Origin of the sequence: Luteimonas panaciterrae (genome assembly GCF_020511115.1) — a bacterium.
GTDB classification, from domain to species: Bacteria; Pseudomonadota; Gammaproteobacteria; order Xanthomonadales; family Xanthomonadaceae; genus Luteimonas; species Luteimonas panaciterrae.
The window spans coordinates 221521-277697 of sequence record NZ_JAJAVH010000011.1; the positions used below are offsets into that span (position 1 = coordinate 221521).

The following is a 56177-nucleotide window of genomic DNA, read 5'->3' on the forward strand; positions in this document are numbered from 1 at the left end:
ACCTGGCGGCGAGTGCGGCATGCATCGGGTTGATCGGGTTCTATCTGTGCAACGTCCTGCACAGCGTCGCGAGAGGCATCGGGTTTTCGGCGATGCTGGCGATGCTTTATGCGGCGCTCTACGGTCTGCTGGTATCCGAAGACAATGCTCTTGTGCTCGGCGCCGGCCTGCTGTTCGTGATTCTGGCGGCGATCATGGTGATCACGCGTCGCGTCGACTGGTATCGGACCACGGCGTTGCCGCAGTGAGAGAAGGAAGTGCCCGGTCAGGTGATCCTGGCCGGGCATTCGGCAGACACGCGGCATCGAACCACAACTGCCCGCTTCACCCAAACAGAGTCGCGTTCGGAATGAGCCACAACGAAAAACCAGCCAGACCGCTGCCAATCGCTGTCGCTGCCAACACGTCGCTGGGGTAGTGCAGACCAAGCACCACCCGCGACAGCGCCACGCTCGCCGCGAACGGCACCAGCACCCAGACGAGGATCGGATAATGCGCGATCGCGACCAGTGTGAAGGCGACGGCATGCAGCGTATGCCCAGACGGGAAGCTGAACTCGTCCAGCGGCGCCACCCACGCGCGGATGCGCACATCGGACGCGAACGGACGCGGCCGGCGTGTCCAGCGCTTCAGCCCTTTGTACAACAGCAACGCGATCAGGCCGGTGCCCGCCATGTGCGCGGAAGCGAACAACCCGTCGTATCCATCGCAGAGCACGAGGATCGCCATCAGCGCGTACCAGAACGCACCGTCACCGAGCCGGCTGACGATGGCGAAGAAGCGACGCACGCCGTCGCGCGCGCCGTATCGATTTGCCCGCAGGCACCAGCCCGATTCGCGGGCGAGCATGCGGCTACGCGGCGACAGTGCCTGCATCGGCGCCTCCTCGTGCTCGTGCGAGCCCTTCAAGAATGTTGTCGAATTCCGCCGCGACCTGCTCCGGCCGCAAGCTGGCGACCGCGTTGCGCGCGGCGACGCCCATCGCGGCTCGCAGTGCGGGGTCGCGCCCGATCCTGCAGGCGGCTTCGATGAAGCCTTCATCGTCGCCGTCGGCGATGGCGGCACCGTGCACGCCATGCCGCAGATATTCGTGCGCCGCGCCGTAATCGAATGCCACGGTCGGGAGCCCGCTGGCCATTGCCTCGAGCGTCACGTTGCCGAAGGTTTCCGAATGGCTGGGGAACAGGAACAGATCGCCGCTGGCGAAATGTCGTCCGAGCGATTCGTCGCGCTGCACGCCGCGAAAGATGAAGTCCGGATGCTCGCGCTGCAGGCGCTCGCGCGCCGGCCCATCGCCGATCCAGACGAAGCGCGCATCCGGCTGCACCGTCTGCAGGGCGCGGAAGGCGCGCACCGCCAGCCCCAGGTTTTTTTCCGCCGCGATGCGACCCACGTGCACCACGGCCACGGTGTCTTCGCTGATGCCCCATTCGGTGCGCAGGGCAGGGTCGCGCTTGGTGGGATCGAACAAGACCGTGTCGACGGCACGCGGAAGCAGCTTCACGTTGTCGAAGCCGTTCCCGGAAAGAAAGGACTGCAACTCGCGCGTCGGCACCAAGGTGGCGTCGGCGCCGTTATGGAAATAGCGCATCCAGCGCAGTGCCGTTCCCTCCAGGAAGGCCGCGCCGTAATCGCGCATATAGCTGTCGAAGCGCGTGTGGAACCCGGTAGCGGCAGGAATGCCGAGCTTGCGCGCTGCCCGCAAGGCCGACCACCCGAGCGGACCTTCCGTGGCGACATAGATGGCATCGGGGCGGTGCATGCTCCACAGATGCGACAACCGGCGCGTGGACGGGAATCCGAATTTCAAGCCTGGGTATTTAGGCAACCCCGCACCGCGCACGAACGTTTCATGTGCGAGGGATTGCTGCCCGACATGCTGGCGCGGCCGCACCAGCGACACTTCGTGTCCACGTGCGCGCAAACCCTGCTCCAACGACTGCACCGTCAGCGCAACGCCGTTGACTTCTGGTGGCCAGGTTTCGGTCACGATCGCGTAATGCATACGCGGCGTCCGGGCAGGGTTCGGGTGCCGCCATCGTGTTGTCGGCCGATGACGTCACGATGGCGCTTTGGTGACAGCTCTGCGACAGCCCTTATGTCATTGGTTTGACGTGCCGATTATTCACAAAGGGTTTATTGCCCTTTGGCTTGCTGCAATTGCTGCTCCAGCTGCGCTTTCAAGGCATCGTCGATTTTCAGCTGGCGCGCAAGCTCGTCGAGATAGGCGCGCTCCATGTAGCTCTGCTCATCCGCGGCCAGCAGACTGGCGAGGTACATCTCCGAGGCGATTTCCGGGGTGGTCGCGGCCGAGGCCACTTCGGCCGGGTCGAGCGGCTTTTCCAGTTCGGCATGCAGCCATTGCCGCAGTTGCGGGTCGCTGTCGATGCGGGTGAATTCGCCTTCGATGACCTCGCGTTCGTGGCCGTCGATGTGGCCGTCGGCCTTGGCGGCGGCGACCAGGGCCTTGAGGATCGCCTGGCTATGCTGCTCAGCCTGCGGAGGCGGCAGGCGATCGACGGTTTGCGGCTCGACGTTGGGCTGGCCCTGCTGCTTGCGATATTCGCCATAAGCCTTGTAGGCCAACACGCCGACCGCGGCGACGCCGCCGTAGAGAGCGATCTTGCCGGCGTGCTTGCGCACCTTCTTGTTGCCGAGGAGCAGGCCGAGCGCGCCGCCGGCCAGCGCGCCCTTGCCGAAATCGGCGTTGAGAAAATCCGTGCCGAGCACGCCACGCTTTTCCTGCTGTTGCGGGGCTTCCTGCCGGACCGGCGCCTTGTTTTCCAGCAGGCCATCGAGTGTTCCGCCGCCGAGACTCTGTTGCGCGGTCTTCAGCAGCTGATCGAGAAAGCCTTGGGTCTTCATGCGCGTCGCTCCGGAGTGGTCATGAAATCATGACCTATGGGCGGCGGCGATACCCTTCAAGAACGGCGGAGCGCGCCGGCGAGGCGGAATTCAGACCGTCTGCACCGCCAGCACGATGCCGAGCGCTTCCAGATCGTCCGGTTCGCCGGCGAGGTCGGCGCGCAGCAGCGGGCGCGATTCCAGCCAACGTTTTGATAACGCGATCGCCAGCGCGGGGCCCTCGGCGGCGGCATCGAGTTGCGGGATCGCCGCGGTCTCGTGGGCGCGATGCAGTAGTACGGCGATGCGCAGCAGGCCGGCGCTGCGGCGCGCGGCGGCGAGGAGGCGGTCGGGCAGGGCGTTGAAGTTCGATTTGGAGATCTTGCGCCGGTGCGCGCGCACGAGCGCGGCGAGAAATTGCTGTTCCTGGCGTGAGAAGCCGGCGATGTCCGAGTTCTCCAGCACGTAGGCGCCGTGGACGTGGTACTGGCTGTGCGCGATGGCGAGGCCGAGTTCGTGTACGCGCGCGGCCCAGCCGAGCATGAGGCGGTCGTCGGCGGTGAGTTGCCAGGTTCCCGCCACCTGATCGAACAAGTGCAGCGCGGTCTGTTCGACCAGGGAGGCCTGTTCGGGATCGATGGCATAACGCTGCATCAGCGCGGCGATCGAGGCATCGCGCGGATCATGGTCGCCGGCGCGGCCGACCATGTCGTGCAGCACGCCTTCGCGCAACGCCGCCTTGCTGACGACCATGCGGTCGATGCCGAGCGCGTCGAACGCAGCTTCGAGCACGAGCACGCCGCCGGCGATGATCGGGCGGCGATCCTCGGAGAGGCCGGGCAGAGTGATCGCGTCGATGGTCTCGGCCTGCAGCAGCCGGTCGCGCACTTGCGGCAGCGCTTCGGCGGTGACCGAACCTTTGGTGAGCTTCATCGCGGCGCAGATATCGCCGATGGCCTTGTTGGTGCCGGACGAGCCCAGTACTTCGTTCCAGCCGAGCGCACGGTAGATGCCGGCGAACTGCTGGAATTCCGCGCTCACTTCGGTCAACGCTTCCTTCCAGCGCTTGCGCGAGAGCTTGCCGTTGCTGAAAAAGCGTCGCGTGCTGGCAACGCAGCCGACCTGCAGGCTTTCACGCTCGACCGCGTCGAAGCCGCTGCCGATGATGCATTCGGTGGAACCGCCGCCGATGTCGATCACCAGGCGCAGTTGTCCCGGCTTCGGCGGTTGCGCGTGGGCGACGCCGAGATAGACCAGTCGCGCCTCCTCGCGGCCGGAGACCACTTCGATGGCGTGACCGAGCGCGTTTTCGGCCGGGACGAGGAAGCTCTGCGGCGCCGATAGCGCGCGCACTGTGTTGGTGGCGACGGCGCGCACGCGCTCGGGTGGGATGTCGCGGATGCGCTGGCCGAAGCGGGCCAGGCAGTCCAGCGCACGCTGGCGCACGTCGACGCGCAAGCCGCCCTTGCCGTCGAGGCCTTCGGCCAGGCGCACGGTCTCGCGGATGCGGTCGATGGTGCGCAACTGCCCGAGCATGTAGCGCGCCACCACCATGTGGAAGCTGTTGGAGCCGAGGTCGATGGCGGCGAGCAGTTCGCCGTCTTGCAGTGGTGCGGCGGCAGCGCGGGCGAGGGCTGGACTCATGCGCAGATTTTAGCCAGCAGAGCCGCTTGCGCCGAATGCGGCATGTCGCCGTTCTCCGGTTGCAACTTGCGGTAACTGCCGTCGCTCTGCAGTTCCCAGGCGTTGAGGTTGTCGGCGAGATAGTTGTCGAGAGCCTCGTCCTGCACGCGCGCCGCGAGTTCGGGATCGAGGATCGGGAAGCCGGTTTCCACGCGTCGCAGCAGGTTGCGTTCGAGCCAGTCGGCGCTGGTGCAGAACAGGTCGGGATCGCCGTCGTTGGCGAACCAGTAGACGCGGCTGTGTTCAAGGAAACGGCCGACGATCGAGCGCACGCGGATGTTGTCGGAGAAGCCGGGCACGCCCGGGCGCAGCGTGCAGGCGCCGCGCACGATCAGGTCGATGCGGACGCCGGCCTGCGAGGCGTTGTACAGCGCACGCACGACTTCGGGTTCGTTGAGGGCGTTCATCTTGGCGATGATACGTGCTGGCCTGCCGGCTTTGGCATGCTTGGTCTCGCGCTCGATGCGCTTGAGCACGCCGGTATGCAGGGTGAAGGGCGATTGCAGCAGCCGCTTGAGCTTGATCGCGGGCGCGAGGCCGGACAGTTGCTGGAAGATCAGATGCACGTCGTTGCCGATGTCGGGATCGGCGGTGATCAGGCTGAAATCGGTATAGACGCGCGCGGTACCGGAATGGTAGTTGCCGGTGCCCAGATGTACGTAGCGGCGCAGCTTGCGGCCTTCGCGACGCACGATCAGCAGCATCTTGGCGTGGGTCTTGAAGCCGACCACGCCGTACACGACCTGCACGCCGGCTTCCTGCAGGCGGTCGGCGAAGGCGAGGTTGGCCTCTTCGTCGAAGCGCGCGCGCAGCTCGATCACGGCGGTCACATCCTTGCCGTTGCGCGCGGCCTGGATCAGGTTCTCGACGATGGGCGAGTCCTTGCCGGTGCGGTACAGCGTCTGCTTGATCGCCAGTACGTTCGGGTCTTCGGCGGCCTGCTTGATCAGTTCCACCACGGGCGCGAAGCTGTCGAAGGGGTGGTGCAGCAGCACATCGCCATCACCGATGCGGTCGAATATGGTGTCGCTGTCCGTCATCAAGCGTGGCTGGAACGGCGGGAATTTCAGATCGGGGCGATCGACCTCGTCGTAGATCTGGATGATGCGGCTGAGGTTGACCGCGCCGTTGATGCGGTAGACGGCATTGTCGGTGAGATCGAAGTTGCGTAGCAGCGTCTGCACGATGGGCTTCGGGCATTGCGCGGCGATTTCCAGCCGCATGGCACGCAGGTAGCCGCGGCCCACCAGTTCATCGCGCAGGGCGAGGGCGAGGTTCTCGACTTCGTCCTCGTCGACGATCAATTCGGAATTGCGGGTGACGCGGAACTGATAGGCACCTTTCACCTCCATGCCCGGGAACAGTTCGTCGACGAATTCCGACAGGATCGAGGACAGGAACACGAAGTCGTATTCGCCACCGGAGACTTTCTGCGGCAGCTGGATGATGCGCGGCAGCGAACGCGGGGCGCGCACGATGGCGAGGTTGCCGGTTCGGCCAAAGGCGTCCTTGCCCTTGAGCACCACCACGATGTTGAGCGATTTGTTGAGGATTTTCGGGAACGGATGCGCCGGATCGAGTCCGAGCGGAGACAGGACAGGCAGGATTTCGTCACGGAAATAGGCGCGCAGCCAGCGCGTCTGTTTCGAGTTCCAGCTGTCGCGGCCGAGGACGCGGATTCCGGCTTCGGCGAGCGCCGGGCGAAGCTCATAGTTCCAGCAATGGTATTGCGCTTCCACCAGTTCCGCGGCGCGGTCGTGGATGCGCTTGAGCAGGGTCGCGGGAGCCACGCCATCGGTGGCGATGGGCATGCCGAAATCCTGGGCATGGCGCACGGTGGCGGCACGGATCTCGAAGAACTCGTCGAGATTGGTGCAGGAGATGCACAGGTAGCGCAGGCGTTCGAGCAGCGGCACCGTCACGTCCTGCGCCTGCGCCAGCACGCGGAAGTTGAAGTCCAGCTGCGACAGCTCACGGTTGAAGTACAGCGAGGGATCGCGCAGGGCATCCTGTTGCGCGTTGTCGGTCGCGGGAGTTTCGAGATTGGCGACGGCTGGAGGATTCATAGGAGGGCGGAAGAGGAGGGGGCTTTGTCGCGAACGCGTGTGCGCTCGGGACCGAAGTGACAGGAGAAGAGGCTGCCGCGACCGACTTCGCTCTCGATTTCGAGGCGGGCCTGGTGCAGCTGCAGGACGTGCTTCACGATCGACAGGCCGAGGCCGGTGCCGCCGAGTTCGCGCGAACGGCTGGTGGAGACACGATAGAAGCGTTCGGTGATGCGCGGCAGATGCGCGGCGGGGATGCCGTAGCCGGTGTCCTGCACGGAGAGGACGGCGCCGCCGTCATCGCTGCGCGCGAAACGGATGCTGATGCGGCCGCCGGCCGGCGTGTAGCGAACGGCGTTGGCGACGAGATTGGAAAAGGCGCTGTGCAGTTCCTTGATCGAGCCCCACAGGTCGACCTGGGCGACATCCTCGATCGTGATCTCGTGGCGACGCTGGCTCAGCGCTTCGGCCTCGCGCTTGAGCGTGGCGAGCATCGGCGTCATCGCCACGGATTCGTCGGTGAGGCTGTCCTGTGCTTCCAAGCGCGAGAGCGTCAGCAGGTCCTCGACGAGCTGGGTCATGCGCTGCGACTGGCGCTGCATCTCGCTGAGCATCGGTGCCCACTCGGGCTGGTCGGCGGGATCGAGCATGTCGAGATAGCCGTGCACCACGGTGAGTGGCGTGCGCAGTTCGTGCGAGACGTTGGCGACGAAGTCGCGGCGCATCTGTTCCAGGCGCATCAGCTTGCTGACGTCGCGCGCGACCAGCAGCCAGAGTTCGTCGGAGTAGGGGATCAGGCGCAGGCTGAGGCGGATCGCCGGATCGACGGGCGAGGGCGCGTCGAGCAACGGCTCGGCATGCCGCCCGGTGGCGAGCCAATGCGACACCGGCAGCGGCTGCAGGCGTTCGCTCAGTGGGGCGTCGATGTCGTCGGGATAGTGCAAGCCGAGCAGGTTGGTGGCGGCGTCATTGAACCAGCGTACGCGCTGATTGTTGCGTTCCAGTACCACCACGGCATCGGGCAGTGCGGCGGCGGCGGCGCTGTAGGCACGCAGCATTTCGACCAGGCGGTGCTTGCGTGAGCGGGTTTCGTCCTGGCTGCGGTAGAGCAGGCGGTCGAGTTCGCTCCACACGCCCGTGCCGGCGGCCGGCGGGGCGATCCATTGACGCGCGGTCAGCCGCGTCAGCACATCGCGCAGCTTCCAGTAATGCCAGGCGACGATGCCAAGCGCGGTGAGCGTGAGCACCGGCCACGGATGCTTGATCAGCAGCCCAAGCACCAGCGCGGCGACGAGGATCAGCGCCAGCTGGCCGAGCGTCTTGATCCAGGCGGTGCGGGCGTGAGGGGGCATGCGGGAATTGTGACAGACGGCGTTGGAACGTCAGAGTTGGCGCTGTCGCGTTCGCTGCTCCCCTCTAAGCAAGGGGAGGAACGCTCACATCGCGGCGGAAAAGCGATAACCCGCGCCGCGCACCGTTTGCACCATGCCTTCCAGCCCGGTCGGTTCCAGCGTCTTGCGCAGGCGGCGGATGTGCACGTCGACGGTGCGCTCCTCGACATAGACGCTGCCGCCCCAGACGTGATCGAGCAGTTGCGAGCGCGTATAGACGCGTTCGGGGTGGGTCATGAAGAAATGCAGCAGGCGGTATTCGGTGGGGCCGATCGACACGGGAGCATCGCTGGCGAAGACGCGGTGCGCGCTGCCATCGATGCGCAGCTGGCCGACCGCGACGCTGCCGTCCTCGTCGTCATCGCGCGAGCGGCGCATCACCGCGCGGATGCGCGCCAGCAGTTCACGCGAGGAGAAGGGCTTGACCACGTAGTCGTCGACGCCGGCCTCGAGGCCGCCGACGCGATCGTTTTCCTCGCCGCGGGCGGTGAGCATGATGATCGGCACCTCGCGGGTCAGCGCTTCGCGGCGCCAGCGCCGGGCCAGCTCGATGCCGCTGGTGCCGGGGAGCATCCAGTCGAGCAGGATCAGGTCGGGGACGCGGTCGGCGATGGACGCCTGGGCTTCGCGGGCGTCACCGGCATGGGCGGGCTCGTATTCACCCTTGCGCAGGGCAAAGGCCACCATGTCGCGGATGGCGGGCTCGTCGTCGACGATCAGGATGCGTTTTTGCATGCTTTAGCGGGGCAGAAGCCTGGACGCTGAGATTAGACGACAGTTTTGTGACGGTCACGTTACACCGATTACGGCCGCCCCGCCGGGGCTGCCGGCGCTAGACTCGGCCGCCTAGGGATCAGGGACTATTCAAGGAGAAGGGGTGTGAAACGTTTTCTGTCGTTTTTCGTCATCTGCCTGCTGGGGCTGGCCGCCTGTGCCAAGCCGTTGCCGGAGGATCGGAAGGACTATGTCGGCATCTGGACCGGCATCCGGGGTGCGGAGCAGATGACGCTCGCCATCGATGCCGGCGGCATGGTCAGCTACAAGCGCGAGAAGCCGGGCATGAGCAAGTCGGTGAACGCGCCGATCAAGGCGTTCGAGGGCGACGATTTCGTCGTGGGGGTCGGGCCGATGACCACGCGGTTCAAGGTGACGCAGCGGCCGAAGCAGGTGGAGGGCGCGTGGACGATGGTGGTGGATGGAGTTGAACTACGACGCCGGGAGCAGTGAGGGATTCATGCGTTTCTTCTTGCTCCGGCGATCCTGTTGAGCATGCCTTCTCCGGCTATCACTGCTTTCCCGACGGCATCCAGTCATCCTTTCGAGGGTGTCGACCTCTCGTTGCTAGCTCCAGAGGAACGACGGACGATCAACGAGGCCGCTCGTGATTTCCAGGACGTTGTTGCCGGCAAGGCACCGACCTTCGCCAAGATCGACGAAGACATGCCGCTTCCCGCCGATGGCGGCACGACTTTTTACGTCGGCCGTGGCTACAGTCTTACCATCGTTCGTAGCTTGTCGAGCTTCGGCAAGCTCAATGGTTTCGTGTATGGCCCCATCATTACGTTCGACTCGGCATTCGCGCCCGGTAATGTCAGGCAGATCACCAACACGCGCTTCTACACTCTCGAGCAGATGAGAGATTTATTGGGTCGTCAGTAATCTGGGAAATTCACGGCCGACTACTGCGGCCGCACATCCTGATCCCGCATGCCTTGCCGCCGCAGCTCCAACACCGTCGGCGTGATCGCCGCGATGCGCGCATCGATGCGCGCGCGCGCGTAGTAATCCAGATCGTCGCGCCGCTTCAGATTGTTGAGCTGCACCAGCGCCTGCTCGGCGCGGCCATTGAGGTAGGCGGCTTCGGCGTAGGCCTCGCCGGCGCGAATCGGATCGCCGGCGATCTCGTTGGCGCGCGCGAAGGTGGTCTGGAACAGCGGGTCGTCGCTGGCCGAGCTCAGTAGCGGTCGCAGAATGGCTTGCGCCTGCTGGCCCGCGGCCTTGGTGTTGCGTTCGCCCAGCACGCCGGCATAGGTGAGGGCGACGGCGCGATTGCCGGGCATGCGTGAAAGCAATCCCTTGAAGCGCGTGTCGGTGGCGTCCTGTTTGCCGGCGCGCGCTTCGGCCTGCCCCATGGCGAGCGAGAGCCAGAGATCTCCGGGATATTCGGTCAGCAGCGCGCTGAGATCCGTCATCGCCGCGGCACTGCTGCCGCTGAGCAGGCGCGCGAGCGCGAGTCCGTAGCGCTGCGCGTCGCTGAGCTTGCCGTTGCGCGCCATGCGCTCGTATTCCTGCACGGCCGCCGAGGGCCTGTCGGCGCTGAGCACGCGCAGACGTTCGCGCACCCAGCCGTACTGGGTTTCGTCGTTGCGGTACAGGCCGTCGACCGAAAGATTGAGCGCGCTCGGCAGCAGCGGATTGCTGCTGGCCGGCGCCGAACTGATCGGGCCTTCCGGCACCGGCACCTGTTCGACGCGGGTCGCTTCCGGTGTCGCGGTGATCGCGCGCACGTTACGCTGCTTCTGGAGGATGCGTTCGGCGCGTTCCTTGGCCTCGGCGATGCGCAAGGTGGTGACCGGGTGGGTCATCAGGTAGTCGGGCGTGCGTTCCTTCTCGCCGCCGCGGTTCACGCGCGAGAGGGCCTGCATGGTCTCGAACATCTGCGCCATCGCGCGCGGGTCGTAGCCGCTGCGCGCCAGCGTCTGGATGCCGAGGCGGTCGGCTTCGGATTCGTTGGAGCGGGTGTAGTTGATCTGGCGCTGCGCGGCGATGCCCTGCGCGCTGGCCATCGCGGCCATGGCGGCGTCGCCGGAGGAATTGCCGCCGGACTGCGAGATCGCGATCGCGCCCAGCATCGCCAGCAGGATCGGAATGCTGTCGCGCTTGGCGCGTTCCACGCTGCGCAGGACGTGCTGCTGGGTGACGTGGGCGATTTCGTGGCCGAGCACGCCGGCCACTTCGTCCTCGGTGTCCGCCGCCAGCACCAGTCCCGCGTTGACGCCGACGTAGCCGCCGAGCGTGGCGAAGGCGTTGATCTGGCGGTCCTTCATCATGAAAAAGGTGAAGTCCTGCTTCGGATTGTCGCTGGCGGAGCCGAGGCGGGTGCCGAGCGTGCGCAGCCATTCGTCGACGAGCGGGTCTTCGAGGATGTAGTCGTAGTGGCGCAGTTGCGCCAGCATCATCTGGCCGTATTCCTTCTGCTCGGCCGGGCCGAGCACGGTGCCGGCGGAGGAGCCGATGTCCGGAAGCTTGGTCTCCTGGGCGGGCGCGCACAGGCTGGCCACCGTGAGCGTCAATGCGGTGGCGTACAGAAGCGGGGAGGGGATGCGTGCCAGCCGGTGTCCGATGCGCCGGACGAACGCCCGCAAGCGACCGGAATTCCGCCCGAAATCCCGCGATGCCGGAAACACCGTGCGTCGGATCACATCAATGAATCTGGTCAAGGGCACGGGATGCCTCGGCATCAACGATCTGGGAGAAAGCATGGATGCGCGCGCCTGAAGATTCCATAATTCCACCTGTACGCGGTCATCTGTGTTGCAGGCATGCCCCTGGGGAGCCGCGGCCAGGCACCCCATCATTCGACCATATCCCGCCTCCTTAGTTCAGGAGATCGTCTTGAACGCCCGCAATACCCCGGAAATCACCCTCTACACCGGTGCCGCCTGCGCTTACTGCGTAGCGGCCAAGAACTTCCTCAAGGGCCGCGGCCTGGAATGGAGCGAGGTGCGTGTCGACCTCGACCCCTCGCAGCGCGAAAAGATGGTGGCGCTGACCCACCGCACCAGCGTGCCGCAGATCTTCATCGGCAGCACCCACGTCGGCGGCTATGACGACATGATGGCGTTGCATCGCGCCGGCAAGCTCGATCCGCTGCTGTCCGGAGACGCCTCGTGAGCGCGGGCGGCGGTACGGGCGAGGACGATCGCGTCCGTCAGTTCACGGAATTCCGCAAGCGCATGAACGAGCGCATCCTGGCCGAACCCAACCAGGTAGTGCGCCGCTTTTTCGCCCTCGACACCCAGACCTATCAGGCCGGCGCGCTGGACGTGAAGACCAAGGAGCTGCTGGGCCTGGTCGCCTCGCTCGTGCTCCGCTGCGACGACTGCATCAGCTACCACGTCGCGCAATGCCGCGAGGCCGGCGTGAACCGCGAGGAGATGTTCGAGACGTTCTCGGTCGGGCTGGTGGTGGGCGGCAGCATCGTGATCCCGCATCTGCGCCGCGCCGTGGATTTCCTCGACCGGCTGGAGCAGGGGGACGCACCGGCTCCGGACGCGCACGACCATGATTGACTGGCTTTCCTTCTCCCTCCGGGAAGGTGGCGCGAAGCGCCGGATGAGGGAGTAAAAACTCCGCGCTACCGAGCGTTCTACGGCACGTCATTTCCCGCCCTCATCCGCCCTGCGGGCATCTTCTCCCAGGGGGAGAAGGAAAAAAGATGCGCTTCGGGCATAATATCCAGCTGATTTTTCGCCTTTGCGCCGCACGGACGCCGTGTGGCGCGCTTCTGCATGGACCCCACACCAATGACCCAGACGATTACGGTCATCCGCGGCGACGGCATCGGCCCGGAGATCATGGACGCCACCCTGCACGTGCTCGACGCGATGCAGCTCGGCTTGCAGTACGAGGAAGCCGACGCCGGCCTGGCCGCGCTCGAGAAGCACGGCGAGCTGCTGCCGCAGGCGACGATGGATTCGATCCGCAAGAACCGCGTCGCGCTGAAGAGCCCGCTGACCACGCCGGTGGGCGAGGGCTTCTCCTCGATCAACGTCGAGCTGCGCAAGCGTTTCGATCTGTACGCCAACGTGCGTCCGGCCAAGTCGTTCCCGAACACCAAGTCGCGCTTCCCCAGCGGCGTCGACCTGATCACGGTGCGCGAGAACACCGAAGGCGCCTACATCGGTGAAGGCCAAATGGTCAGCGAGGACGGCGCCACCGCCACGCTCACGCAGAAGATCACCCGCAAGGGCTCCGAGCGCATCGTGCGCTATGCCTTCGACCTGGCCCGCAAGACCGGCCGCAAGAAGGTCACGGTGGTCCACAAGGCCAACATCCTCAAGTCGACCTCGGGCCTGTTCCTGAAGGTGGCACGCGAGGTGGCCGCGCAGTATCCGGAAATCCAGTGCAACGAGATGATCGTCGACAACACCTGCATGCAGTTGGTGATGCGGCCGGAACAGTTCGACATCATCGTCACCACGAACCTGTTCGGCGACATCATCTCCGACCTCTGCGCGGGTCTGGTCGGCGGCCTGGGCCTCGCGCCCGGCGCAAACATCGGCACCGACGCGGCGATCTTCGAAGCCGTGCATGGTTCTGCGCCGGACATCGCCGGCAAGGGCATCGCCAATCCGTGCGCGCTGCTGCTTGGCGCCGCGCAGATGCTCGACCATCTCGGCCTGCCCGAGAAGGCTACCCGCCTGCGCGATGCGATCGTCGCCACGCTCGAAGCCAAGGATTCGCTGACGCCGGATCTGGGCGGCGAGGGCAACACGATGAGCTTCGCCAAGGCCATCGCCAGCCGCGTTTGACGGCTGTCGCGCTTCCCTCGAACGCGAGGGAAGCGCCTGACTTTCGACCGATGCCGCTTCTTCGCAGGCGGTGATAGCGTCCACCCCGACATTTCATTGCCGGGGGATTCCATGCGCGTCGCTCGATCCGCTTTCTTGTCGGCGATCCTCACCGCATCGGTCATTCCCGTCGCCGACGCACAGGACACGAGCGCGTCGCGAGCCGATCTCCACAAGCGGGTGGATGCGATCTTCGCGCCATGGGCCGGCACGCAGACACCGGGCTGCGCGGTCGGCGTTTCGCGTGATGGTGTGCCGGAGTACGTGCGCGGTTACGGCATGTCGAATCTGGAACATGGCATCGCCATCGCGCCGGACTCGGTCTTCCACGTGGCCTCGGTTTCCAAGCAGTTCACCGCGTTCTCGATCCTGCTGCTGGCGCAGGAGGGCAAGTTGTCGCTGGACGACGACGTCCACAAATACCTGCCGGAACTGGCGGACTACGGCAAGCCGCTGACCCTCTCGCACCTGATGCACCACACCAACGGTTTGCGCGAACAGGGGCAACTACTGTTCATGTCGGGCTGGCGTTCCGACGATGTGTTCGCGCAGGACGACATGCTGAAAGTCCTCGCGAAACAGCGCGGCTTGAATTTCGTGCCCGGCAGCGAGGTGAGCTACAACAACAGCGGCTATGTCCTGCTGGCGGAGATTGTGAAGCGGGTGTCTGGCAAGGCGCTGCCGGAGTTCGCGCGCGAACGCATTTTCGAGCCGCTGGGCATGCGCGACACGCAGTTTCAGGAGGATCACAACAAGATCGTCCCGCGTCGCGCCGCGGCCTATCGTTCGGACGAGAAGGGGGCTTGGCGCACGAGCATTCCCTCCGCCGACTACTACGGTTCGAGCACGCTGCTGACGACGGTGGGCGATGTGCTCAAGTGGCAGCAGAACCTGGTCGATGGCCGCATCGGCGGAAAAGATGTGCAGCGACAGATGCTGACTTCGGGCCGGCTCAACGACGGCACCGAGATCGGCTACGGCGGGGGGCTGCGCGTGCGCAGCTGCCGCGGGCTGAAGACGATCGGGCACGACGGTCTGGAAGGCGGGTATCGCGCCGACACTATCCTCTTCCCCGAGCAGCGCCTGGGCATCGTCGCCTTGTGCAACGGCACCACGATCGTGCCCGACGAACTGACGCGCGAGGTGGCCGAGGTCTATCTGGGCGATCAGCTCGGCACCGACATCAAACCCGAAGTGACCGTGCCGCCGGGCCGGCGCGAAGCGCTGGCCGGGACTTACTGGAATCCCGTGACCGACGAGGTCGCGCGTCTGGAGTTCAAGGATGGCGCCTTGCGTGCGGCCGGAGTGCGCGGAGCATTGATCCCCACCGGCGCAGAAACGTTCCGTGTCGGCGAGACCGTGCAGGAATGGTCCTTCCGCAACATCGGCGCGGCGACCGAGCTGAGCATCGTCGACTTCTGGCCGACCGCGCGGATTTTCCGGCGCGTGGACGAGCCGAAGCCCACGGCCGCGGCGCTGGAGGCGCTGGTGGGGCAGTACCGCAGCGACGAGACCGGGACGACCTACACGGTGGCACTGAAGGACGGCAAATTGCTGCTGCAGTGGCTGAAGCAGCCCGGGATGGCGCTCGAAGCCGTGGGCGGGGACCGTTTCGCGACAGCGCAATCGTGGACGGTGACCTTCACCCGCTCGACCGGGAACGCGGTGGACGGGCTGACGGTCACCAGCCGCCGGCTGCGTCGTCTGCAGTTGCAGCGGGTCGAGCCGGAACAGGCAGTCGCGGCCGCCTCACGGCAGGCCGGGGCGCGCTGATCCCGGTTTCGGGGCCGGGCCTCGTTCCATCCCCGCAAGGCGATCGTTCCGGCCATGCGCTGGACAGAGGGGATGCTGCGTCGCACAATTATCCAATCTTTTTATCCGGATAGAGCGATGAATGATCGCCCCAGTGTCCTGGCGCTGACGCCGCTGCTGCTGTTCCTAGCCGTGTTCTTCGGCGCCGGCCTCTGGTTCACCAGCCGCGGCGACACCATGGGCTTCTATCAGCTGCACGCGCCGGTGGCGATCCTGCCGGCGCTCGCGCTGGCGCTGTGGATCGCGCATCGCCGCGGCGTGCCGGCCATGGACAAATTGCTGGAAGGCATCGGTGATTCGAACATCATCCTGATGTGCCTGATCTTCCTGCTCGCCGGCGCGTTCGCGACGGTGACCAAGCAGATCGGTGCCGTCGACGCCGTGGTGTCGCTCGGCGTCGGCGCGCTGCCGCCGGCGCTGATCCTGCCGGGTCTGTTCCTGATGGCGGGATTCCTGTCGCTGGCGGTCGGTTCCTCGATGGGCACGATCGCGGCGGTCACGCCGATCGCGCTCGGCGTCGCCGATGCCTCGGGGCTGGATCGCGCGCTGGTGATCGGCGCGGTGCTGGGTGGCGCGACCTTCGGCGACAACCTCTCGGTGATCTCGGACACCGCCATCGCCGCCGCGCGCACGCAAGGCTGCAGCGTGCGCGCGAAATTCCGCGAGAACTTCAAGATCGCGTTGCCGGCCGCATTGCTCACGCTCGGCATCCTCGGTTTCGTCGGCGAGGCCTCGCCGGTGGAATCAAGCGAGCATGCTTCGCCGTGGCTGATCCTGCCGTATCTGCTGGTATTGGGATTGGCGATCGCCGGTTTCGACGTGCTCGTCGTGCTCGGTATCGGCCTGGTGTTCGCGGCGGTGATCGGCGCGATCTTCGCGGCGGATGGTTACAGCCCGATCCAGTTCACCGGCGACATCTACAGCGGCTTCGAGAGTGTCGTCGAGATCACGCTGCTGGCATTGCTGATCGGCGGCCTCGGCGCGCTGATCAAGGCCAGCGGCGGACTGGCCTGGCTCGCGGCGCAGATCTCGCGCATCGCGCGCGGCAGCACGGGGTTGCGCAGCGGCGAGTGGAGCCTCGCGGCATTGGCCTCGCTGACGGATGTCTTCACCGCCAACAACACCGTCGCGATCCTGATCAGCGGCAACGTCGCCCGCGATATCGCGGAGCGACACGGCGTGCCGCCGGCGCGCGCGGCGAGCTTGCTCGACATCTTCGTTTGCAGCGTGCAGAGCCTGTTGCCTTACGGCGCGCAGATTCTGCTGGCGGCGTCGTTGGCTTCGTTGTCACCGCTTGCACTGATCGGCAAGGCGCATTACTGCTGGGCGCTGCTGGGGGGGACTGTGCTGTTCATGCTGTGGCCGGGGAGACGGCGGGAAGCGGCGGCGCAGATCACGTAGTCGCGCGTGAAAGCCGCACGAACGCCATGCGCAGCATCATTGCGATGCAGATAAGAAAAAAGGCTTGGCAGCGATGCCAAGCCTTTCTTGTTTGGTGGGCCGTCAAGGATTCGAACCTTGGACCTATTGATTAAGAGTCAACTGCTCTACCAACTGAGCTAACGGCCCCGAACTGCAATGATAACAAATTGGGGTGGCTGAGGGGACTCGAACCCCCGACATCTGGAATCACAATCCAGTACTCTAACCAGCTGAGCTACAGCCACCATTGAAACTTCCGCGGAACGCCCGTTTTCACGGCCTGTTCTGGCGCGCCCGGCGGGACTCGAACCCACAACCACCGGCTTAGAAGGCCGGTGCTCTATCCGGTTGAGCTACGGGCGCGTGCATCCATGATAACGGCCACGCATGGATAGCGGGGCAGCTGGACGCGCGCGTCGTGGCCAGGATGGTCGGGGTAGAGGGATTCGAACCCCCGACATCCTGCTCCCAAAGCAGGCGCGCTACCAGACTGCGCTATACCCCGCCGGATCGAGCGGTTGGTTCGGATTCCCGGAGCGTCCAGCATTTAGGCCGGGGCACCGCGAAGGGCCGTCATTGTCCGGGACCCGCCGATAGGCTGTCAACGCACGCTTGAAACCGATTGCACTGTATCCTCATGTCTTCTTCAGCCAGCTACCCTCCTCGGCGAGGCACACACCATGATGCGCAGCGGCAATCCAGCCCTTAAGGAATCCACGTTCCTCGACCTCGCCAGCGGGAGCGTGGTCTCGCGTGACGGCGCGGCGATGACCCTCGGCGGCACCGTCAACAAGACCGGGCTCTTGCTGTTGCTGAGCCTGATCACCGGCGCCTTCGCCTGGAATCAGATCGAATTTTCCGCCTCCGGCGTGAGCAACGGCACGGCCTACATCTGGGGCGGCGCGCTCGTCGGCTTCGTGCTGGCGATGGTGACGGTGTTCAAGAAGGAGTGGGCGCCGGTGACGGCGCCGTTGTACGCGCTGGCGGAAGGTTTCTTCCTCGGCGCGATTTCCGCCGTCTACAACCACCTGTACCAGGGCATCGTGATGCAGGCGGTGATGCTGACCTTCGGCACGCTGTTCGCGCTGCTGTTCGCCTACCGCTCCGGGCTGATCAAGGCCACCGAGAACTTCAAGCTCGGCGTGGTCGCGGCCACCGGCGGCATCTTCGTGATCTATCTGGCGACGATGGTGCTGCGCCTGTTCAACATCAACATCCCCTACATCCACGATTCCGGGGTGATCGGCATCGGTTTCAGCCTGTTCGTGGTGGTGATCGCGGCGCTGAATCTGGTGCTGGACTTCGATTTCATCGAGACCGGGGTGGAGCAGGGCGCGCCGAAGTACATGGAGTGGTACGGGGCGTTCGGCCTGATGGTCACCCTGGTGTGGCTGTATCTCGAGTTCCTGCGCCTGCTGTCGAAGCTGCAGTCGCGCAACTGAACCGTCCGCGGCCTCCCGGCCGCGGGCCGGCGATGCGAAAGTGGCGGAATTGGTAGACGCCCTGGATTTAGGTTCCAGTGCCGCAAGGCGTGCGGGTTCGAGTCCCGCCTTTCGCACCAGCTTGATTGGCATCGCCAATCAAGCTCCCAAAGTTTGCGAGGCAAACTTTGGGCCCCAGGTGCATGCTTCCAAACCCCGCCGCTTCGCGGCGCCCCCTTGCTAAGGGGGCTTTTCTCCAGGAAGTGGATCGCCGAGGGCCAATTGGCGGGTAGGGGCGTGTTTTTGGGTCCGTCGGTCGCTGGTTTCGCTCGAATTAGTGGCGGGCGGGGCGGGATTCGGCCAAAATAGTCAGTTCGATTGGCCCGTCCCCAGGGTGTCCGCGCAAGCCGGCGTCGTGGTCGGCCAGCCGCTCACTAAATGTGCCCATCGCGTCGTCGGCTCCGACTCGGCCGGCGACAGTCAGGAGTTCAAATGCAGGTCTCGGTCGAAAACACAGGCAATCTCGAACGCCGCATCACCTTTCGCGTGCCCACCGAACGCCTGGATACCCAGGTTGGCGGCCGTTTGCGCGAGATCGCGCGCACGGCGCGCATCAAGGGCTTCCGCCCCGGCAAGGTGCCGGCCAAGGTGATCGAGCAGCGCTTCGGTCAGCAGGTCCGCGCGGAAATCCTCGACGGCCTGCTGCGTGAAGGTCTTGATGAGGCCGTGCGCGACAACGCGCTGCGCCTGGCCGGTGCTCCGCGCATCGAGCCGAGCCCCGAGGCCGGCGAGAAGGAACTGGCCTACGTCGCCACCTTCGAGGTGGTGCCGGATTTCGGCGAGATCGACGTGGCCAAGCTGCAGGTGATCCGCAACACCTCGGACGTGACCGAGGCCGACATCGACCGCATGATCGAGAACCTGCGCCTGCAGCGCCGCACCTGGAGCGCGGTCACCCGTGCCGCCCAGGCTGGTGACGCGGTCGACGTGGAAACCTGGTCGCAGATCGGCGATGAGCGCCTGCCGGCCGAGGGCGTGGAGCGTGGCGTCACCGTGATCGGCTCCGGCGGCATGTACCCGGACGTGGAGAACGCGCTGGCCGGGCTGAAGAAGGACGAGGAAAAGACCGTCGATGTGACCTTCCCGGCCGACTGGCGCGTGCCGCAGCTGGCCGGCAAGACCGCGCAAGTGCATCTGAAGGCCGAGCAGGTCTCCGAGGCCGTGCTGCCCGAGGTCGACGCTGCCTTCATCAAGAGCTTCGGCGTGAAGAGCGGTGAGATCGACCAGTTCCGCGCCGATATCCGCACCAACCTGGAGCGCGAGCTGAAGGGCGCGCTGATGAACCGCCTGCGTCGCGAGGTCGGTGAGCAGCTGGTGGCGGCCTATGCGAGCGTCGAGATGCCGCCGAAGCTGGTCGAGAACGAGGCCCGTTCGATGCTGCAGCAGGACGTCGAGCAGGCCCGCCGCCGCGGCCAGCAGGTCGAACTGCCGGAAGATGCCCACACCCCCTACCTCGATGCCGCCCGCAAGCGCGTCCTGGTCGGCCTGCTGGTGGGCGAGGTCGCCCGCCGCAACGAACTGCGCCTGGACCCCAAGCGTGTGAATGAGACGATGCGCCTGATCGCTTCGACCTACGAGGAGCCGGATCAGGTCATTGAGTTGTACCGCAACGATCCCCAATTGATGTCGGGACTGCAGAACCGTGTTATGGAAGAGCAGGTGATCGATTGGATCGCCGAGCGCGCCCAGCACACCGAACAACCGCTCACGTTCCAGGAAGCGATCCAGAACTGAGGCGGGTCCTGCGGGCCCCAGACCTTCAATCAGCAGGTAGAAAGATGGAAACCAAAGCTCTGAACCTCGTCCCGATGGTGGTTGAACAGACCAGCCGCGGCGAGCGTGCCTACGACATCTATTCGCGTCTGCTGAAGGAACGTGTGATCTTCCTGGTCGGCGGCATCGACGACCACGTCGCCAACGTGATCGTGGCGCAGATGCTGTTCCTGGAAGCCGAGAATCCGGAAAAGGACATCAGCCTGTACATCAACTCGCCGGGCGGCGTCGTCACCTCCGGCATGGCGATCTACGACACCATGCAGTTCATCAAGCCGGACGTGAGCACGATCTGCGTTGGCCAGGCGGCCAGCATGGGCGCCGTGCTGCTGGCGGCCGGCGCACCAGGCAAGCGCTACGCGCTGCCGAACTCGCGGGTGATGATCCATCAGCCGCTCGGCGGCGCCCAGGGCCAGGCGACCGACATCGACATCCAGGCGCGCGAGATCCTGGCCATGCGCCAGCGCCTGAACGAGATCCTGGCCAAGCACACCGGCCAGCCGATCGAAACCATCGCCCGCGATACCGACCGCGACAACTTCAAGAGCGCCGAGGCCGCGAAGGAATACGGCCTGGTCGATCAGGTGCTCGAACGGCGCCCGGAAGAATCGATCCAGCCGGCGTGAGCTGGTGTGATTGGCAGGATCAGGCAAGCGAGTCGGCCAAAAACAATGCAGAATCAGTTATTTGGCGGCTACGGCCGCTCTGATTCCGATCCCCGCATGCGCGTTGCGCAGCATGGTATTCTCGGGTCGTAGTCCTATGACCCCGCATCACAGATTGGCGAAAGCATGAGCGAAGACAGACCCGGCCGTTCCGGCGGCGACAGCAACAAGATTCTGTATTGCTCGTTCTGCGGGAAAAGCCAGCACGAGGTCCGCAAACTGATCGCGGGCCCGAGTGTGTTCATCTGCGACGAATGCGTCGAGTTGTGCAACGACATCATTCGCGAGGAACTCGAGGAAAAGGCCCAGTCGGCACGCAGCAGCCTGCCCAAGCCGAAGGAAATCCTCGAGGTTCTCGACCAGTACGTGATCGGGCAGCAGCGCGCCAAGCGCACGCTCGCCGTGGCGGTGTACAACCATTACAAGCGCATCGAGAGCCGGCAGAAGAACGACGATGTCGAACTGGCGAAGTCGAACATCCTGCTGGTCGGTCCGACCGGTTCGGGCAAGACCTTGCTCGCCGAAACGCTGGCGCGCCTGCTCAACGTTCCCTTCACGATGGCCGACGCCACCACGCTGACCGAAGCCGGTTACGTGGGCGAGGACGTCGAGAACATCATCCAGAAGCTGTTGCAGAAATGCGACTACGACGTCGAGAAGGCGCAGGCCGGCATCGTCTATATCGATGAGATCGACAAGATTTCGCGCAAGAGCGAAAACCCGTCGATCACTCGCGACGTGTCCGGCGAAGGCGTGCAGCAGGCGCTGCTGAAGCTGATCGAAGGCACCATCGCCAGCGTGCCGCCGCAGGGCGGACGCAAGCATCCGCAGCAGGAATTCCTGCAGGTGGACACGCGCAACATCCTCTTCATCGTCGGTGGCGCGTTCGCCGGTCTGGACAAGATCATCCAGCAGCGCAGCACCGAGGCCGGCGGGATTGGCTTCGGCGCGAAGATCAAGAGCTCCGAGCGCAAGACCGAGGTCGGCAAGGTGCTGGCCGATGTCGAGCCGGAAGATCTGATCAAGTTCGGCCTGATCCCCGAGTTCGTCGGCCGCCTGCCGGTGGTCGCCACGCTCGAGGAGCTGGACGAAGCCGCGCTGGTGAAGATCCTCACCGAGCCGAAGAACGCGATCAGCAAGCAGTTCAAGAAGCTGTTCGAGATGGAAGGCGTGGAACTGGAGTTCCGCCCCGACGCACTCGCCGCGATCGCGCGCAAGGCGCTCAAGCGCAAGACCGGCGCGCGTGGTCTGCGCACCATCGTCGAGTCGGTGCTGCTGGATACGATGTACGACCTGCCGTCGCTGGAGAACGTCAGCAAGGTGGTGGTCGACGAATCGGTGATCGAACACAAGTCCGATCCGTATCTGATCTACCAGAACACGCCGGTCCAGCCCAAGGTCGCTTCGGCCGAGTAAAGGTCGTTTCTACGGTATCCCCGGTGCGCCGTTCTGGCGCGCCGGTTCGCGTTCCTCGTCGTGCACGAGCCGCATTCTTCTAGTCCCGCGTTACGGCCAAAGAATGGCTGGCGCGATGCCTGTCACTATCTGAAGGTCGTCTGGCGGCGCCGGACGGCAACGTCTGCAGCCTGCACAACCGCAGCGGCGGCAGCGCCGACAACATCAACAAGACCTCTACCGTGAACGCTTCGTCGGAAGCCGCCAACGGCACCTGGAAGCTGCGCGTCAACGACAACGCATCGCCGGACGTCGACAGGATCGACAAGTGGAGTCTGCAGTTCTAGCGGAATACGCGGCCGTTCCGGTCTTCGACCGGACGGCCGGGTGAACCACATGCGTGGCCAGGCATCGGCCGCGATGAGATGCGGGTTTCATGCCGAAGTCCGGCAAAGGCGGCTGTTCGAGCGCAGGGCAGTGGCCTGTTTCATCGACATCCTTTGGATGATTTCGCGGTCTGCCGTCCTGCCACGGCGACATCTTTTTTTAGACGCGAACGCGCAACGGAATTTCGTCCACGGCGCAGTCGTGTCGTGCGCGAGGCCTTTTAAGCCCGTGAGAAGCACTCCAACTGCGCAATAACCAAATTTTCACTATCGGCCTGTTTTTATGTGAGAGTCGTCACATAAAAAGCATGATAAACGACGCAAATCGGTGGGCAGGGGGGCGCCATGCGTGGCTGCTTGCGTGATCGACATCACCGTTCCCACAAAGCAGACCGAGACAATGAAACCGACGCTTCACCGCAGCCGCCGCCACGGGCTGGCGCTTGGCACATTGACGATTGGCGTGCTGGCGATCGCAGCTTACGCGGCCAGCAACGATCCTTCCTTCGAGCTTTCTCCCACTTCCGACAAACCGCCGCCGTTCGACGCCAACGGACACGACAACAGCTTCCTCGCCGCCGTGCAGGTGCCGCCTGACGTCAACAAGGTCGTGCGCGGCGAGGCCCTGCCGCCGAGATTGCTCGATCTCGCGCGAAAGGGCGGCGCCTCGAGCGCCGTTCCGGACACCGGCGATCCAGTCAAAGGCACTTTCTCGCCCGTTCTCGACTGGCCGCTGATCGGCATCCACGCCGTGCTGACGCCGGAGGGACGCGTGCTGAGCTACGGCAGCGATGCCAATGGCACGCAGACTGGTTTGTTCGTCTACGACGTCTGGGACCCGGAACTCGGCCTGGACGCGGCATCGCATCAACTGCTGCCTAACACCACCAACGTCGACATCTTCTGTAGCGCGCAATTGCTGCTGCCCAGTGGCGACGTCGAGATCTACGGCGGCGACGTCACCGTCAGCGGCCGTTCGACCAACGCGCCGAATGCGGACGTCACGCTGTACCGGCCGATCGACGACAGTCTGACGCGTGCCGGCACGATGAACCGCGAACGCTGGTACGCCACCGCGACCACGCTGCCCAACGGCGAGGTCTACATCCAGGGCGGCACCGGTGGCGCCGACTACCCGGAAGTGCGTGGCACCGACGGAAGGTTCCGTCTGCTGACGGGCGCGCCGACCGGCAATCTGGCCAGCGGCTATCCGCGCAACTTCGTCAACAAGGACGGCAAGATCTTCGGCATCGCCAACAAAGCGATGTACGAAGTCGATCCGAACGGTGCAGGAACGATCACCGCGCGCGGCTCGTTCCCTACCGACAACATCGGCGGCACATCCTCGGCGGTGATGTTCGCGCCCGATCGCATCCTGCAGGTCGGCGGTGGCATCGATCGCATGGCGGCCAGCCGCAACGCCAGCCTGATCGACATCGGCACGGGCCTGCCGAAGGTGACCGCGTTGCCGCCGATGCAGTACGCCCGGCACTGGGGCAACGCCACGGTGATGCCCGACGGCCGCGTGTTCGTCTCGGGCGGCAGCGCGGTGAACAATGTCGACGACCACGTCGCCTACACCAGCGAGATCTACGACCCGCGCAACAACACCTGGACGCTCGGCGCCACCGCCAAGCAGATGCGGCTCTACCATTCCACATCGTTGCTGCTGCCGGACGCCACCATCCTCACCATGGGCGGCGGCGCGCCGGGGCCGCAGCGCAATCTCAATGCCGAGATCTACTACCCGCCGTACCTGTTCGACGCGCAGGGCAGGCGGGCGCAGCGGCCGACGATCCTGTCGGCGCCGATGACGGTGAGCGTCGGCCAGCAGATCGTCGTCGGCACGCCGCAGGCGCGATCCATCGGCCGCGTTGCGCTGATCAAGGCCGGCTCGGTGACGCACTCCTTCGACATGGACCAGCGTTTCCTGGAACTCCCGTTCTCGGTCTTCCCTGGGACGCTGAAGGTGAATTTCCCCGCCCAGGCCTACCAGACGCCGCCCGGCTTCTATTTGCTGTTCGTGATCGACAAGAAAGGCGTACCGTCCAAGGCGGCGATGCTACGGATCAATCCGCAATGAGCGGACCGTCCGCGGCTGGGACGGCCGGGTTCGTCCCGGCGGCGGAAAGGTCTGTCCGAGCCGTCTAAGATATTGATCCGAAAGGAGTCCTGTCATCCTGCCAAGGATGACAGGGTTCCCGCGCTTGCATCGTCCCGGCCGGGGCCCCATAACACGGCCATGGCGGCCGGATTGGCCGCCCGCTGTCTTCCTTCGGAGCCCCCATGACACACCCCACCGAACACGAAACGCTCGAACTGCCGGTGTTGCCGCTGCGCGACGTCGTCGTGTTCCCGCATATGGTGATCCCGCTGTTCGTCGGCCGCGACAAGTCGATCCATGCGCTCGATCAGGCGATGGAATCCGACAAGCGCATCCTGCTGGTCGCGCAGAAATCGGCCGAGGTCGACGACCCCGGCGCCGAGGACCTGTATGCGATCGGCACGCTGGCGCAGGTGCTGCAATTGCTGAAGCTGCCCGACGGCACCATCAAGGTGCTGGTGGAAGGCGTGGCGCGCGCGCGCGTGGACAAAGTCGTCTCGCGCAACGGTTCGCTCACCGGCACCGGCGTGGTCATCGATTCCACCGACACCCGCGAAACCCGCGAGGTGGAAGCGGTGGCGCGTTCGCTGATGTCGCTGTTCGAACAGTACGTCAAGACCAATCGCAAGCTGCCGCCGGAACTGCTGCAGACGCTCTCCGGCATTGACGAACCCGGCCGCCTGGCCGACACCATCGCCGCGCATCTGGGTGTGCGCCTGGCCGACAAGCAGCGCCTGCTGGAAACCATCGAGACCGCTGATCGCCTCGAGCTGCTGGTCGGCTTCGTCGACGGCGAGATCGACGTGCAGCAGATGGAGAAGCGCATCCGCGGCCGCGTCAAATCGCAGATGGAGAAGTCGCAGCGCGAGTACTACCTCAACGAACAGATGAAGGCGATCCAGAAGGAACTGGGCGAGATCGACGACGCGCCCAACGACCTCGACGAGATCGCGCGCAAGATCGCCGAGAGCGGCATGCCGAAGCCGGTCGAGGCCAAGGCCAAGGCCGAGTTCAACAAGCTCAAGCAGATGTCGCCGATGTCGGCCGAGGCCGCGGTGGTGCGCAACTATCTTGACTGGCTGCTCGGCGTGCCGTGGAAGAAGCGCAGCAAGGTCCGCAAGGATCTGAAGGCCGCGCAGGACGTGCTCGATGCCGATCATTACGGCCTGGAGAAAGTGAAGGAGCGCATCCTCGAATATCTCGCCGTGCAGACGCGCGTGAAGCAGATGAAGGGCGCGATCCTGTGCCTGGTCGGTCCGCCCGGCGTCGGCAAGACCTCGCTCGGCCAGTCGATCGCCAAGGCGACCAACCGCAAGTTCGTGCGCATGTCGCTCGGCGGTGTACGCGACGAGGCCGAGATCCGTGGCCATCGCCGCACCTACGTCGGTTCGATGCCGGGTCGCATCGTGCAGAACCTCAACAAGGCCGGCAGCAAGAACCCGCTGTTCGTGCTCGACGAAATCGACAAGATGTCGATGGACTTCCGCGGCGATCCGTCCTCGGCATTGCTCGAAGTGCTCGATCCCGAGCAGAACAACGCCTTCAACGACCATTACCTCGAAGTCGATCTCGACCTGTCCGAAGTGATGTTCGTGGCGACGTCGAACTCGCTGAACATTCCTGGCCCGCTGCTCGACCGCATGGAGGTCATCCGCATCCCCGGTTACACCGAGGACGAGAAGATCAACATCGCCACGCGCTATCTCGTGCCGAAGCAGATGAAGGCGAACGGCCTCAAGGCCGAGGAACTGAAGATCGCCGACGGCGCGATCCAGGACATCGTGCGCTACTACACGCGTGAATCCGGCGTGCGCAACCTGGAACGCGAGATCGCCAAGATCTGCCGCAAGGTGGTCAAGGAAATCGCACTGGCCGGTCCGCAACCGGCGGGCGCGAAGGCGAAGAAGGCCAAGGGCGGCGTCAGCGTCTCGTCGAAGAATCTCGAGAAGTATCTCGGTGTGCAGCGCTACGACTTCGGTCGCGCCGAACAGGAAAACGAAATCGGTCTGGTCACCGGCTTGGCCTGGACCGAGGTCGGCGGCGATCTGCTGCAGATCGAATCCACGCTCGTGCCCGGCAAGGGTCAGCTGATCCTCACTGGCCAGCTCGGCGACGTGATGAAGGAATCCGCATCGGCCGCGCTGTCGGTGGTGCGCGCACGTGCCGAACGCCTCGGCATCGAGCTGGATTTCCTGCAGAAGTTCGACGTGCACGTGCACGTGCCAGACGGTGCCACGCCGAAGGATGGCCCGAGCGCGGGCACCGCGATGGCGACTTCGCTGGTTTCGGTGCTGACCAAGATTCCGGTGCGCGCCGATGTGGCGATGACCGGTGAAATCACCTTGCGCGGCAAGGTCACGGCGATCGGTGGCCTGAAGGAAAAGCTGCTGGCTGCAATGCGCGGCGGCATCCGCACCGTGATCATTCCGGAAGAAAACCGCAAGGATCTGGCCGATATTCCGAAGACCGTCACCCAGACGATGAAGATCGTGCCCGTGAAGTGGATCGACGAAGTACTCGATCTCGCGCTGGAACGTCCGCTGACGCCGAACGCGGTTGCAGGTGACGTGAAGGAGCAGGTGAAAGAGCAGGTGAAGAAAATCCCACGCGTCCCGCGCAAGCCATCCGCCCCCGCGGATGTCAAGCATTGACATTCACGCGTAATGCAAAACGCCTGAAATCCGCGAGATTTCAGGCGTTTTTTGTTGCCTGGGCTGTAGGGCGCTGGTATAACGGCGCGGTCGCGAAGTAGGCATGTCGTCACATACCTGCTCGCATCGTCGACGGGAACAGCCCGCGCATTGCTGCACAGGGGAATCCAGTCATGACATCCCGCGGGACATTCGTCCTGCCCACTTTTCGTAAATGGAGCTTTTATCCAAATGAATAAGAACGATCTCGTTTCCCATGTCGCCGAGAGTGCTGGCCTGTCCAAGGCCGATGCGGGCCGTGCGGTCGACGCCGTCCTCGACGGCATCGCCAGCACGCTCAAGGGCGGCGGCACGGTCAGCCTGACCGGTTTCGGCTCGTTCGACGTGCGCAGCCGCGCCGCGCGCACCGGTCTGAACCCGCAGACCAAGGAAAAGATCCAGATCCCCGCCTCCAAGGCCCCCGTCTTCAAGGCTGGCAAGGCGCTGAAGGATGCCGTAAACTAATCGGCCCGCCACCGCCGCCTTGGCGACGGTATCGGGAGAATCCCGAATCGGGGGTGCTTAGCTCAGCGGTAGAGCGTCTCCTTTACACGGAGAGGGTCGGGGGTTCGAAACCCTCAGCACCCACCAGGTAAATGCAGATCTTCTCTACGAGCCCGCGCGATCCAGCAACACGCGATGCGCGGACTCTTCCAAGGTGAAGCGATTCATTCTTGGATGCTGTACAATTTTCGGACACGGTTGTTTCAAACGTGCCTTGTTTCAAAAACGCGGAGTGGTAGTTCAGTCGGTTAGAATGCTGGCCTGTCACGCCGGAGGTCGCGGGTTCGAGTCCCGTCCACTCCGCCAGTTATCCCGGAAGCCCCGCAGCGATGCGGGGCTTTCGCTTTTCCGGGGCCCCGGTTCCGGAATGCCCGCGCTTCCCGCTACCGCCGCCCGAAAAGCGGGCTTTTCGCCTGAATATAGGTAAACTGCGCGGTCCGTCCCGACGCACGTGCGCTTCCGATGCTGCAGAAACTCCGCGACAAGACTTCCGGCTGGTTTGCCACCGTGGTGCTGGCCCTGCTGACCGTGCCGTTTGCCTTCTTCGGCATGGAGCAGTACCTGTTCGCGCGCAACGTGACGTTCGCGGCCAAGATCGAGGCGCCGCCGCAGTGGTGGCCGTCTGCGCCGCAGTGGTGGCCGGTAACGATGTTGTGGCAGCGCGAGGAAATCGACGCCAACGATTTCAAGAACGCTTTCGAGCAGGCGCGCCAGCAGCAGCGGCAAGTCATGGGCGAGCAGTTCGACCCGCAAGAATTCGAGACCATGGAGAACAAGCGCAAGACGCTTGATCGCCTGATCGACGAGAAGGTGCTGGCGATGGCGGCCGGCCGCGCCGGCATCGCGGTCGGCGATGCGCAGGTGCGCGACGCGATCCAGGCGATTCCGGCATTCCAGGTCGACGGCAAGTTCGATGCGCAGCGCTATCAGCTGGCGCTGTCCGCGCAGTCGCCGCCGATGACGCCGCAGACCTTCCAGCAGCGCATCCGTGATTCGCTGCAGCAGTCGCTGGTGCCGACGCAGCTGGCGCAATCGGCATTCGTGACCGCGGCCGAGACGGAGCGTCTGCTCAAGCTGCTCGGCCAGAAGCGCGACGTGTCCTTCGTGATCGTGCCGCCGGCAGCCGAGGACACCGCGCCGGTGTCCGATGCCGATGCGCAGAAGTGGTTCCAGGACCATCAGGCCGAATATCGCGCGCCGGAAACCGTCACGATCGAATACGTCGATGTCGACGGCAGCACGTTGCCGGCGGCGACGGCGGCCATGAGCGAAAGCGATCTGCGCAAGCGTTACGACGAAGAGATCAAGGCAGGGCGTTTCGTGGAGCCCGAGCAGCGTCTGACCTCGCACATCCTGGTGCAGGTGCCGGCTGGTGCCGATGCCAAGACGCAGAAGGCCGCTGAAGACAAGGCGAAGAAGCTCGATGCCGAAGCCCGGCAGCCCGGTGCCGATTTCGCCGCGCTGGCGCGCGCCAATTCCGACGATGCCGGTTCCAAGGCCAGCGGCGGCGATCTTGGCTGGGTGACCAAGGGCAACATGGTGGCCCCGTTCGAAAATGCCTTGTTCGCGATGAAGGCGGGCGAGATCAGCCAGCCGGTGAAGAGCGAATTCGGTTGGCACATCATCCAGCTGCGCGAAGTGAAGACCGGCCAGCAGACGCCGTTCGAGGTGGCGCGCGCGCAGCTCGAGAAAGAGTCCGGCGAATCCGAGCGCGAGCGCGCCTTCAACGATCTCACCACCAAGTTCTACGATCAGGTGCTGAAGAATCCGACGGCGCTGGCGCCGGCTGCGGCCAGCTCCAATCTGCCGGTGCAGAAGCTCGGGCCTATCACCAAGGATGCCGCGAATGGGCAGGGCATCGCCGCCAATCCGGCTGTGTTGCGTGCGGCGTTCTCCGATTCGCTGATCCAGGACGGCACGGTGAGCGATCCGATCGAGATCGGTCCGAACCACAACGTGTTCCTGCGCGTCACCGAGCACTCGCCCGAGCGCGCGCAGACGCTGGCGCAGGTGAAGGACAAGGTCATCGCGGCGATCCGCGCGGACCGCCGGCACAAGGCCGCCGAAGCGCAGGCCGATGCCATGGTGGCCAAGCTCAAGGCCGGCGAATCGCTGGCGACCATCGCCGCCGCGCAGAAACTGGCGGTGCAGGACGTTCCCGGCCTGCCGCGCACCGCGCCGGTGCCGGATCCGGCCGCGACCAAGGCCTATTTCGAGGCGCCCGCGCCGGCCGCCGGCAAGGTATCGCCGGGCAAGGCATCGCTGCCCGACGGCAGCATCGTCGTCTTCGCCGTGACCAAGGTGACGCCGGGCGATCCGAAGGAAGCCGGCGAGCCGGAGCGCATGCAGCTGCGTCAGCAGTTCGGGCAGCTGATCGGCACCGAGGACGCGACCTCGCTGGTGGAAGCCTTGCGCAAGCGCATGAAGATCACGGTGGCCGAAGAGCGTCTCTGATCCGGCGTCCGCCGCACCCCCGCAACAGAAAAGCCCGGCGTGATGCCGGGCTTTTCGTTTCCGCTTCTGTCGCAACCCGGCGGCGTGTTCGCCGCGTACCGGCGCTGTTCTCAGTCCGGAGTTTCCGAGCTGTTGACGAAAGCGCTGGCCTTCTCGGGATCGATCGGGCGGATTTCGTAGGACAACCCATATTCGAGGCAGGGGTTGCCCGCGGCGAGCGCCGCGGCTTCTTCGAGGCTATTGGCGAGGATGAACCAGTAGCCTCCGATCACTTCCTTGGCTTCGGTGAACGGGCCATCGATGATCGCCTGCTTCCCGACGAGCTTGGCTTCCTTCGCGAGCCGCTGCCCGCGCTTCATCCGTCCCGCGTCGACGTGACGTTCGATCCAGACGTAAAACTCATCGATCGCCTGCTGTATCTGCTGCGGTTCTGCCGCGGCGTCCCATTTGCCACGGGAGATGACGAGATATTCGCCGGGAGCTGCGGTTCCGGACATGCGGAATTCTCCGATCAGTCGCCGCCTTCGATTCCGGTCATGCCGAGGATGTTGTAGCCGCCGTCGACGTAGGTGACTTCGCCAGTCACGCCAGAAGCGAGATCGGAGCACAGGAAGGCGGCGACGTTGCCGACATCCTCGATGGTCACGGTGCGGCGGATCGGCGCGTTCTGCTCGACGTGGCCGAGGATCTTGCGGAAGCCGGCGATGCCCGAGGCGGCCAGCGTCTTGATCGGGCCGGCGGAGATGGCGTTGACGCGAATGCCTTCCGGGCCGAGGTTCAGCGCGAGATAACGCACGCTGGCTTCCAGGCTGGCCTTCGCCACGCCCATCAGGTTGTAGCCCTGCAGCGCGCGTTCGGCGCCGAGGTAGCTGAGCGTCAGCAGCGCGCCGTTGCGGCCTTGCATCAGCGGACGCGCGGCGCGGGCCAGCGCGGTCAGCGAATAGGCGGAGATGTCATGGGCGAGGGCGAAGTTCTCGCGCGTCGCGCCGTCCAGGTACTGGCCGGACACGGCTTCGCGCGGTGCGAAGGCGATGGCGTGCACCACGATGTCCACGCCGTCCCAGTGCTTGCCAAGCTCGGCGAAGCAGGCGTCGATCTGTGCATCGTCGGCGACGTCCAGCGGCAACACGATCTTGCTGCCGTACTCCGCGGCGGCCTTGTCCACGCGCGTCTTGAGTTTGTCGTTGAGATAGGTGAAGGCCAGTTCGGCACCTTCGCGATGCATGGCTTCGGCGATGCCGGAGGCGATCGAACGTTCGCTGGCGATGCCGGTGATCAGTGCGCGCTTGCCTTGCAGGAAACCCATGGCGTTCTCTTGAAGTTGAGCTAGCGCTCTAGTTTGCCATGACGGCCGCGATCCTCGCTGTGGAGGAGCGCCACAAAGCGGAGGAGAATCGCAGGCTGGGGCTGGAACTTCGGTGTGTTATCTGGCGCTCGCGCCGGAGACCGACAGGACCTCGTCGATCTTCAGCACCATGCCCGGATGCAGCTTGCTGCCCATCGTGAGGTTGTTGCGCGAGAGCAGGGCGTCGCGGCTGAGGCCATAGCGCTGCGCGATGCGCCAGATCGAATCACCACGCCCCACCGTATGGGTGCGTGTGGGTGTCGCGGGTACCGATGCGGGATCGATCACGAGATCGGTGGCGGTGTCCGCATCGGCGAGTGTCGTCACCTTCGGTTCCTCGGGTTTCGGGGAGGGCGTGGCGGCGATGGTTGGGGTGGAAGCAGACGGTGTCGGTGTCGTGGCTGCGGCGGTGGTGGCGATCGGCGCCAGCACTCGCAGGTCACGGCCGCCGCGGACGATGCGGCCATCCGGGAAGACGGGGTTGAGCCGTTTCACGAGGCCGGCATCCGTGCCTTGCGCGGCTGCCCAGGCGTCGAGGCTGGGCATGCCGACGGGCAGGGGTGTTGGCGCCAGCACGGCGACCGGGCGGTCGAGTGCCTGCATCCAGCTTTCCTTGTCGTCGGCGCGGTCCAGCACGCAAGACAGGGCGTGCAGCTTGCGCACATAGCCCTGGGTGATGTCGGACAGGCCGACGAGCTTGTCGGGCTGCGCGTTCATCGCCTGCTGCCCGCTGCGCTTCAGGGCGCCGAGCAGGCGGTACTCGCCGGCGTTGAAGGCCATCACCGCCAGGCGCCAGTCGCCTGCGAACATGCCGTGCAGAGTCTTGAGGTAGCGCACCGCGGCCTGGGTGGATTCGACGGGAGACAGGCGGCCGTCGTAACCCGGGCGGATGGCGACGTCGTGATTGCGGGCGGTGAGGGCGATGAACTGCCACAGCCCCGCCGGGCCGGCACCGCTGCGGGCGCCGGGCTTGTAACCGCTCTCGACGAAGGGGATCAGCGCGTATTCGGTGGGCAGATGGGCCTGGCGCAGGGCGTCGACCACGTAGCCGAACAGGGCCAGGGAATCGCTGTCACTGGAGGCGAGCTGTTTCGGGGCGTTGGCGAAGTGGCGCTGCCAGCGCTCGCTGGTGTCCGGACCGCAGCTCGGGTCGGCCAGCCCTTCGCGGAAGCGGGCGTAGATCTCGCGGCCGTTGCGCATCGAGGCCGGCTGCGCGGGTGGCTGTGGTTGCGGCTGCGTCGCCGTGGGCGGCATCCCGGGGACGTCGGCGATGAGCACGGGAGCCTCGCCCGCGTTCGCGCCCGCACAGGCGCAGGCAAGCAGGACGCCGGCCGCGAGGCCGCGCAAGCTCAAGCCGCGGCTCATGCGCGGAATCCGTCCTTCCAGCGCCGCAGCGCGGCGAAGGTGGCGACACGGTCGCTTCCGGCCTGGCCTGCCTGGCTTTCGACGGCGGCGCGCACGCCGGGCGCGTCGACGCGCAGGAACGGATTGGTCTCACGCTCGACCGCGATCGTGCTCGGCAGGGTGGGTTGTCCGGCATTGCGCATGGCCTGGGCCTCTTCGATTCGGCGCAGGAGCGCCGGGTTGTCGGGTTCGACCACGCGCGCGAAAGCGGCGTTGGACAGGGTGTACTCGTGGCCGCAGCAGAGGCGGGTATCGCCGGGGAGGGCGGCCAGTCGGTCGAGCGAAGCCAGCATCTGCGCGGGCGTACCTTCGAACAGCCGTCCGCAACCGAGGCTGAAGAGGGTGTCGCCGGAGAACAGGAGCCCGTGGCCGCCGACGTCCGCGGCGTGGAACGCCAGATGGCTCACAGTGTGGCCCGGGACGGCGATGACCGCGAATTCCCAGTTCGCGATACGGACGCGGTCGCCATCCCCGACACGGCGGCTGGTGATGGCGATCCGGTCGTCCGCCGGGGCCAGGACGGGTAGGCCGGGCCAGCGCTGGCGCAGCGCGACCACGCCGCCGATGTGATCGTCGTGGTGGTGGGTGAGGAGGATGCCGACGGGCTCCAGGCCGTCCGAAACCGCGGCCAGGACCGGTTCGGCGTCGCCCGGATCGACGATGAGCGCGCGCCCGGCGTCATCGCGCAGCATCCAGATGTAGTTGTCGGCGAATGCCGGCAAGGCTTGCAACTGCATGGGGTGCTCTATTGGAAGGTCCGGCCATGGATGGCCGGGCTCTTGCGGAGGGATCCGCGTACGACTCCCGTAGAATTGCGACCATGCCCCCATCTCAATCCCCCGGTCAACCCGACAGCGCCGATAGCTGGTTCGGGACCCCACCGGGACTGATCCTGCTGGAAAGCGAGCAAGCCACCGTCGAACGGGCCGTGGCCGAGCGTCCGGCGCTGCCCTGGCTCTGGCTGGCGCCGCTGGTCCAACCCCTCGACATCGTCGGTCGCGGCCTCAAGCTGGCGGTATCCCGCGATGCCGACGGCAAGCAGACTGCCTTCTCCGGCGACATCCATTGCGGCCTGCCGCTGCCCCTGGCCAATGAGTCGATCGGTGTGGTCGTGCTTCAGCACGTTGCTCGGCCGGACGATGCCGGCCACGCCCTGCTGGCCGAGTGCGCCCGTGTGCTGGTCCCGGGCGGACGGCTGTGGCTGTTCGCCCTGAACCCGCTGGCCCCGTATCGCTGGCGCTGGCGCGGTGCTGGCTTGCGCGCTTCAGAGCCGCTGACCTGGCGCCGCCGCCTGCGTGCTGTCGGACTGGCGCCCGAGCCGGTCTCGCAGGGCATCGGGCCGAGCTGGAAGCCGCTGGTGTCCGAACATCCCCAGGACGGCCCAGGCCTGCGCGCGGCCTACGCCGTGCGCGCGGACAAGCGCAGCATGCCGCTGACGCCGATGCGCCGCCGCCTGCCGCTGCGGCTGCCCGGTTCCCACGGGGCGCCGGCGACATGAAGGAAGTCGAGGTTCATACCGACGGGGCCTGTCTCGGCAACCCCGGCCCTGGCGGCTGGGCGGCGCTGCTGCGCTACGGCACCCGCGAGCGCGAGCTGGCCGGCGGCGAGGCCATGACCACCAATAACCGCATGGAATTGATGGCCGCGATCGTCGCCCTGGAGACGCTGACCGAACCCTGCATCGTCGCGCTGACCACCGATTCGCAGTATGTGCGTCAGGGGATCACAGAATGGATGCCGGGCTGGGTGCGACGCGGGTGGAAGACCGCCGGCGGTGATCCGGTCAAGAATCGTGATCTCTGGGAGCGCCTGCACGCCGCTACGCTGCGCCACCGCATCGAATGGCATTGGGTGAAGGGCCATTCCGGCGATCCGGACAACGAACGCGTCGACGCGCTGGCGCGCGGCGAAGCCATCAAATGGAAGGAAGGAGTCAACGTCTAATGCGCCAGATCGTGCTCGACACCGAAACCACCGGTCTGGAATGGAAGAAGGGCAATCGCGTCGTCGAAATCGGCTGCGTGGAGCTGATGGAGCGCCGTCCCACCGGCCGCACCTACCATCAGTACATCCACCCCGATCGCGAGTTCGAGCCAGGCGCGCAGGAAGTCACGGGATTGACGCTGGAATTCCTGGCCGACAAGCCGCGCTTCGCCGAGATCGCCGATGCCTTCCTGGAATTCATCGACGGCGCCGAACTGATCATCCACAACGCAGCATTCGACATCGGCTTCCTCAACTACGAACTGTCGCTGCTGGGCGATCGCTACGGGCGCATGCACGATCGCGTGAGCGTGGAGGACTCCCTGGATCTGGCGCGCCAGCGCTATCCGGGACAGCGCAACTCGCTCGATGCCCTGTGCAAACGCCTGGGCGTGGACAACGCGCACCGCCAGTTGCACGGCGCGCTGCTCGACGCGCAGCTGCTGGCCGAGGTCTATCTGGCGCTGACCGCTGGACAGAGCGAGATCGGCTTCGGCAGTCCCGATGCCGAGGAAAAGCGCAGCGCCGGCATCGTGATCGCCGATGCGGCGCTCGGTCCGAGGCCGCGCGTGCTGGTGACCGAAGACGAACTCGCCGCGCATGCGGCCCGGCTGGACGTCATCCGCAAGAAAGCCGGGACTTGTCTCTGGGAGAGCTAGGGCACTCGGAGTTTGTGCGTTTTTCCCGGGATTCGCCGGGCGAGAGCGTTACAGCTTGCGCACCAGGACGACGGTGACGTTGTCCGAGCCGCCATGATCCAGCGCCGCGGCCACCAGGCCGTCCACGCATTCCTGCGCGCTGCACTCGGTGTGCGCGAGCACGCGTGAGATGCCGGGATCGTCGACTTCCTCGGTCAATCCGTCGCTGCACAACAGCAGCTGCATGCCGGCCGTGAACTCGCCGGACATGGTCTCGACATTCAACGATTGCGGATCGGTCACGCCCAGTGCCTGCGTCACCACGTTGCGCTGCGGATGCACGCGCGCCTGATCGACGCTGATCGTGCCCTGTGAAATCAATTCCTGCACGTAGCTGTGATCCTGCGACAGCTGCGCCAGCTTGCCGCCGTGCCACAGATAGACGCGGCTGTCGCCGACCCAGGCCACTTCGAAGCGTCCGTTGGCCACGCGCGCGGCCACGACGGTGGTGCCCATCGGCAACGCATCGCTGCGTCTGCGCGAGGCGCCGATGATCTCCTCGTCGGCGATGCGGATCGCCATCGCCAGCGGCTTGCCGTGGCGGATCTCGCGCACGATCACCTCGCGCGCCAGTGCGCTCGCGACCTCGCCGTATTCGTGTCCGCCCATGCCGTCGGCCACCAGCCACAGCCCCAGCTCGCTGTCGCCGTAATAGGTGTCCTCGTTCAGTTCGCGCCTGAGGCCGACATGGGTGAGGTGTCCAAACTCGATCATGAGTCGATCATGCGCGGCGATAGCGGTCGGTCAGTTGGGGGCGGTTCATCGCAGTGATGCAGTTTGCAGGCGCGTGCCGGTGCTGGCAACCGTGGCGTGTCCGCGAACGAAAAACGCCCCGTTCGGGGCGTTTTTCGCGACTCTGGCGGAGAGGGAGTCCGCTATAGATATGGCTGAATTGCCTAATTTATAGCGTTTTTATCAAATACTGCTTGATCATAACCATGATAATACCCATGATCAAAACTGCCCTGTTTTGTAGCGCATCCTTCAAAAATTCAGCCCTCAGCACGATTGTTCACGGCTTCACTAGTTGCTAGGGATGTTACTTGGTCGAGCATTACACTACGGGTCGTCGATAAGGTATGAACCTGCTGCGCAGGATCGCCAAGCGCTACGACTATTCGGCCCGAATGGATATCGCTGCACCATCGAAGGCGAGCAACCCAACAGCGCCGCGAATGATCATCATGCCGAGGATGGAGCGGAGCAGGCTAGCTTGGAAGTGGAGGAGAGAGAGCGGTAACCGATCGACCTTTCTTTCGGCGGCGTCCCACCCCTCACGGACTACCTCTTGGCCTCCTCCCATTCAAGGGGGCAATCGCCGCGCATCCATGCCCACTGCTCTTGCATTTCCTTGGATGCGTGGAACCAGCCTAGGTCGCCATAGAAGTCGTGTGAGATATGGCCGTAGGCACGGCAGAACGCCAGATCGTCTTCTGTTGCGAGCATGACACCCCCCTTGCGTCAGGCCCCCCTGCAATCCAAAGGCATGCTCCATGCCCTTGTAAGGCTTCGTTATTCGGCCGTTAGGGGATAGGACTGCGAGGCTCAGTCTATGAGACGGCCATCTCAAATAATGGCTTCCCAGAGCAGCAGCCTTAATCCTCGGGGAGCAAGTTGTATAGGTCAGACAGCGGCGGGAAAAAATCGCCGACATCACATTCCAACCCAACAGCGATCCGGGCAAGCGTCGGGACGGTGGGGGCGCGCTTGCCGTTTTCGATCATGCCGATATGGGCTCGGTCGAGGTCGATGCTATAGGCGAGCGTGTCCTGGCCAAGTCCGCGCATCTTGCGCACGGCCCGAATCCGCTTCCCCACTTCCTGCATGAGCGTAGGCCGCGACGGACTTTTCCGTTTCGGTGTGTCCTGCGCCCGTTTGGTGGTGGAGGAGGGCTTCTTCGTTGCCATTCCCAAACGGTAGGGTGTGCTGGTGAAACAACCTCTGTTAAAACTACCTCTGTTAAAACTACTCGAAACGGTCTAAGCTCGGAGTGACCCAGGGGAATGGATCACGCGCGCATTGCGCCATTTCAAGGGATGTGAATATGAAAATCACAAAACAAAATACGTAGCTCGGATTTTCCCTACAGAAACTGGGGCGCTCGTCTGACTGACTGTGAAATCAGACAGCGGCAATCTGCTAATCACCCCGGAAGCTCGCCCATTGATGCACCGCGCCGGTAGCGGATGCGCTCACTTGCTTCAAAAAAATGGGCGTCGCATTGAGCAAGCGGCAAAGCTGTGCCGGGGTTCTTACTCAACTTACGTGAAATCGGGCTCGCCGTTGCGAGTGGATCACTTGAAGGAATGGGGCATGAAACGTAAGAGTTATTTATTTGGCGTGATCGCACTTTTGTTTGGTGTGAATGCCAGCGCGCAAATGAACGTGGCAGAAGACTATGCGTCCTATCTCAAGGATGCCGAGAGTGTCGAACTACCAACGGAAGAATTCGGCGAGTCGATTGATCTCAAGTCGGGATGGGTGGACTTCAATATTGAGTTCGCGAACACCCCAGGAAACAATGATCTGAAAGTTTCAGCAGTCTATGGGTACCACTCAAAAGACAACGGGGCTAAGCCAGATTTCGATCTGGAGGAAGGCACGCCATATCTGACAGGAGTCTATAGTCGAGATACGGGTTGGGTCGTCGGAGAAACAAACAATTATTCAAAGATGCGGTGTTCCCATCCGGGAGTGGCTGCGATGGCTCCTGAAGTAGATAACACCGACGGCAAAGAGGGGAGTTTCTTCCCGGAAGAGTATTGGAAGGGCGTGCGCCTGGTTCTTCCCGGTGGTAGCGGTGGAATTCTGAACTCGATCGGCTCATCGGATACGGGCATCACAAAGCCGAGCACAGGCGGCCCTTACTACTGGGCAACCAACAGCAACTGGTTCTTCTCTTGCACTCTCATCGCAGAAGGAAGTGAGGGATTTGTTGGCATAGCACCGAACGGCGACAAATACTACTTCACTGTACCGAGCACCAAGACCGCACCATCGCTCAGAAAATACAACTATCTTGGGGAAACCGTCCTTCAGCGACTGGAGGTTAGGTTCTATGTGTCCAAGATTGAAGACCGTTTTGGAAATTGGGTGAAGTACACGACCAATGCGGATGGATCGCGCGTCGTGGAATCGAACGACGGGCGGAAGCTGACCTTTACGACAACAGCGGTATCGGGCTCATCTCAAATCATTTCGGTCACGGATGGGGTGAGAACGTGGACGCTGACGGACAACTACGATTCCGTGAATGGCAACAGTAACAACATCGAAGTGACGTACCCGGATGCATCGAAGTGGAAGCTTGTCAGAACCGGGACGATCACGAAGAACCCATTCTCTGGTAACTCATGCGGAAGCTACCAGAACCAGATGTATTCGGGAAACATCGATATCGAGGTGACATTGCCATCTGGAGCAAATGCGCTTTACGAATTCCAGCCGATACAGCTTGGATACTCCGATATGCCGTATGGATGCCACACGCCAGATATGGGGTTTGCAGCATCCAGTTCTGTAGATGCACCCAAGAGCGCTGAGATGGTTCGACCGATGGCGGGAGGCCCGACGATGGTTGTCGATAACCCGAACGTCACCAGTGCTATTGGGCTGATCAAGAAAACCGTGAGCGGTCCCGGCATCAGCACCGTCTCGTACAACTACGACTACGGACCCTTGAACAATTGCTACGCGAACCAAGGTGCGCCGGGGCAATGCACTTCAAGCTCTCCGACGACGCGGACTGTCACTGTCACTGAGTCCAGCGGGGATTACCGCAAGTATACCTTCGGGAATAAAACGTCTGAAAATGAGGGGTTGCTTCTCGCTGAAGAGGTGGGGCGGACTGATACGGGTGTCGCACAGAGAACGGTGACGCAGTGGAAGATCTTCGGCGCCATAGGCTTTCCTGAAATTGGTGGACTGAATACGAACTATTCCTTCTTGAGCACGCGTCGCGCACAGCCGCTTTCCACAACAATTACTAGAGACGGTGTTGACTTCACTAGAACAGTAAATTCGTTCGACGGATTTGCGAGGCCAACGAGTGTCACCAGATCAAGTTCGCTTGGCTATAGCCGTACAGAGGCGATCGCGTATCAGGACAACTTGGCGAAATGGACAATAGGCCAAGTCAAATCGATCACGTGTACAGCTCCAGAAAGTTGTGCCAACAAAGTGGCCTCGAAAACAGATTACGATGCAGTAACAGCGTTGCCTTTGAAGACCTATTCCTTTGGGGCATTGCAGAGGACATTAACGTATAACGCAGACGGAACACTCGCGTCCGCTTCTGACGCGCGGGATGGTACGTCACTCGATACGACCGTTAAGTACTCGGGATGGAAGCGCGGAATTCCTCAAACAGTGACGTATCCGGTAACGCCAGATCAGCCGGCGGCAGTTACGAAGACAGCGGTAGTCGACAACAACGGCTGGATCAGGTCAGTAACCGATGAGAACGGAGCGGGATACACCACGACCTACGACTACGACCCGATGGGACGGCTCAAGCTGATTGACTATCCCAACGGCGACAGTGTGGCGTGGACGAACACGACGCAGAGCTTTACGCCGTCTGCCGTGTCTTACTACGGGCTACCGGTGGGGGCGTGGTATCAGATCGTCGAAACCGGTAAGCGCAGGAAGGTAACGTTCTACGATGGTCTCTGGCGCCCGGTTGTCGAAGACACCTACGACAACACCAGCGACGCCATACGCGCCGAGACGAGAAGCATTGTCGTCAAACGCTACGACACGCAAGGCCGAATCGTGTTTCTATCGTATCCGGTACCTAGCCTCACGAGCTTCAATGATGCCAGCTTGAAGGGAACCACGACCAGCTACGACGCGCTCGACCGTTCGACCACAGTCAAGCAGGACTCCGAGCTAGGCGTGCTGACGACTACTACCGAGTATTTAACCGGCTTCCAAACGCGTGTCACTAATCCGCGCGGACAGAAGACAACGACCCGACATATGGCATGGGATCAGCCGACGACAGAGTTTCCAATCGCCGTGGACTATCCGGAAGGTGTGCAAACGGCGATCAAGCGCGATGCCTTCGGTAAGGCATTGGAAGTCACCCGTTCCGGCCCGGATCAGTAAGGAGCCACGACCATGAGAATCACTAAGACGATCCATACGATTGTGGGCCGGGATAGAAAGATTTCAGTTTTTGCGCATGACTGCGCCAAAGTGATCGCGCTGTCGGCTGCGCTGTTCCTATCCTCGACTTCTCTGGCCGGGGCAGCGGTTCTCGGCTATATCGACGGCATTACGCAGGTCGGCACGGACTACCTCCTCGGTGGGTGGGCATGCGATACCGGCGTCAATGCCTCCATCGATGTCCATGTCTACGTCGGTGGTCCTGCCGGGACAGGGACGGGCGTGGCGATTGCAACGGCCAACAAACCAAGTGAAACGGCGATTTCGACACGGTGCCAAACGACTGGAGTCTCCCATCGTTTCAGCATTCCGATTCCACTCGCGGTGCGCCGCGAGCACCAGGGCGAGACGATCTATGTCCACGGGATTTCGCGGAGCGGCGGATCGAATTTGACGATAGATAATTCCGGCGATTTCTTGGTGCCCGCACCTGTCTCCGTCACTCGTCGATACTTCTATGATGGGAACGAACGCCTGTGCGCGATGGTCGAGCCCGAGACGGGGACGCAGTTCTACCAATACGACACAGCCGGAAATCTAATTCGTACCATCCTCAGCACGCAGAGTGCGGTAGGGTGTTTGGTAGGTTTAAGCCCCGAGCCTACGATCGACCGTACATTTGATCAGCGCGGGCGTTTGAAGACGCTGACATTTCTGGATGGGAAGGGCGACCAAGCATGGACCTATACACCCGATAACCTGCCCGCTTCTGTGGCGGTGGTGAACCCGAATGTAGCCAATCCGACCAAGACGACCTACACGTACAACAAGCGTCGCCTGCTGACGGGTGAAGGGTTGAGCCATCTCGGCGGTACTTCTGCCTGGGGGGCGGGCTATGGCTATAACGCCAACGGCGACTTGAGCGTCATCACCTATCCAAGCGGCTTCTCTATCGATTACGCCCCCAATGCGCTTGGGCAGCCTACTAAGGCGGGCGCTTATGTCTCATCGGTGAAGTATCACCCTAATGGTGCAATCGCCAGCTTCGCCTATGGGAATGGCATCACGCATTCGATGACACAGAACATCCGGCAGTTGCCGGCCAAGAGCGTGGATAGTGGAGGGGTGTTGGATGACGACTACGGGTATGACAAGAACGGAAACGTCGACCACAAATGGGACAATGCGACTGGAGGTGCAAGTGGTCGCACGATGCAGTACGACGGCCTGGACCGACTCGTACAAGCATTCTCCCCGGCATTCGGTGGGGACAACTATGCGTACTACACCTACGATGGATTGGATAACATCCGAACGGCAAAGGCGCACGGCAACGACTATACCTACGCTTACGATGCGAAGTGGCGGCTGACCAATATCACCAATACAGTAGGCGGGGCGTCGGTCATTGGCCTGGGTTATGACGCTCGTGGCAATCTTGCCAACAAGAACGGGCAGACCTATATCTTCGACTACGGCAACAGATTGCGGAGCAGTGTCTCGCCGTCGTCGTATTGGTATGCCTATGACGGCCAAGGTCGACGTGTCCTAAGTTGTAGCCCGTCCGCTTGTAACTACCAGATGTACAGCCAAGCGGGGCAGTTGTTGATGACACAGGATGGTCGCGACAGCACGCGAACAGAGTCAATCTATCTTGGCGGCAGTCTCGTTGCATCGCACGAGTTGAACACGACTACCGGTGTTGTCACTGCCAAGTATCAGCATACGGATGCGCTCGGTAGCCCCGTGGCAACCACAGACGCAAATGGCAAAGTGACGGAGCGTAGCGACTACGATCCATATGGGAAGTTGCTCAACCGACCGCTCAAGGATGGTCCGGGCTATACGGGGCATGTCAGCGATGCAGCAACCGGGCTTAGCTATATGCAGCAGCGATACTACGATCCACAGGTTGGACGCTTCCTAAGTGTTGATCCGGTAACGGCGAATACAGGCACGGGAGGAAACTTCAATCGCTATTGGTATGCCAATAACAATCCATACAAATTCACGGATTCGGATGGCCGAGAAGCTGGGTGTGTAAATAATGGCTGCGGGATACAGGACGATCGATGGAACAAATTGGTTGCAACTCTAAAGAAGTTCTTTACTTCAAAAGAGTTCGCCGAGATGAGGTTGAATATGGCGATGGGAGCAGTCATCGTCACCGGCCCTGCTCGCGGAAACATCGCAGGCATGGAGCGGGAATCTATGGTGGCAGAACAGAGCTTCATGCAAGCAAGGGCACTGCAAGCAGCAAGAACTCCTCGTAATCCTGCGGCTTACAGTACTGCGTTTGAGATGCAATTAAGTCCGGCTGACTTTGGTAAAAATCGGTCTGTTCATTTCAATAGAGCTAACGCAGCACTAGACAACGCATTGCAGGCTGACAATGAGTTCGCCTCCATGATGCAAACACTTATACCGGGTGTTCAATCATCCGTTTCAAGTGTGGGTGGGCGATCGACACCCTCAGGGTGGACGTGGGAACATGCATCATCTTCTACAGCAGGAGGGCGCGTAGGAGTCATGCGCCTCGTCCCGTCAGAACAACACACCCCAGGTTCGGCTTGGTGGCGAGTCATTCACCCTGACCAAGGTGCAAGAGGAGGTTATTCTGAGTGGGCGATTCCAGCCGGTGCACCAAAGAACTAGAATGAGGCAGATGGACATCTCGGCATTGAACGTAAATGTGGGCGGTAGGCCAGTACTTGGTTACAAGGGGGATGGCTCCGTAATTCGAGAACTTGAGGCACTGGTAGGTGCCCCTCTTCCCGCTTCCTATCTTGATTTCATCCGAAGCGTGGATGGGGGGCATCCAGAGGTCGGTTGCTTTCCGGTTCCGGGAGGAGACTCCGAAAACTTGGTCGAGGTTGACTGGTTCTATTCGCTAGAAACGTCGGGCGTAGAAAAGCTTCGTTTTGCGATAGAGAAGTATTGCCCAACTCTTGGGCCTCAAACCCTGCCGATAGGCAGAGATGGGGGTGGAAATCAGTTCTATCTTTTGCTGAATTCAGAGCCGCCGTCTGTGTGGATTTATCTCCATGATGAAGGTGGTAAAAGAGTCAAGCTTGCAGACACGCTTGAGATGTTTTTATTTGGGTTGATCCTTAACCCAGATTTAATTTGAGGGTGATCATGGATAGATATGCGGGAAAGCCATTTCTTAGACTTGTTGAGTGCTACGTCTTAGAAGCGATTGGACAATTAGACGAAGCGCAGAGAGATAGTCTCAGGGAGATGGAACCCAAACTGAGAAATCTTTATGGGGTTCAGGGCTCTTGGATCGAAATTGTTTCATCGCAAATGGAATTCCCTCCGTCACTGCCAGCACAGATAAAAGAGATTTGGGAAAAGGGGCTGGTGCGAGCTACAGAGCAAGGAATGCAGGTCGATCCTAATGAGTTTGCAATGGCGTTCGTGGATAAAAATTTTCCAGCTTAATCGATAGCGGCAGATGCGGAGACAAAAGGCGGCTTTATGCCGCCTTTTGTGTGTTGAGTTCCTGGATTCCGCGAGCTATCTAGTGCTGTAAAGAGCAGAGGCTACTTTGTAGAATTGCTCTTATAACTTAGTAGGGGCAAGCGCTTGAGTAGTAATCCAAAAGAGACGAGCTTCACTGAAAACTGGTTCGATCACAACACCCCGTATTGGAGCGAGTGGCTTGCTTCTTTTAAGGGGAAGGGTGGGCTTCGGGCTCTTGAAATCGGGAGCTTTGAGGGGCGATCAACGATTTGGTTCGACGAGAACATCCTCACGGCGGGCGATATCTACCTCGATGGGGAGTTGGAAAGCATGGTGCGATGCCGTCGGCGATACCCCGTGTCTTCAGAAGGCTAGTCCTCCCAATCGGCCTGAAACACGGGCGCTGCCGGCGACCTGGGGCATGTCGAAGCCAAGGTCGCGAAAGACAGTGAGCGTCGGCGCCATTGTGTTATCTGTGCTGTAAATATTGATCTTGGCCATCAATGTGGGATCCAAGCTAGCTGGTCTCGCCAAATGATTTTGGTTCGGCCGGTTTCTTTTGCCGATACCAGCGCGCTGACGATGGGAGCAAAAGCAAGGCGATTACGCTGAGCTGGAGAATGCACACGCCGGCATAAACAACCTGATGCAATGGGGCGGTCATGTATACAATCCGACGCGAAAACAGAACGAGTCCGATCGCCAGAAGCACTATTACGAGCCAACGCGCCCAGTTCTGTCGTGCGTAGAGGGATATCGCAAGGCCGATGATGATTAGAATCCCGATGGCCACTGCAACGGCAATGGGAATCGAGTTCGGAAGCGTCCCTCTCAAGATGAAGCCAATGAAGAGTGCAGTGACCCGATTAGCCACGAACAAAAAAAGCGCGATCGAAACCGTCAATGGACGTTTCGGTTGCGATGAGTCCGACAACATGGCACTCGGAGGAGCGTAGGGGTTTTGTGTCATTGCCCTGTGCAAAGGGTTTGGGCTGAATTTGGTGTTAGCACCCGCTTGGTTCGTCGCGAGCCTTTGTTGCGATTGCGACCAGAGCAGGTTGTTGGATAATCGATACCAGCAAGGCGCTGTAGTTGCGCTGATCGCAATCCACTCCCGTTTGGTAGGACGTCAGGAGAGTGGCCACCTTGCCGGTGACATGGCGTGTCCGAGAAGCCGAGAGCGCTTCGCGTTGCGGTTGACTTAGAAATGCGCGAATAGCCTCATCCGTGTTCCTCAGCCATATCTCACGGACAAGTCCGCGCTCGGAATCATGCGGTAAGACTTGCTGGCTGGTTTTGTTGGGTTTCAGGGCTACCCGATAGTAGCCAAGGTAGCCTTCACTGCTAGGTTCCCAGAAGACTTCAAATGTCCCTGAGACATGCACATCGCCACTGAATGTCGTCTCGTTAGGCTCGATAACGCCGGCTCGCTTCAACGGAGACGGTCGATCGGATACAAAGCGGGTTGAGTCCTGCGCGGATGCGCCAAGTGCGAGAGAACTGATCAGGCCAAATATTAGAAGTTGAAGCTTGGTCATCAATCTCCCCCTGAATTACGTCGCGAGTGAATCCTGACTCGGACACCGTCAGCTTATGCAACTAAGCGGCACCCTGTCTATCGGAAAGCTCCTATAAATGGACGAGTTCCTGATCCCTTGGCCACATCTGCTAGAGGTTCCAGGCGGGACGTCACACGGCCCGAGACTACGCGGGCCAGTACTCGATACAACCTATCACCGAACTCCGAGGCTCCGTACTTCGGATCTCGATCTTCATGTCAACTCTTTAGGAGCCCCATAGGGTAGGGGCTTTGCCGATGCGCATCCCGCGCACATCGGAGATTCCCATGAACGCAGCCGTCACCAGCATCAAGCCGCCCGGGCGCCTTCAGTCGGGCCAAGCAGGGCATTGCGTCCGGAAGGCCAAGCGCCAAGCCACCGAAGGCATGAAGGCTGACCGATCTTGCGCAATTGAAGTCCGGGGCGGTGCGCCTGGGTCAATTTTGCCTGCTTTCTGGTTTGCACGAAAACGAACGGCGACGCACACCAGTGAACGTCGGTGGACAGTGGAAAAAATGAGACTGAGTTGACTATCCATCGACGAGTTTGACAGCCCGGCATTGTTCCGATTCGATAGGGCAGCACAACCCTCCCCCAAAGTTGTGCCATGCCCTCTCCATCCCCCTCCATTGGATCTAAGTTTCAGAAGCAAGCTGCCGTTCTGGTCGAGCGCGGCTACCAGATCATTCCGATCCCTCGCGGATCGAAGCGACCTGTATTGACGGGTTGGCAAAACCTTATCGCAACGCCTGAGATGGTGACTGCCTGGTCGGCGAACGACTACATCGACGGCAACATCGGCGTGCTGACGCGTGACACGCCGGCCGTGGATCTCGACATCCTCGACGATCGCTTCGCGTTGGAGATGGAGCTCTACGTAACCGATCTAGTGGGCTACGGATTGGTTCGTGTCGGTCGTGCCCCTAAACGATTGGTCCTGTTCCGCACCAACGTACCGTTCACCAAGCGCAGCAGTCCCTTCTTCGTTGACGGCGCCGGACAAAAGCATCGAGTAGAAATCCTCGGCACGGGTCAACAGTTCGTCGCCTACGGCATGCACCCGGACACAGGGCGGCCGTACGAATGGATCAGCCTGGAAGGAGAGCCGGTGGATCTAGATGCGGCCGAGTTACCGACGATCACTGCCGCGCAGGCCGATCAGATCGTGGTTGAGTTCTGCCGGCGCGCGCAGGCACGCGGCTGGACGCAACAGGGCCGCATGTCGGTCGACCGGGGTGCTGACGCGGACAACGATCCTTTCTTCAATCAGCGGCCGACGCTCGATTTGACGATCGAGCAGATCGAGGAAGCGCTGGCCGACATGCCCGACGCCGAGGTCTACGACACATGGGTCCATGTCGGTATGGCCCTCCACCATCAGTTCGGCGGCTCGGACGAGGGCAAGGAACTGTGGGATCGCTGGTCCTCGGCGGCGCACAACTATGATGCCGACGAGATCGAGGAAAAATGGGCGTCCTTCGGCCACTACCACGGTACGCCGATCACCTTCGCCACGGTGGTCAAGTTCGCCAAGGAGGCTAGGGAAAAACGTAAGGCGGAGGAACACAAACAGGCCTACGACGCCTTCGTGGCCGAGATCTCCGCGTGCGGTGACTTCACGTCACTGCTGTACGGTATTGCGCCGAAGATCCGGACGAGCGATCTCGATGACGCCTACCGAGAAGCGCTGGTCTCGCGCGTGCAGGCCCGCAGCAAGAAGCTCGGCGACAACATTCCACTGAAGCAGGTGCGCGCGGTGGTGACGCCGCCACGCGCGCCTGCGCTGGCGATTGCCAGCAAGAAGGATCTGGAACTGGCGTTGGCGCACCGTGTACTCGAACGCTGTTACGCGAACGGGGATCACCTGTGCCGGTTCGCTAAGCTCTGGTGGGCCTACGTGCTCGGCGTGTGGAAGCGGGAGGATGAGGAAGTGGTCGAGCATCACATCCAGGAAACGCTGATCGAACTGGGCGACGCCGACGACGAAGAACTCAAGGCGCTTTACAACCGCATGGACAATAGCCGGGGTGATCGGCTGACCCAACTAGTCACGACGCTCTCCAAATGCATCGGCCGCCTCCTCGTCACCAACAGCGACGACGATCCCCTGAACCTGCGCGCCTTCAAGGCGCCCCGGGTTATGAACTGCCTCAACGGGGAACTGTGGTTCGACCACGTGGGTGAGATCGCCTTCTCCGAGCACGATCCAGCGCACCGGCTGACAGCGCAACTGCAGTGCCATTACGACCCGACGGCGACCTGTCCGACCTGGGATGGGGCGATTCGTCGTGTGTTCCAGAAGTGCCAGGACCCGGAGGCGGTGATCCAGCACTTTTATGAAGTGTTCGGCTACATCCTGCAGTCCACGCGCGAGGCGGCGATCTGGGTGCTGTTTGTGGGGCCGGGCGGGAACGGCAAGTCGTTTCTACTGAATGTGATCAGCCAGATCATGGGCCGGACGGTCATGGGTATGTCGATCAGCGAGATCTCGGCACAGAAAAGCGTGCATTTCACCGAAGCACTGACCGGCAAGCTGATGCTGCTGGATGACGACCTGAAAATGGGTGCCGTCTTGCCCGACGACCTGTTGAAGAAGTTCAGCGAGGCCAAGCTGGTGACCACAGACCCGAAGTGGGGCGACCATGTGGAGATTACGGCCAGGACGGTAGCGGTGATCCTCGCCAACACGTTCGGTGCAACGGTGGATCTGAGTGAAGGGTTGCGGCGGCGCGCGATGATCTTCGAGTCCACGCACATCCTGACGGCCGAAGAGAAAGACCCTGCGCACCTGCGCACGATCCTGGATCAGGAGTTGCCGGGCGTGCTGAACCACCTGGTGGCCGGCTTCCAGCGCTTCCTGCGCCGCAACAGCACCTTCGCGCCGCCCGCCGACTGCCAGATGGCGAAGGAGCACTGGCAGATCGCATCGAACGCGACCATGCGCTTCATCAAGACTATGATCGAGCAGACTGGCGACCCGTCAGACCTCGTCCGGCCCATGGCCGTGAATACCCTCTACCAGCACTGGATGCGTCTGGAGGAGCACAACGCCCGGGTGCTGGGGCGCAACAATTTTTATGGGGCGCTGACCAGCGCAGGGATCCCCCGGGTCTGGCGTCATGGCATCCACTGCTTCTCCGGTATCCGGCTGCGCCCGTTGGAGGATACAGAATTTGCGGCCGTCGAGGACGACGGGTTGAGCGAAGGGCTGTAGCCGCGTATTCCCAGGGACAAGGCGCACATCGAATGTTCACAGGCCGGCGAGCGCGATCGCCGGCCTTTTTTGCGGCTGGAAATTCCCGGAAATTCCTCGGCGCTCTATTTTTGCCAGCACCAATTGGCGAAATTGTTGCCTAAAGCTGTTTTCTGGGTGTTGTTATAGTGGTTTTTTTCTCTTCCTATTTATCGCGTATAGAAAAATAAATTCTCACAAGCGTGTTTTTTCTCCTATAGGGAGGGAAGTGGGAGAGCAAAAAAACCGCTATAACGACACCGGGAGGATTGTAGATCCAACCCCCACTCGCCTTGGAGAGAGATACAGGGGCAAGCCCCTGACGGAATGCTTGGCGACCAGGTGTCAACGGGGATACCGCCAATGACGAAAGTGGAGCGGTAGACTGCAGGCATCCCGGAGGCGCCGGGAACACGCGGGAGGGCGGCATGGGGTGTTGGGCGATTGGTTCGTTCGGGAATGACAGTGCCGCGGATTGGCTCGCGGATTTGTTGGAGACGAGCGATCTGGAAATGGTTAGAGAGGCGATCGCGAGCGTGCTTGCGGCGGACGGGTATGTGGAATCTTATGACGCGACGGAGGGGCTGGCCGCGATCGAGGTAGTGGCGGTCGCATTGGGGCGTCCGACAGAAAACGCGAAGGCACAGACCGCGTTATTGGAGTGGATCGTTCGCGTGCAACCAGCGCCGGAGCCGTCTCTTGTGGCCGATGCCCAGCGCGCCATCGATCGCATTCTCGCGCCAGGGTCGGAACTGTTGGAATTGTGGGAGGAAACTGAAGATCTCGACGAATGGCGTGCCGATGTGACTGGACTCCAAAGAAAACTGACTGACGGCATCCACGGAGGGGCAAATGGCCCCTGAAGAGATTGAAGAGCTAGAAGGTCGGCTGCGCCAGGCGCACGAGCATTCCCGAGAGCTTCACCGGATGGTGCCGCCGACGTTCCGGCAGTCGGTGCGGGAGACGCTTGCGCGCTGCGCGATCTCCATCTTGCTAGAACACCACTCCGGCGTTATTGCTTTGATCAAGACCGCGCACTATGCGAGCGCTGCGGCAATGCTGCGGCCGGTATTGGAGGCAGGGACAATTGCGTACTGGCTTCTGTATGCCGCTCCCACCGAACGAGTGCAGGCGATGGCTCTGGCGCCGTTGGAGGGGGCGGATCAAAACTCGGATACCCCGACTCTTGGCCGGATGATAAATGCCTTGGCGGATAGCTTGCCGTCGTTGCCTAGCGTGAGAGATCTTGCGGACGGGCTTGGAAAACCGAATGGACGATGGCTCAACAAGTACACTCATGGCGGGATTCCTCAGCTGAAGCGAAAAGGGCCAGATGAGCCGCCGTTTGGTTTTTCGGACATGATCCGGGCGCTCATCCGTGCGGATTTGTTTGCACTTGTCGGTTCTGCCGCAGCAACGGTTGTGTACGAGCTGCCCGAGCTTGAGACATACGTTGCTGTAAAGCATCGCCAACTGTTCGACGAGTATGTTTGGAGGTTCGACTTAGATGCGCCTTATGAGGAGTGGCAACCATTGCCTAAGACGATTGTCATTGACGATTGGGATCTGCCTAGTTGACGGCATCGAGATCGACGATCTTGTTCGTGAAGGACATTTTCAGAGCTCCTTCCGGACTGTCGACTGATCTAGCGCGCGATCGAGCGGAGAATGACGGTTGTCGCAAACATGGTCGTAGTACGGCGAGATCCCCAATCGTGAGAAGACAAGATCAGCGTAGGCGAAGACCGACCGGACAGCCCATTGAGCGCACCCCGCGCTGATCCATCCTTCGGGGGGCGAGACGCCATCCCCCTGTCGAAGTGGGAACCGACCTGCGATCTTCTTAGGGAGGTCGGTGCGATTGAAATCCCCAGCACGCGTCATCCCTTCAGTCCCCCAATCAAAGAATGACGCTTTGTAGTGCATCATGGCATTTCTCAGCCTGACTAAGAGCTGGATGTTCTCGTGGGCACTCTCGCCTTTGACCGGCGGCTTTCCGGCAGCACGTAAGATCAAATCGAATTTGGCGAGTATGTTGGCCAATTGGACCGTTTCGGTCCTGCCAAGCTCGGCGATGAGTTCCCTGGCGGGAAGAGGGATATCCTGAAGATGTCCGCCACTTTCTTCAGCGGCGTCTGCTAGCATTTCGTTCGTCAATGCTTCAAGAAACGCAACAGATAGGAAAAGCGTGGAAGTGACATAGGCCTTGAGCGCGACTGCTTTAGGATCATTGTCATTCCGCACCTTGGATTCGAGTTTAGTTGCTTGCTTCGAAAAGTATGCAGCTGCTTGAATGTGTTGGATCGAATAAAAGGCCTGCAGCGAAAATCCGATTGGTGTTGCCATCTTTTCTCGCCTTTTTGGCGGTTGCGCTGTCCCAAGCTGGCGCGCTTGTCCGGCTATGTCAAGGCGCCCCCGCAAGCATCGTCGGCACCGACATCGTCGCCGTGGTGGGGTCCGGCAATCAGCAGATAGGCCACATCGTGCTGGCTGGCATGTGTCCTTGAGAGGCAGGTGGGAGGCTGCGGCGTCTGAGTCTCAGCCTTCGCGACCGGCCCGTGGTTGGCTATAGCTATAGACTAGGACGCCACCTAGCCTGACGCCTGGACAGAATGTCTTCTTACTTCGACCGGAATCCTAGGAGCAAGGATGTCTAACAGTTCGCTTGTGCTAGACCCGGCGCATGGCACCATGATTTGCTATCTATGCGGTAAGCAAATTAACGGCTTGCGATCTAGTGGGGATCACATCATTCCTTCAACCCTAATTGGTCGTACTCAACCGAAGGTGCGTGGCTTTGATTACGCTGGAACACTCCCAACCCATGAAGAGTGCAACAACCGTTTCGGCCCAGAGACGTATGTCGCTAGGGCCATTGAACTGCTTGAGTTTCTGGATAAAGGCGAAGGAGCTTCAATTTTCCAGAACCGTTACCATCCGGAAATCAAGATCCAGATACTGGATGCGGATAGGCTCACGAACTTCACTAAACGCGATCTCATCTTCTTCAAATTTATCGATCTGCGTGACCTTTCTGACAAGGCTTGGTCGAAGCCCGATTTTTTTAAGGGGAAACAGAAAACCAATCCCACACGTGACGCGATGCTTGTCGCGTTATCAGTGTTAGCTAAGAGCGCTGCGGCGCTATTAATAAAGCGAAAACTTCGATCTGTTCCGCAACATTGGCACATATATGCCATACCTTATGGTGGCAGCGGCGGTGAGCAAGGATTTGATGAGTTGCTCGGCGAGGCAGTGCCCTTCGGTATCAGTGTCAAAGCTTGGGTACACCAGTTAGATGACGGGCCGGATTGGCTGGTTCTCTATCGCGCTAAGCATATGCTTGTGTATCTGATATTTGTCTTTCAGCAAGGCGACACTGGTGCGGTACTGAAGCGCCAGTTCCCGGATGCGCAGATACATGAATTTACTGGAAGCGCAGTCAACGATCTTTTGGTTGCTGGTTGGCGCTTGATCTAGCAATACCTTTGACTTCTGAGATAGGAGTGACGGGAGTGGATGCTGAAGAACGAGCCGAACTACATGAAAGATTGGAGCAGTCATTTGTTCATTCGGAACTGTTGCACAGAATGGCCCCCTCGGAGTTCCAGAAGCCGGTTAGGAGAATGCTGTCGAGATGTGCTACGTCAGTCGCTCTAGAGCATCATTCGGCTGTACTCAAGCTGATTGAGTCGGGTCACTTCGCCAGCGCCGCAGCGATGCTCAGGCCAGTCATGGAAGCTGGAGCTATCGCGCACTGGCTTTTATACGCCGCACCGACAGAGCGTGTTCAAGCCATGTCGCAAGCACCGCTCGAAGGAGCCCGTAGGGACGATGACACTCCAGTTCTGTCGGTGCTCATTAGGGAGCTTGCTGACGCGCTGCCATCGTTGCCCGGCCTCGCTAATCTGCAAGAAATACTGAGGAGTCCCGCAGGTAGTTGGCTTAACAAATACACGCACGGCGGAATTCCGCAACTGAGAAGGAAAGGGCCGGATGCTCAGCCTTTTGGATTACCGGATATGATCTTGGCGTTGATCCGCGCGGATATGTTCGTGCTCATGGCCTGCGCAGCGGCCACCGTGATCTATGACGTTCCAGAACTAGATGCATATGTGCCCTATAAGCGAAAAGCCCTGTTTGATGAAATGGTTGAGAAATTTGACCTTTCGATCCCGTTCGACGAGTGGGCGCCTCTGCCGAAGCAAATACTCATCGATGCATGGGATGAGCAGGAATGAGCCAAGGGAGAAAAGGGATGTTTCATTCGACCGGCAACCCGGCCGAACCCAAAAAATTGTCGAGAACCGCGCTCGGCGACACGCGCGGAAAAGCCCTATTCAGGGAAGGACCCGCGGCCTATTTCGACATAGGCCATAGGCCAAACGCCACGCGCCCCACGCCACGCGCAGCACCATCATCGCTATCCCCCTAGCGCTTTCAAGGAAGCGCGCTTAGAGAATTTTCTAGTGCGTTGTAGTGCTATGCCCAGGCAACAAAAAACCCCTAGAAAATAGGGGTTTTCTGTTCATTCGCCATTTAGTTGACGATCATGCAAATGCATGCACAAGCGCAGCGCACAACGCCATTTGCGCAAGCGCACTACGCGTTCACGTCACCCGCAAGCGCGGAAGTAATGCGCGCCATCGCCACATCGATCGCGGCCCACGCCTCGCCCAGCTGGCCGATCGTCTCTTGCGTGTGTTGTAGACGGGCCGTGTCCGTGGTGATTCGATGCAGGGCATCGAGCACGCTGCGTTCCTGCGTCTGTATCAACAGGAAGGGCGTGAGCGCACTTCGGCATTCGAGGCACGAAATCTTCCTGCCGAGTCCCGGTCAGGTGATCGGGCAGGTGCGCTCGACGCCGCGAAGTTCGCTTCAGATGCGGCGATAATGGACAGTCAACACGATTTGCACCACGATCACTGGTAGCTCCTCAGGTTGATCGAGGGTCGCGGCCTCCTCTATCTGGGCGAGTAGTGCATCGGGCATCTAACTGTCCGCCTCCATCATATCCTCATCAAGGACGTCGAGGTCGTTCGGATCGACGGCATCATCGTCTACAAGATCGACCGGCGGATGTAAAGCCTGCGGGTTTCCCCCTGGCCACGTGCTTGAGCGGTACGGCGAGCAGCAAGGTCGCGGCATGAGCAACGAGTACTTGCGGATCGGGGAGGCAGAAATCACGCTCAGCAGTGACCGCGGCTACTCAGTGGTGATTCCGATCGCGCTACGGCGCCGTGGCGCACGCAAGGCGGTCATCTTGCCCAATGGCGAAGGATGGGCGCCGACGTCCTGGAATGACGCACCCACGCCCTTGCAGCTAACGCTGGCGCGCGGTACCCGCTGGATCGACCGGCTGGCGTCTGGAGAGGTGGACTCGATCACGGCGCTGTCAAAACTGGAAGGCGTAGAGCGCGCGACGATGAGCCGTTGCCTGACGCTGACCACGCTGGCACCGGAAGTGGTGCACGCCATTCTCGAAGAAACGCTGCCGCCAGAGTTGACCCTGATGGAACTATCCACTGGCACGCCGATGGATTGGCAGGAGCAGCGCAAGCGCTTTCTTAAGCGTTAGCGTCCGAAGGGGCATCAATGCCGAGCACACATGTGCAATCGGTGCCGCTATACAAAGTACTCGTCAGCAGGTTGGCGAATTCGCTCCTGAGCTTATATTGCTGATCGGCATCGGTAGGGTAGTTGGTACCCATAGCCGTTTCTCTGTTAGATAAAAAGTTAACCCGACAGCCCCTGGAGCAGGGCATGCTGCCCGCTAGGCGCCATACGGCAAGGACATGAGGTTCAGTAGTGTTAGGCAAGAAATATTGGATACCAGTAACAGTGATCGCGCTGGCGATCGGCATCAGCATCTATCTGCATTCGACTAGCCAGAATCGAGAAGAGGTGACTCTCGACAGAATCGAAGTAGCTAATTCAGCAGACACTGGCGCTCTCCCTCCATCTACCCATGACGTTCAATCGATCAAGACTGGGCATGCAGGACGCAGGCTCAAGATGCAAAGCTACGACCCGCCGTCAGGCAACGCCGTAGACGTCATCAATCAACTGAAACCCCTTGCGGAAGCGGGAGATGCAAAAGCCTCTTTCCTGATCTATATGAAGCTTCATTCATGCCTGGGCGCGATGAGGCCGACAGATCCCGAGGTGCAAGAGGCGTACCGAAAAGCAGGTATCACGATCGATCAAGCGGCGACGGAAAGGGAACTGATCGAGTGCGAGGGATTGCAGGGGGAGGATTATTCAAGCCGTAGCAAATGGCTGGAGTTGGCGGCTGACAATGGTCTTCTTGAAGCGCAGCTGGCTTATTCGACAGATTCAAAGTCGATCATCGGTGGGGCGGCAGATAGACTCAAAGACCCAGATAAGGTCAAGAGATACAAGCAAAAAGCGAGCGCTTATCTTCTGAATGCCGCCAATCATGGCAGCGTGGAAGCTCTGATGTCGCTGAGTAGTTCATATCGTGAGGGGGTTCTTTTTGACAAGAACATGGTGAATGCCTACGCATATTACAAAGCTGCGCAGATGGCATCGCCAGAGCTGGATATGTCTAGTGTTCTTCGGTCCTACGAAAATCAACTGTCATCAGATGAACTGAAGAGGGGGGCGAACCTTTCCCAGGAAATTTATAACAGGTGTTGTAAGTGAGTTTTTTAACAAGGAATAAGAAATGAAGTTGAAAGGTTTGTTTGCGTTGATTCTCGTTGGGTTGATTTTCTTTACCCATCAAGCATTCAGCAATGCGCTGGGGCAACCAAAAAAATACGGTCCATATGTATGCGATAGCTGCGCTGAGATCGGGCGTCCGGTTCCTGATCGAGTCACTCAAAGCATCATCAATAAATATGAGAATGAAGTGGGGCCTGCTATCATCGGATTTTCACCCGGCGACTTGGTAATTGTGTGTAATAGCTCGATATGTGTGACCTATGAGCAAACCGAAGATGGAAACTATTATGAAGTCGAGGTCAAGAATCGCGTTCTTACGCGTCCACCAACGGGTGGGACTGGCGGCGGTGGTGGTGGACATGGCGGCACGCCCGGCGGTGGTGGTAGCTCAGGTTCCGTTAAAGTGGGCGATGTTGAACAAGTGAAAAAGTAAGATTCAGAAACAAGCGCGTAATAGTTGAGTAGCCCCGGAA

The 56177-nt window shown here is 61.8% G+C and carries 51 protein-coding genes and 7 tRNA genes (1 of these 58 running past the window's edge); 35 read left to right on the forward strand and 23 right to left on the reverse strand.

The window, feature by feature from the left end; all coding sequences use genetic code 11:
* On the forward strand, positions 1-248 hold the final stretch of the coding sequence (gene creD / locus LG367_RS13880; protein WP_226469852.1) for a cell envelope integrity protein CreD. Its footprint begins 1123 nt before the window's first position; 248 of the gene's 1371 nt are visible here — the last part of the coding sequence; its start codon lies off the left edge, out of view; it ends in the stop codon at positions 246-248.
* Between the two features lie 76 nt (positions 249-324).
* Here creD and LG367_RS13885 read toward each other — a convergent pair whose 3' ends face one another.
* From LG367_RS13885 to phoB, 7 genes are all read right to left on the reverse strand, one after another.
* Entirely contained in the window at positions 325-876 is a 552-nt protein-coding gene (locus LG367_RS13885; protein ID WP_425490976.1) for a phosphatase PAP2 family protein, read from the reverse strand.
* Positions 854-2005, reverse strand: coding sequence for a glycosyltransferase family 4 protein (locus LG367_RS13890; protein WP_226469853.1), 1152 nt, complete (start codon positions 2003-2005; stop codon positions 854-856). The genes LG367_RS13885 and LG367_RS13890 overlap by 23 nt, the downstream gene beginning before the upstream one ends.
* Positions 2006-2136: 131 nt before the next feature.
* Positions 2137-2865: a tellurite resistance TerB family protein gene (locus LG367_RS13895; protein WP_226469854.1), complete on the reverse strand. Its 729-nt coding sequence runs from the start codon at positions 2863-2865 to the stop codon at positions 2137-2139.
* A gap of 90 nt (positions 2866-2955) precedes the next feature.
* Positions 2956-4488 carry an exopolyphosphatase gene (ppx, locus tag LG367_RS13900; RefSeq protein ID WP_226469855.1) on the reverse strand — a complete coding sequence of 511 codons (1533 nt, stop codon included), beginning with the start codon at positions 4486-4488 and terminating at the stop codon, positions 2956-2958.
* Positions 4485-6593 (reverse strand): polyphosphate kinase 1, encoded by a 2109-nt coding sequence (gene ppk1 / locus LG367_RS13905; RefSeq protein ID WP_226469856.1) that lies wholly within the window; start codon positions 6591-6593, stop codon positions 4485-4487. The genes ppx and ppk1 overlap by 4 nt, the downstream gene beginning before the upstream one ends.
* Entirely contained in the window at positions 6590-7924 is a 1335-nt protein-coding gene (gene phoR / locus LG367_RS13910; RefSeq protein WP_226469857.1) for a phosphate regulon sensor histidine kinase PhoR, read from the reverse strand. Before phoR ends, ppk1 begins: the two co-directional genes overlap by 4 nt.
* Before the next feature lie 84 nt (positions 7925-8008).
* Positions 8009-8698, reverse strand: coding sequence for a phosphate regulon transcriptional regulator PhoB (gene phoB / locus LG367_RS13915; RefSeq protein ID WP_226469858.1), 690 nt, complete (start codon positions 8696-8698; stop codon positions 8009-8011).
* A gap of 144 nt (positions 8699-8842) precedes the next feature.
* On the opposite strand from phoB, the gene LG367_RS13920 reads away from it, so the two are divergent.
* Both LG367_RS13920 and LG367_RS13925 read left to right on the forward strand, forming a co-directional pair.
* Positions 8843-9190, forward strand: a complete 348-nt coding sequence (locus LG367_RS13920; protein WP_226469859.1) for a hypothetical protein — start codon at positions 8843-8845, stop codon at positions 9188-9190.
* A 36-nt stretch (positions 9191-9226) separates the two neighbouring features.
* Complete coding sequence (locus LG367_RS13925) at positions 9227-9622, forward strand: hypothetical protein (RefSeq protein WP_226469860.1); 396 nt, start codon at positions 9227-9229, stop codon at positions 9620-9622.
* A gap of 20 nt (positions 9623-9642) precedes the next feature.
* On the opposite strand, the gene LG367_RS13930 is transcribed toward LG367_RS13925, so the two are convergent.
* Complete coding sequence (locus LG367_RS13930; RefSeq protein ID WP_226469926.1) at positions 9643-11286, reverse strand: M48 family metalloprotease; 1644 nt, start codon at positions 11284-11286, stop codon at positions 9643-9645.
* A gap of 292 nt (positions 11287-11578) precedes the next feature.
* Between LG367_RS13930 and grxC the strand changes: the two genes are divergently transcribed.
* From grxC to LG367_RS13955, 5 genes are all read left to right on the forward strand, one after another.
* Complete coding sequence (grxC, locus tag LG367_RS13935) at positions 11579-11857, forward strand: glutaredoxin 3 (RefSeq protein WP_264179917.1); 279 nt, start codon at positions 11579-11581, stop codon at positions 11855-11857.
* A 62-nt stretch (positions 11858-11919) separates the two neighbouring features.
* On the forward strand, positions 11920-12255 hold the full coding sequence (locus LG367_RS13940; RefSeq protein WP_226469928.1) for a carboxymuconolactone decarboxylase family protein: 336 nt from the start codon (positions 11920-11922) through the stop codon (positions 12253-12255).
* Between the two features lie 234 nt (positions 12256-12489).
* Positions 12490-13497 (forward strand): isocitrate dehydrogenase, encoded by a 1008-nt coding sequence (locus tag LG367_RS13945; protein ID WP_226469861.1) that lies wholly within the window; start codon positions 12490-12492, stop codon positions 13495-13497.
* A 111-nt stretch (positions 13498-13608) separates the two neighbouring features.
* Entirely contained in the window at positions 13609-15309 is a 1701-nt protein-coding gene (locus LG367_RS13950; RefSeq protein WP_226469862.1) for a serine hydrolase, read from the forward strand.
* A gap of 117 nt (positions 15310-15426) precedes the next feature.
* Positions 15427-16749, forward strand: a complete 1323-nt coding sequence (locus LG367_RS13955; protein WP_226469863.1) for a Na+/H+ antiporter NhaC family protein — start codon at positions 15427-15429, stop codon at positions 16747-16749.
* Positions 16750-16841: 92 nt separating this feature from the next.
* Here the strand turns inward: LG367_RS13955 and LG367_RS13960 are convergent.
* The 4 genes from LG367_RS13960 to LG367_RS13975 form a co-directional block, all read right to left on the reverse strand.
* Positions 16842-16917: transfer RNA gene (locus tag LG367_RS13960), tRNA-Lys, on the reverse strand.
* A gap of 21 nt (positions 16918-16938) precedes the next feature.
* Positions 16939-17015 (reverse strand) — tRNA-His (locus LG367_RS13965).
* A 41-nt stretch (positions 17016-17056) separates the two neighbouring features.
* Positions 17057-17133: transfer RNA gene (locus tag LG367_RS13970), tRNA-Arg, on the reverse strand.
* 65 nt (positions 17134-17198) lie between these two features.
* Positions 17199-17275 (reverse strand) — tRNA-Pro (locus LG367_RS13975).
* 178 nt (positions 17276-17453) lie between these two features.
* On the opposite strand from LG367_RS13975, the gene LG367_RS13980 reads away from it, so the two are divergent.
* From LG367_RS13980 to LG367_RS14035, 12 genes are all read left to right on the forward strand, one after another.
* Positions 17454-18212 carry a Bax inhibitor-1/YccA family protein gene (locus LG367_RS13980; protein ID WP_226469929.1) on the forward strand — a complete coding sequence of 253 codons (759 nt, stop codon included), beginning with the start codon at positions 17454-17456 and terminating at the stop codon, positions 18210-18212.
* Between the two features lie 34 nt (positions 18213-18246).
* Positions 18247-18331, forward strand: a tRNA-Leu gene (locus tag LG367_RS13985).
* Between the two features lie 352 nt (positions 18332-18683).
* Positions 18684-19985 (forward strand): trigger factor, encoded by a 1302-nt coding sequence (tig, locus tag LG367_RS13990; RefSeq protein ID WP_226469864.1) that lies wholly within the window; start codon positions 18684-18686, stop codon positions 19983-19985.
* Between the two features lie 44 nt (positions 19986-20029).
* On the forward strand, positions 20030-20650 hold the full coding sequence (clpP, locus tag LG367_RS13995; protein WP_226469865.1) for an ATP-dependent Clp endopeptidase proteolytic subunit ClpP: 621 nt from the start codon (positions 20030-20032) through the stop codon (positions 20648-20650).
* 165 nt (positions 20651-20815) lie between these two features.
* Positions 20816-22105 (forward strand): ATP-dependent Clp protease ATP-binding subunit ClpX, encoded by a 1290-nt coding sequence (gene clpX, locus LG367_RS14000; RefSeq protein WP_226469866.1) that lies wholly within the window; start codon positions 20816-20818, stop codon positions 22103-22105.
* A 140-nt stretch (positions 22106-22245) separates the two neighbouring features.
* A complete protein-coding gene (locus tag LG367_RS14005) occupies positions 22246-22431 on the forward strand; it encodes a proprotein convertase P-domain-containing protein (RefSeq protein WP_226469930.1) in 186 nt (61 codons plus the stop codon).
* 439 nt (positions 22432-22870) lie between these two features.
* Positions 22871-24553 (forward strand): galactose oxidase early set domain-containing protein, encoded by a 1683-nt coding sequence (locus LG367_RS14010; RefSeq protein WP_226469867.1) that lies wholly within the window; start codon positions 22871-22873, stop codon positions 24551-24553.
* Between the two features lie 203 nt (positions 24554-24756).
* A complete protein-coding gene (gene lon, locus LG367_RS14015; RefSeq protein WP_226469868.1) occupies positions 24757-27225 on the forward strand; it encodes an endopeptidase La in 2469 nt (822 codons plus the stop codon).
* A 231-nt stretch (positions 27226-27456) separates the two neighbouring features.
* Positions 27457-27729, forward strand: coding sequence for an HU family DNA-binding protein (locus tag LG367_RS14020; RefSeq protein ID WP_226469869.1), 273 nt, complete (start codon positions 27457-27459; stop codon positions 27727-27729).
* A gap of 51 nt (positions 27730-27780) precedes the next feature.
* Positions 27781-27855: transfer RNA gene (locus LG367_RS14025), tRNA-Val, on the forward strand.
* Between the two features lie 142 nt (positions 27856-27997).
* Positions 27998-28074, forward strand: a tRNA-Asp gene (locus tag LG367_RS14030).
* Positions 28075-28230: 156 nt separating this feature from the next.
* Positions 28231-30222 carry a SurA N-terminal domain-containing protein gene (locus LG367_RS14035; protein WP_226469870.1) on the forward strand — a complete coding sequence of 664 codons (1992 nt, stop codon included), beginning with the start codon at positions 28231-28233 and terminating at the stop codon, positions 30220-30222.
* 110 nt (positions 30223-30332) lie between these two features.
* Here the strand turns inward: LG367_RS14035 and LG367_RS14040 are convergent, their stop codons facing one another.
* The 4 genes from LG367_RS14040 to gloB all read right to left on the reverse strand — a co-directional run bounded on the left by LG367_RS14040 (position 30333) and on the right by gloB (position 33708).
* Positions 30333-30719, reverse strand: coding sequence for a YciI family protein (locus LG367_RS14040; RefSeq protein ID WP_226469871.1), 387 nt, complete (start codon positions 30717-30719; stop codon positions 30333-30335).
* 14 nt (positions 30720-30733) lie between these two features.
* The gene (locus tag LG367_RS14045; protein ID WP_226469872.1) at positions 30734-31528 is read right to left on the reverse strand and encodes an enoyl-ACP reductase FabI; all 795 of its coding nucleotides are present in this window, start codon (positions 31526-31528) and stop codon (positions 30734-30736) included.
* 117 nt (positions 31529-31645) lie between these two features.
* Complete coding sequence (locus LG367_RS14050) at positions 31646-32932, reverse strand: lytic transglycosylase domain-containing protein (RefSeq protein ID WP_226469873.1); 1287 nt, start codon at positions 32930-32932, stop codon at positions 31646-31648.
* The gene (gene gloB, locus LG367_RS14055) at positions 32929-33708 is read right to left on the reverse strand and encodes a hydroxyacylglutathione hydrolase (RefSeq protein WP_226469874.1); all 780 of its coding nucleotides are present in this window, start codon (positions 33706-33708) and stop codon (positions 32929-32931) included. Before gloB ends, LG367_RS14050 begins: the two co-directional genes overlap by 4 nt.
* 83 nt (positions 33709-33791) lie before the next feature.
* Here gloB and LG367_RS14060 point away from each other — a divergent pair, with 83 nt between their 5' ends.
* The 3 genes from LG367_RS14060 to dnaQ are packed head-to-tail and all read left to right on the forward strand — an operon-like array spanning position 33792 to position 35613.
* The gene (locus LG367_RS14060; RefSeq protein WP_226469875.1) at positions 33792-34469 is read left to right on the forward strand and encodes a methyltransferase domain-containing protein; all 678 of its coding nucleotides are present in this window, start codon (positions 33792-33794) and stop codon (positions 34467-34469) included.
* Complete coding sequence (rnhA, locus tag LG367_RS14065) at positions 34466-34915, forward strand: ribonuclease HI (RefSeq protein ID WP_226469876.1); 450 nt, start codon at positions 34466-34468, stop codon at positions 34913-34915. The genes LG367_RS14060 and rnhA overlap by 4 nt, the downstream gene beginning before the upstream one ends.
* Positions 34915-35613, forward strand: coding sequence for a DNA polymerase III subunit epsilon (gene dnaQ / locus LG367_RS14070; protein ID WP_226469877.1), 699 nt, complete (start codon positions 34915-34917; stop codon positions 35611-35613). The genes rnhA and dnaQ overlap by 1 nt, the downstream gene beginning before the upstream one ends.
* A 48-nt stretch (positions 35614-35661) precedes the next feature.
* Here the strand turns inward: dnaQ and LG367_RS14075 are convergent, their stop codons facing one another.
* Positions 35662-36366 (reverse strand): PP2C family protein-serine/threonine phosphatase, encoded by a 705-nt coding sequence (locus LG367_RS14075; RefSeq protein WP_226469878.1) that lies wholly within the window; start codon positions 36364-36366, stop codon positions 35662-35664.
* Positions 36367-37247: 881 nt separating this feature from the next.
* Positions 37248-37559, reverse strand: a complete 312-nt coding sequence (locus tag LG367_RS14080) for a helix-turn-helix domain-containing protein (RefSeq protein ID WP_319004027.1) — start codon at positions 37557-37559, stop codon at positions 37248-37250.
* 406 nt (positions 37560-37965) lie between these two features.
* On the opposite strand from LG367_RS14080, the gene LG367_RS14085 reads away from it, so the two are divergent.
* The 4 genes from LG367_RS14085 to LG367_RS14100 are packed head-to-tail and all read left to right on the forward strand — an operon-like array spanning position 37966 to position 44205.
* Positions 37966-40761, forward strand: a complete 2796-nt coding sequence (locus tag LG367_RS14085; protein ID WP_226469879.1) for an RHS repeat domain-containing protein — start codon at positions 37966-37968, stop codon at positions 40759-40761.
* 12 nt (positions 40762-40773) lie between these two features.
* A complete protein-coding gene (locus LG367_RS14090) occupies positions 40774-43416 on the forward strand; it encodes an RHS repeat domain-containing protein (protein ID WP_226469880.1) in 2643 nt (880 codons plus the stop codon).
* 10 nt (positions 43417-43426) lie between these two features.
* Positions 43427-43891: an SMI1/KNR4 family protein gene (locus tag LG367_RS14095; protein WP_226469881.1), complete on the forward strand. Its 465-nt coding sequence runs from the start codon at positions 43427-43429 to the stop codon at positions 43889-43891.
* 8 nt (positions 43892-43899) lie between these two features.
* The gene (locus LG367_RS14100; RefSeq protein ID WP_226469882.1) at positions 43900-44205 is read left to right on the forward strand and encodes a hypothetical protein; all 306 of its coding nucleotides are present in this window, start codon (positions 43900-43902) and stop codon (positions 44203-44205) included.
* 384 nt (positions 44206-44589) lie between these two features.
* On the opposite strand, the gene LG367_RS14105 is transcribed toward LG367_RS14100, so the two are convergent.
* The 3 genes from LG367_RS14105 to LG367_RS14115 all read right to left on the reverse strand — a co-directional run bounded on the left by LG367_RS14105 (position 44590) and on the right by LG367_RS14115 (position 45764).
* The gene (locus LG367_RS14105; protein WP_226469883.1) at positions 44590-44727 is read right to left on the reverse strand and encodes a hypothetical protein; all 138 of its coding nucleotides are present in this window, start codon (positions 44725-44727) and stop codon (positions 44590-44592) included.
* Positions 44728-44743: 16 nt separating this feature from the next.
* Positions 44744-45130 (reverse strand): hypothetical protein, encoded by a 387-nt coding sequence (locus LG367_RS14110; RefSeq protein WP_226469884.1) that lies wholly within the window; start codon positions 45128-45130, stop codon positions 44744-44746.
* 100 nt (positions 45131-45230) lie between these two features.
* Complete coding sequence (locus LG367_RS14115) at positions 45231-45764, reverse strand: hypothetical protein (protein WP_226469885.1); 534 nt, start codon at positions 45762-45764, stop codon at positions 45231-45233.
* A 628-nt stretch (positions 45765-46392) separates the two neighbouring features.
* On the opposite strand from LG367_RS14115, the gene LG367_RS14120 reads away from it, so the two are divergent.
* From LG367_RS14120 to LG367_RS14130, 3 genes are all read left to right on the forward strand, one after another.
* On the forward strand, positions 46393-48999 hold the full coding sequence (locus tag LG367_RS14120; protein ID WP_226469886.1) for a PriCT-2 domain-containing protein: 2607 nt from the start codon (positions 46393-46395) through the stop codon (positions 48997-48999).
* A 446-nt stretch (positions 49000-49445) separates the two neighbouring features.
* Complete coding sequence (locus LG367_RS14125) at positions 49446-49880, forward strand: DUF4259 domain-containing protein (RefSeq protein WP_226469887.1); 435 nt, start codon at positions 49446-49448, stop codon at positions 49878-49880.
* A complete protein-coding gene (locus tag LG367_RS14130; RefSeq protein WP_226469888.1) occupies positions 49870-50595 on the forward strand; it encodes a DUF6988 family protein in 726 nt (241 codons plus the stop codon). Before LG367_RS14125 ends, LG367_RS14130 begins: the two co-directional genes overlap by 11 nt.
* 39 nt (positions 50596-50634) lie before the next feature.
* On the opposite strand, the gene LG367_RS14135 is transcribed toward LG367_RS14130, so the two are convergent.
* Positions 50635-51363: a hypothetical protein gene (locus tag LG367_RS14135; protein WP_226469889.1), complete on the reverse strand. Its 729-nt coding sequence runs from the start codon at positions 51361-51363 to the stop codon at positions 50635-50637.
* Positions 51364-51666: 303 nt separating this feature from the next.
* Here LG367_RS14135 and LG367_RS14140 point away from each other — a divergent pair, with 303 nt between their 5' ends.
* Together LG367_RS14140 and LG367_RS14145 are read left to right on the forward strand one after the other, a co-directional pair.
* Positions 51667-52497: a hypothetical protein gene (locus LG367_RS14140; protein ID WP_226469890.1), complete on the forward strand. Its 831-nt coding sequence runs from the start codon at positions 51667-51669 to the stop codon at positions 52495-52497.
* Between the two features lie 35 nt (positions 52498-52532).
* Positions 52533-53258: a DUF6988 family protein gene (locus LG367_RS14145; protein ID WP_226469891.1), complete on the forward strand. Its 726-nt coding sequence runs from the start codon at positions 52533-52535 to the stop codon at positions 53256-53258.
* A gap of 361 nt (positions 53259-53619) precedes the next feature.
* Here the strand turns inward: LG367_RS14145 and LG367_RS14150 are convergent, their stop codons facing one another.
* Positions 53620-53793, reverse strand: coding sequence for a hypothetical protein (locus LG367_RS14150; protein ID WP_226469892.1), 174 nt, complete (start codon positions 53791-53793; stop codon positions 53620-53622).
* Positions 53794-54163: 370 nt separating this feature from the next.
* Between LG367_RS14150 and LG367_RS14155 the strand changes: the two genes are divergently transcribed.
* The 3 genes from LG367_RS14155 to LG367_RS14165 all read left to right on the forward strand — a co-directional run bounded on the left by LG367_RS14155 (position 54164) and on the right by LG367_RS14165 (position 56137).
* Positions 54164-54595: a LacI family transcriptional regulator gene (locus LG367_RS14155; protein ID WP_226469893.1), complete on the forward strand. Its 432-nt coding sequence runs from the start codon at positions 54164-54166 to the stop codon at positions 54593-54595.
* A 230-nt stretch (positions 54596-54825) separates the two neighbouring features.
* Entirely contained in the window at positions 54826-55683 is an 858-nt protein-coding gene (locus tag LG367_RS14160) for an SEL1-like repeat protein (RefSeq protein ID WP_226469894.1), read from the forward strand.
* A gap of 22 nt (positions 55684-55705) precedes the next feature.
* Complete coding sequence (locus LG367_RS14165) at positions 55706-56137, forward strand: hypothetical protein (RefSeq protein WP_226469895.1); 432 nt, start codon at positions 55706-55708, stop codon at positions 56135-56137.
* The last annotated feature ends 40 nt before the right edge of the window (positions 56138-56177 follow it).

What these genes read in the sequence shown, in the direction of transcription:
- gloB (WP_226469874.1), bottom strand. Translation starts at nt 33,708, where the DNA reads ATGCAGTTGCAAGCCTTGCCGGCATTCGCCGACAACTACATCTGGATG.
- LG367_RS14130 (WP_226469888.1), top strand. Translation starts at nt 49,870, where the DNA reads ATGGCCCCTGAAGAGATTGAAGAGCTAGAAGGTCGGCTGCGCCAGGCG.
- ppx (WP_226469855.1), bottom strand. Translation starts at nt 4,488, where the DNA reads ATGAGTCCAGCCCTCGCCCGCGCTGCCGCCGCACCACTGCAAGACGGC.
- LG367_RS13890 (WP_226469853.1), bottom strand. Translation starts at nt 2,005, where the DNA reads ATGCATTACGCGATCGTGACCGAAACCTGGCCACCAGAAGTCAACGGC.
- clpP (WP_226469865.1), top strand. Translation starts at nt 20,030, where the DNA reads ATGGAAACCAAAGCTCTGAACCTCGTCCCGATGGTGGTTGAACAGACC.
- LG367_RS14115 (WP_226469885.1), bottom strand. Translation starts at nt 45,764, where the DNA reads ATGACCAAGCTTCAACTTCTAATATTTGGCCTGATCAGTTCTCTCGCA.
- clpX (WP_226469866.1), top strand. Translation starts at nt 20,816, where the DNA reads ATGAGCGAAGACAGACCCGGCCGTTCCGGCGGCGACAGCAACAAGATT.
- LG367_RS13980 (WP_226469929.1), top strand. Translation starts at nt 17,454, where the DNA reads ATGCGCAGCGGCAATCCAGCCCTTAAGGAATCCACGTTCCTCGACCTC.
- lon (WP_226469868.1), top strand. Translation starts at nt 24,757, where the DNA reads ATGACACACCCCACCGAACACGAAACGCTCGAACTGCCGGTGTTGCCG.
- phoB (WP_226469858.1), bottom strand. Translation starts at nt 8,698, where the DNA reads ATGCAAAAACGCATCCTGATCGTCGACGACGAGCCCGCCATCCGCGAC.
- LG367_RS14095 (WP_226469881.1), top strand. Translation starts at nt 43,427, where the DNA reads ATGGACATCTCGGCATTGAACGTAAATGTGGGCGGTAGGCCAGTACTT.
- LG367_RS13885 (WP_425490976.1), bottom strand. Translation starts at nt 876, where the DNA reads ATGCAGGCACTGTCGCCGCGTAGCCGCATGCTCGCCCGCGAATCGGGC.
- LG367_RS14010 (WP_226469867.1), top strand. Translation starts at nt 22,871, where the DNA reads ATGAAACCGACGCTTCACCGCAGCCGCCGCCACGGGCTGGCGCTTGGC.
- LG367_RS14080 (WP_319004027.1), bottom strand. Translation starts at nt 37,559, where the DNA reads ATGGCAACGAAGAAGCCCTCCTCCACCACCAAACGGGCGCAGGACACA.
- LG367_RS13955 (WP_226469863.1), top strand. Translation starts at nt 15,427, where the DNA reads ATGAATGATCGCCCCAGTGTCCTGGCGCTGACGCCGCTGCTGCTGTTC.
- LG367_RS14085 (WP_226469879.1), top strand. Translation starts at nt 37,966, where the DNA reads ATGAAACGTAAGAGTTATTTATTTGGCGTGATCGCACTTTTGTTTGGT.
- rnhA (WP_226469876.1), top strand. Translation starts at nt 34,466, where the DNA reads ATGAAGGAAGTCGAGGTTCATACCGACGGGGCCTGTCTCGGCAACCCC.
- LG367_RS13950 (WP_226469862.1), top strand. Translation starts at nt 13,609, where the DNA reads ATGCGCGTCGCTCGATCCGCTTTCTTGTCGGCGATCCTCACCGCATCG.
- ppk1 (WP_226469856.1), bottom strand. Translation starts at nt 6,593, where the DNA reads ATGAATCCTCCAGCCGTCGCCAATCTCGAAACTCCCGCGACCGACAAC.
- LG367_RS14135 (WP_226469889.1), bottom strand. Translation starts at nt 51,363, where the DNA reads ATGGCAACACCAATCGGATTTTCGCTGCAGGCCTTTTATTCGATCCAA.
- LG367_RS14045 (WP_226469872.1), bottom strand. Translation starts at nt 31,528, where the DNA reads ATGGGTTTCCTGCAAGGCAAGCGCGCACTGATCACCGGCATCGCCAGC.
- phoR (WP_226469857.1), bottom strand. Translation starts at nt 7,924, where the DNA reads ATGCCCCCTCACGCCCGCACCGCCTGGATCAAGACGCTCGGCCAGCTG.
- tig (WP_226469864.1), top strand. Translation starts at nt 18,684, where the DNA reads ATGCAGGTCTCGGTCGAAAACACAGGCAATCTCGAACGCCGCATCACC.
- LG367_RS14100 (WP_226469882.1), top strand. Translation starts at nt 43,900, where the DNA reads ATGGATAGATATGCGGGAAAGCCATTTCTTAGACTTGTTGAGTGCTAC.
- LG367_RS14140 (WP_226469890.1), top strand. Translation starts at nt 51,667, where the DNA reads ATGTCTAACAGTTCGCTTGTGCTAGACCCGGCGCATGGCACCATGATT.
- LG367_RS14020 (WP_226469869.1), top strand. Translation starts at nt 27,457, where the DNA reads ATGAATAAGAACGATCTCGTTTCCCATGTCGCCGAGAGTGCTGGCCTG.
- LG367_RS14125 (WP_226469887.1), top strand. Translation starts at nt 49,446, where the DNA reads ATGGGGTGTTGGGCGATTGGTTCGTTCGGGAATGACAGTGCCGCGGAT.
- LG367_RS14105 (WP_226469883.1), bottom strand. Translation starts at nt 44,727, where the DNA reads ATGGCCAAGATCAATATTTACAGCACAGATAACACAATGGCGCCGACG.
- LG367_RS13940 (WP_226469928.1), top strand. Translation starts at nt 11,920, where the DNA reads ATGAACGAGCGCATCCTGGCCGAACCCAACCAGGTAGTGCGCCGCTTT.
- LG367_RS13945 (WP_226469861.1), top strand. Translation starts at nt 12,490, where the DNA reads ATGACCCAGACGATTACGGTCATCCGCGGCGACGGCATCGGCCCGGAG.
- LG367_RS14075 (WP_226469878.1), bottom strand. Translation starts at nt 36,366, where the DNA reads ATGATCGAGTTTGGACACCTCACCCATGTCGGCCTCAGGCGCGAACTG.
- LG367_RS14120 (WP_226469886.1), top strand. Translation starts at nt 46,393, where the DNA reads ATGCCCTCTCCATCCCCCTCCATTGGATCTAAGTTTCAGAAGCAAGCT.
- LG367_RS14040 (WP_226469871.1), bottom strand. Translation starts at nt 30,719, where the DNA reads ATGTCCGGAACCGCAGCTCCCGGCGAATATCTCGTCATCTCCCGTGGC.
- LG367_RS14060 (WP_226469875.1), top strand. Translation starts at nt 33,792, where the DNA reads ATGCCCCCATCTCAATCCCCCGGTCAACCCGACAGCGCCGATAGCTGG.
- LG367_RS14050 (WP_226469873.1), bottom strand. Translation starts at nt 32,932, where the DNA reads ATGAGCCGCGGCTTGAGCTTGCGCGGCCTCGCGGCCGGCGTCCTGCTT.
- LG367_RS14090 (WP_226469880.1), top strand. Translation starts at nt 40,774, where the DNA reads ATGAGAATCACTAAGACGATCCATACGATTGTGGGCCGGGATAGAAAG.
- LG367_RS14155 (WP_226469893.1), top strand. Translation starts at nt 54,164, where the DNA reads ATGAGCAACGAGTACTTGCGGATCGGGGAGGCAGAAATCACGCTCAGC.
- LG367_RS13895 (WP_226469854.1), bottom strand. Translation starts at nt 2,865, where the DNA reads ATGAAGACCCAAGGCTTTCTCGATCAGCTGCTGAAGACCGCGCAACAG.
- LG367_RS14035 (WP_226469870.1), top strand. Translation starts at nt 28,231, where the DNA reads ATGCTGCAGAAACTCCGCGACAAGACTTCCGGCTGGTTTGCCACCGTG.
- LG367_RS14165 (WP_226469895.1), top strand. Translation starts at nt 55,706, where the DNA reads ATGAAGTTGAAAGGTTTGTTTGCGTTGATTCTCGTTGGGTTGATTTTC.
- dnaQ (WP_226469877.1), top strand. Translation starts at nt 34,915, where the DNA reads ATGCGCCAGATCGTGCTCGACACCGAAACCACCGGTCTGGAATGGAAG.